Below are 57671 nucleotides of genomic sequence, written 5' to 3'. Positions count from 1 at the left end.
TGCTGGGACTGGAGGTCGGTTCCGACCCTGCCGTCGTGGGCGGTATGGCGACCCTCGGACGCACGGCCTTTGTCATCTTCGCATGCTCGGTCGCGGGCAGTATCTGTATGTCGTGGCTGTTGTGGCGCTGCGTCCGGCGCCGGGACGCTGTGCCCGACGGGGGCGGTGCGGAATCGCCGGGACTGCCTGCCACGGCTGCGGATTTCCCGCGAGGGGCGGCAGGCGGCCAGGCCGCAGCTGGCGGGGACACCCGACCCCTTTCCGTATGGGGCGCCTTGCGGGGGAGCCTCGTGATCGTCGCCTTTTTCGTCGCAGGGTGTCTGGCGGGGTTGTTCTCCGCCTTGCCGTTCGACGTGGCGGGGTCGCGCCTCAGCACCTATGTGCTCTATGCCCTGATGTTTTGCGTGGGGATCACCCTCGGCAGCGATACGGCCCTTGCGGGGCGTGTGCGGCGGCTCGATCCGCGGCTGGCGCTGCTGCCCGTGATGACGGCCGTCGGTACGCTGGCCGGCGCTGCCTTGTCGACACTGCTCTTGCCGCCGCTTACGGCCGGGGACACGATGGCCGTCGGCGCTGGGTTCGGCTACTACTCGCTTTCGAGTATCTTCATCGCCGATTTCCGGGGCGCGGAGCTGGGAACGGTGGCATTGCTCTGCAATGTCATGCGCGAGCTGTTCACACTGTTGGCCGCACCCCTTGTCGCCCGGTGGTTCGGGCCGCTGGCCGCCGTCTCGATCGGTGGAGCCACGACTTTCGATACCACCCTGCCGATCATCACGCAGTCCGCAGGGAAACCCTATGCCGTGGTGTCGATCTTCCACGGCTGCGTGCTCGATTTCAGCGTCCCGTTCCTGGTGACGTTCTTCTGCACGATGTAAATTCGGATACGGATGCCCTTCCAGAGCGCTTTTGCCGCTGTCACGGCAAAAAGTCCCCGCCACAGCGGGCTGGGATGGACGGCAATAAACACGGCGGAACGCCGTGGACGTTTTGTGGTTATCTTTTTATGTAGGTCTGCAATGCCGCGACGTATTCGGCGAAGGCATCGCGCCCGGTGTCCGTGATGCGGCAGACCGTGCAGGGCATCTTCCCGCGGAAGGTCTTTTCGATTTCGATGTAATCCGCCTTCGCCAGCTTGTCCAGCTGTACCGAAAGGTTGCCCGCCGTGGCTCCGGTCTGCTGCCGGATAAAGACAAAGTCGGCGCTCTCGACCCCGATGAGGATCGACATCACGGCCAGTCTCAGTTCCGAATGCAGCAGCGGATTCAGTTCTTTGAACATTGCTTGCGGGTTATGTGGCGGAGGATAAAACCGGGTAGCAGTACGAGCAGTATGCCATGGGCGGAGAGTTCGAGCATCCACGTCCCGCCTTGGGCGTCGAACGGCACACGGAACGTATAGTTGAAAGCCATGATGAGCTCGAAGATCGAGAGCATCAGCAGCGCTGCGAACGACCCCGATTGCTGGGAGCCTTTCCCCCGGTAGAATTCGGCGGTGATAGCCAGTGCCGTGCCGAGCAGCAGCTGCATGACGCCTACGGGGTTTATCGTATTCCCGGGGATGGTTACGGCATAGACGATCGCGGCGGCCGAGATCATCGCCGGCATGCCCCATATCAGGATCAGCAGGTCGTCGAACCCCGTGCGGACGAGGGCCTTCCGCCGCGAATTGCGAACCGTCCAAATATAGCCGCAGACCAGCGGTGCCAGCCAGCTCCACAGTACGCGCACGTCGCCTGTCCAGTGGTAAAGCCCGTATTCGGCCAGCGCCGTGAGGCTGAGCAGCGCTCCCCAGAAGATGAACAATTCGCCCCGCACGTAATTCATGCGGCGCATATTGCGGTCGAAGACGCGGGCGATGATGTCCAGCGCTTCCGTTTCGGATATTTTCTGTCCGTTCATTGCGTTATCCGTTCGTATGGTTCGACTTGTAGTTGAGGATATGCCCCGGGATAATCATCATCACGACGAATCCGACGGCGAAGAGGGTGGGCATCCAGTACCCGCTCACGATGAGCGAAACGGGAGCCAGGACGATCGCCGCCGCACCGCCGGCGGTCGCCGGGCGGAACCGGATGATCAGCCCCGTGATCGTGGTTCCCATGCCCATCGTCAGCAGGATGATGAACAAGATCGGCAGCCGTATCTGGCTGAATAGCGTGAGCATACTGACGAACCACGCCGTAAGGCCCGTCACCATCCATACGTTGTTGATGACGCGGTCGACGAACGTGCTGACTTTGCCCTCGGTATGCTTGTCGCGTGTCAGCCACATCAGCAATGCGCCCAAAACGGGGAGCACCATCCACAGGATATTCCATTTCGGATCCTGGAAATAGTATACCGCACCCATGACCAGGAGCGTCGTGAAGACGGTCACGTAACCCCAGACCAGGAACGGCCGTCCCGAGTTGCGCACCATGCGGTTGCGGGTATTGTCGATCATGCGGCTGATGAGCGCGATGCTCTCGGCGGCATTCAGTTGCTTGTCTTCCATAGCGATGTGTTTTTGCGTCCGTTTCATGTCGTTTCAGTTGTCTCCGTTTGTTATCCGCCCTTCGTCCGCATCGCGCCTTACCTGCCGCCTGAGTGCATAGCCGGCACCCGTGAGCCCGATGAGGATTGCCGCGGCGAATTGCAGCAGGTTGTAGTCGGGGTCGGCATTGAGCCACGAGTCGCGGGTAATGCCGAAGCCGATCGGCACGACGATGCATGACGCGTAGTACATGTATCTGTTGCGGATCACCTGCCCCGAGATGAAGAGGCCGGCGCCGATCAGCAGCAACGCGGGGAAGAGCGGGTCGACTGTCCGGGTGTCGTACCCTAAGACCAGGATCGCCGACAGGACGATCAGTGCCGCTATGCAGCCCCATATCTGTTCCAGCAGCCGGTCGGTGTAGCTTTTGACCTGCGGGGCGCGGGACTTGTTGTGCCACCGGGTCACTATGCCCCCGGCCGCTGCGGCTGCCAGCCACAGCCACTGCCAGGCGCGGCAGTCGGTGGTTTTCAGCAGGACGAAGATTCCGATGGCGGTTGCGGCCAGCAGGTATCCCCACAGGAGGAACAGGTTGCTGCTGCCGAATGAGAGCCGGCGGCGGGTGCCGCGGATCATTTGCTGGATGAGTTCGATGCTCTGGTTTGCGTTGAGGTTTTTGTCTTCCATGGCGGACGGTCGGTTACGGGGGATAAAGTTACGAATTAATTTTTATTGTTCCGTGCTTTTCACGAGGCGCTTGCGCTGGGTTTCCGCTGCGCTTTCGACGGTGCGGGCGCGGAACTTTTTGCCGGCGCGGAAATTCCAGGCCGCACCGGCTTTCCACAAACGCCCCGACCAGGCCTGCCGTGCGTCGATCGTGCGGCGCATGCCGTCGGTCAGGGATGCGAACTCCCAGTCGCAGCCGGTGATGTTCGAGAGGGTGCAGAAAAGCGTCAGGCGTTTGCCGAAGAACTGTTTTTTGACGGTCGCCGAGAGCGTGTGGCGCGGCCCGACCTCGCTGTTGCCCGAGTAAAGGCGGCTCTGGGCACGGTAGGCGGCTTCGGCGAAGAATCCGGCCGGCAGCGTGAACGAGCAGGTGGCGTCGGCGAACATCAGGTAGTGCGTCGCCGGGCTGTCGGTACTGTTGAGCCGAATGCGCTGCATCACCCCGACGGCATTGACCGAGAGGTTCCACCAGTGGGTGATTTTCGCCGGGACGCTCGCCGCCACGAACCAGTGGTTCTCCGTGTAATGGTTTTCGGGACGGATATACACGGCGTCCGGGTCGGTTGCGTCCCTGTGTGCGATTTCGCGGATCAGGTCGTGGTGCAAGTTGCCGCCCACGGTGAGCGTGTAACGGTATTTCCATACGGCCGTGAGCGAAAAACGGTGTATGTAGGTCGGCCGTAGCGAGGGGTTGCCCGACTGCCAGCTGTAATCCGATATGCGGATCCGTGCGGGGTTCAGCGCCGGGAATGCCGGGCGTTCGATGTTGCGGCTCCACTGCGCCACGAGCAGCCATGTGCGCAGGGCGTTGAGCGCGCGGCTGACCGAAACGTTTGGGAACAACCCGAAATAGGAGCGGCCGAAGGCCTGCGATGCGACGGAGGTGTATTCACCGCGCAGCCCGGCCGAAAGCTCCCACCGCCCGGCGCTGTACTCCAGCGAGGCATAGGCCGCGCCGATTTGCTCGGTGTAATGCTGGTCGTAGCCGTATTCGGGCAGTGCCTGCCATGTGCCCTGCATCTGTGCCGCGTAGCGGCTGTCGTCCGCCATGCCGTTGCGGGTGTAGCGCAGTCCCGCGCGCAGTGTCAGGCCGTGCGGCAGTTTGCGCGTAAGCCCGGCGTCGGCCGTCAGGATGTCGTACACGGAACCCGTGGCGGATTCGTAGAGCGAGTCGCGCAGGGTTCCGGGTGCGCAGGTCGTCGTATGGTAGCTGTTGTCGCCGTGGGAGGTGTAACGCGTGTAGTCGGCGATCAGTTTGAACTGCGATCCCAGCGTGTCGATCTTCCAGATGTAATTGGCGGTTGCGGTCAGGGTATTCCCGCCCATGTGCTGGCGGTAGCGGCTGTCGCTCTGAGTTTGTCCGAGTGTGGTGCGCGATAGTGTCGGCATGTGGGTGCTGCGTTCCGTGTATTCGATGTCGAAACCTGCGGTGTGTTTCGGCGTCGGGTCGAATACCGCGGAGAAATGCCCGCGCCCGTAGTTTGTGCGGCTCTTCGAATCGCTCCTGCCGGCGAAGGGCAGCGGCTGCCCGGCCTGCCCGCGGGTCTCCGTGAAGCGGCTTTGGGCAGCCGGGGTGAAGCTTCCCGACCCCGAGGCGGTGAGTGTCCAGCGCCCCGTGCGGATGCCGATGCGCCCCGTGGGGGTATAGCCCGTTATCCGGTTGCTTTGCACCGTGGAGAATTGCAGGTTGCCGTCCATGCCGCCGTCGCGTCTGCACCGCAGTGTGATGAGGATCACGCCGCCCCGGCTGTCGGCGGTGAACTCGGCGCCCGCCAGCGGTACCACCTCGATGCGGGCGATGTCGGCTGCGGTCAGGCTGCGCAGGTAGGAGGTGTTTTCCTCCGCCGAACCTTTCAGCTCGCGGCCGTCCACGTAGACTTTCGTACCGCCGGCGCCGTTGATCGAGATGCCGTCCTCACCCAGCCATACGCCCGGCGCCCGTGCCAGCAGTTCGGTGCCGTCCTGTCCCGCGAGTGCGGGCGTATTCCCGATGCTGACCACGAACCTGTCGGCCTGCCGCGTCACCGTCTCGGCGGTCACCGTCACCTCGCTGATTCCGAGAGGTGCAAGGGGCAAATCCCCGAGGTCGGTATCCGCTGCGGCGACGCATACCTCCTGTTCGAAGGGGTGGTAGGCGACGTGCCGCAGTACGAGCGTGTAACGGCCCGTATCCGCCGTGAGCACGAAGCCCCCTGCGTCGTCGGTCGTCGTACCCGCTGCCTGGCGTCCGTCGCGCAGCAGCACGGCCGTGGCGTAGCCGACCGGGCTGCCGCCCTCCAGAGCGCGCCCCCGGAGGGTATGTTGAGCCGCGGCCGGGATCGTCGCGGCGAGCAGCAGTGCGGTGAGCAGCGGGCGGTACATGCGCCTATTCGTTTTCGGTGGCAGGATAGTAGAGCTTCAGCGTGGCCGTGTTGTGCTCGGCGGGAAGCTTGCATTTTCGGGTGGCGTAGCCTTCGGCAGGGCCGCGGTCGCCCATCTTCAGCTTGTAGTCGCCGTCTTCGTCGTGGAAGAGCGAAAGCTCGGCCGCATCAGCTTCGATGCCTTCGAGCGTCACGACGACTTTGCCGGCCTTTGCGGCCGCCATGCCGTAGACGGGCTGTTCCTGCCCGGCGACCTTGGCCATGACGAGGATGTTGCCCTTGTCGTTGCGAATGTCCGATACGGTGACTTCGAGCGTTTTGGCCGAGACGGCCGTGGAGGCCAGCATGAAGCTGGCGGCCAGTAACAGGTGTAAGGTTTGCATAACCGGGATTTTTATGGGTTTGACGTTAATCTTTGTCCTCGTCGCAGCCCGTCAGGTACCAGACCAGCGAGAGGATCAGGTTCAGCCCCCAGCCGGCCATGACCCATACCACCCACCAGTAGTGGGGCGAGGTGTACCAGTTGACGAAGGCGAGGAACGCGCATACCGCGACGTAGGTGGTGATGCGGCGGGCGAACCAGCGGCCGAAAAGGCGGCGTTTGTCGGTGGTGTTTTCCAGAAGTTCCATAGGTTTGCGGTGTGAAATGACTCTCTTGGTTTATAAATCTATTGCAAATATAAAATAGTTTATGAAATAAACCAAATTTCCGGACAGGAATTTTCGAAAAAATTCGATACCTATATTAACAGCCGGGTCGTTTTTATGCGCGCGGGGTATTCCCGGTTGCCGGAAAAAATGTAAATTTGCGGGAAATTGATACCTGCCCGATATGAAGAAACTCATTTTGTCCCTTATTTGCCTTGCCGCCGCATGGGGTGCCGCGGCCAAGGTCGAACTGCCCGAGATCATCGGCAGCGACATGGTGCTCCAGCAAAATGCCCAATGCCACCTCTGGGGCTGGGCCGATCCCCGGGCCACGGTGCGGATCGAGACCTCGTGGGGTGCCGAATGCACCGTGCGAAGCGATGCCGACGGCCGTTGGTCTGCGCTGGTGAACACCCCGGCCGGCAGTTACGAGCCGCAGCAGGTGACGATCGTAAGCGGCGATAGGGTCGTGCTCGACAACGTGCTGATCGGCGAAGTCTGGTTCGCCGGCGGGCAGAGCAATATGGAGATGCCGCTCCGCGGGTTCAATAACTGTCCCATCGCCGGGGCCAACGAGATCATAGCCCGTGCGGGGAGTATGCGCGACAGGCTCCGCTACGTGAAAATACCCCTCACGGCGGCCTATACGCCCCAGGAGCGGGTTCCGGGGAAATGGAGGCCATGTACGGTGGAGACCGCGCCCGATTTCACCGCCACGGGTTATTTCTTTGCCGAACTGCTCAGCGACGTGCTGGACGTGCCTGTCGGCATTGTCGACTGCACGTGGGGCGGAACCCGCGTCGAGGGCTGGACGAACCGCGAGATACTGGAAACCTATCCCGATATCGACCTGACGGAAAAAGGCATCGAGGCCACGACCCACTGGCTGCGCCCGATGGTGATGTACAATGCCATGCTGCATCCGGTGGCGGGGTATACCGTCCGCGGCTTCCTGTGGTATCAGGGCGAATCGAACGTAAACCAGTATAAGGACTATGCTGTCCGCCTTTCCAACATGGTAGGGCTGTGGCGTTCGCTCTGGAAGCAGGGCGATATCCCGTTCTATTACGTCGAGGTCGCCCCCTTCGCCTATGGCAGCGGCAACGGCCCCTATCTGCGCGAAGCGCAGTGGGAGGCACGGGAACTCATCCCCAACAGCGGCGTGATTTGCACGAACGACCTGGTGGAACCCTACGAGGCAACCAATGTCCACCCCAAGAATAAACGCGACGTAGGGCACAGGCTGGCCTTCATGGCACTCAACAAGACCTACGGTTTCTCAGATATCGCCTGCGAAAGCCCGCGGTTCAGGTCGATCGAGATCCGCGACGGCAAGGCTTACGTTGCCTTGTCCCATACCGAAGAGGGGTTCAGCCGCATGGAGGATATCCGCGGGTTCGAAGTGTGCGGCCCCGACCGGGTATTCCATCCTGCCGATGTGGCGGTGGACAGGCGGAAACTGCTGCTGGTCATCTCGTCGAAGGAGGTTGTCCGCCCGGTTGCCGTGCGGTACGGGTTCCGCGATTTCATGCCCGGCAACCTGGCCAACATCCGGGGTCTACCGGTCGTGCCGTTCCGCACGGACGATTTCTGAATGCTTGTGATACCGTAACAGGAAACCCGCCTCCCGGCGGGTTTCCTGTTTATTTGGCGGGTATTTCTTTCAGTACCACGTCCACCCATTCGGGATGGCGGCGGATATATTGGGCGACGAAGGGGCACTGGGGGATCATTTGTATTTTCTTGGCGCGCAGATCCTCCAGTACGTCGTGCACCAGCTCGGCGCCGATGCCCTGCCCTTCGTATTTTTCAGGGACTTCGGTGTGTGTCAGGATAATGAATCCCTGGGTTTTGATGTATTCGATGATGGCGATGTCGTCGCCCAGGTCGAATTCGTAGCGCTTTTCGTCGGCATTGTCGACCAGCGAGTGTTTTCTTTTTTCCATAACCTTGTGCTTTAGATAGTGGCTTTGCTTCTTCAAATATAGTTCCTAATCGGGAAAAATGTTACTTTTGCCACCAAAAGTATCACAAATTTGGTAAAAAGGCAAATGTAAGCATTGGTATTGATAATCAGGTAGTTTTTCTATCCAGTTCACTCTATACAGGTTGTCGAATCGGTAGTCGGCGGCATCGTCAAGCGTGGGTTCAGTTACCAAAGCATTACCTCGTTCGGGAATGCCTTTTATTTCCTAAAATAGTGATTTACCGTCTATTGCATTTCCATTCATCTTGACCGAAGACTCTGCGGAAATTAGTTTTGTATCCCTAAAAAAGCAGAGTTATGCGCAGCACATTCAAGGTTCTGTTCTACCTGAAAAGGAACAAGAAAAAAACACAGTCTGCGGTTCCCCTCATGGGCCGCATCACGGTCAACGGTACTATTTCGCAATTCAGTGCGAAGCTCACGGTTCCGGAGCGTTTGTGGGAAGTCCGCGGCGGCCGTGCCAAGGGGCGGAGTCTCGAAGCCGACCGTATCAACCGCCATCTGGACGATATCCGCTCGCAGCTCGACCGTCATTATCGGGATATCCGCGACCGGGAAAGCTATGTGACGGCCGAGAAGGTGAAGAACGCCTGGCTGGGATTCGGGAAGCGTTACCGCACCCTGCTGTCCACTTTCCGCAGCTTTACGGACGACCTGCACGGCCGTATCGGCGTCGACCGTTCGAAAAACACGTGGTACCGTTATCTTGCCACGATGAAACACCTGCAAGCGTTCCTTACTGTAAAATACCGTGTGAGCGACATCGCCCTTGCCGAACTGGAACAGTCGTTCATCGAACAGTTCCATGTCTACCTGAAGACGGAACGGGCGCTTAAACTCACGAGCATCTGCCGTTATCTGGACTGCCTGATCAATGTGGTCAAGATTGCCTTCAACGACGGGATCATGCCCCGCAACCCGTTCGCCTCGTACCGATACAACGAACCCGCACCGGAACGTGCCTTCCTGAACGAGACAGAGATTCTCACGCTTCAGCATGCCGCGCTCCGCACGAGGAAACAGCGTGTGATCCGCGACCTGTTCCTCTTCTCCTGCTTTACGGGCATCTGCTACGCGGATCTGAAAACCCTTGCATGGAAACAGTTCGGACAGGATACACACGGCGACTGGTGGGTCACAGGCAACCGTTGCAAGACGGACACGCAGTATGTCGTCAAACTGCTGCCTGCGGCCCTGTCCATTTTGGAACGTTATCGGGACGGTGCGGATCGCGTCTTCGCGTTCATGCCGCATCTGAATACGGTGGACCGCTCCCTGAAACGGATCGCAGTCTTATGCGGCATCGACAAGAAGCTGACCTTCCATGTCGGACGCCATACCTATGCCACGACGATCTGCCTGATGAACGGCGTGTCGCTGGAAACGCTCTCGAAGATGCTGGGGCACAAACGCATCACCACGACGCAGACCTATGCGAAGGTGACCCAGCCGATGATCGACCGGGAGGTGGAGATGCTCAAGGAGAAGCTGGCGGATAAATTTATGGCTGTATAGAAATAGCAGACAGTTGGGAAAAACGATACGGAGCCATGTGAGAACAGCATATATCGTCTCACCCTTCAAAACAAAAAAGTCTGATATATCCCTGTAATCTCTTTCCGCCGGCAGGGAATTAAACGCCGGAGATGAAAATCCGCAAGGCCATGCGAATCGCCCGAGGGGCGAGCCTTGCGTATTTCCATCCCCGGCATTTTGCTGAACGCTACCGTCGGAAAAGGAGGCTTTCTGCGCCCCGGACGGCACCCAACGGGCGTTTGCTCCACAGCACGCATATCTGAACTTTGATAGTCGCAGTCTACGACAAGCACGTCATGCCTCAAAGTGTAATGCAGGTAACTGGCGAGCAGTACCGTGAAGGTTGATTTCCCACGCCGCCTTTTGGATGGCAGATTGAAATACTCGGATTGGCAGAAATATAGAAATATTTCTCTAAGCATCGCTTTATCCCTTTATCTGAAAAATCACCTGCATCCATAATTGACTGTCTGTCCATCTGCCGGAATAACTCTTTCTGCCGTTCCAATTCGCATTGTCTGTTCAAAACGGTCGTCTATTGTTCTTCTTCTCGTGGAGATAATTCAGCTCGTCGCGGTAAATGTCCATGACAAATCGCAGCATATTGTCGACCAAGACCGTAAGCCTTGTACTCTCATTCCCTAACAGGTGGAGTATTTCCGATACTTTGTGCTTGGTTCGGGTACTGACATAGATCGCCGATCGGTTGCGGCAATCCACCGGCGCGAAGAAGGTGCGTTCGAAATCCGGCAGCGCGAGCTTTTTACGACGGAATCCGGCCGGTTCCTTTACGCCACTCGTTTGGGTGTCGACATTTGTTTTTTCAGCAACCGCTACCGATGCTACGGATGCAGTTGCCGATGTCTTTTCCTCGGGATCGTCCGTATTTTCCTCTTCCGGTTCGGAAATCCGGCGGACGACTTTCGAATCCAAAGAAGCTTGTCCGGCGATCATCTGACGCATCAATTCTTCGTCGACTTCGATACGGGAACGTTTCGGAGGTTCTGTTGCGGATTTGTCAGTTTCTTTTAATGAATCCATGGTACAACGTTTTTAAGATTGATTGTCAGCCATACGGGCATAGAGCATGTATGTCTGGTTTATTGGGTTAAACCATTCAAAATACCGTGTTTTATTTCGTGTGGTTTATAGCGGGATAACGACTTTTGAATCCAAAGAGGCCAGTCCGATAATCATACGGCGCACCATCTCTTCGTCGACTTCGATGCGGGGAGGCTTCGAAGACTTGGTGGCGGGTCTGGTTTGTTCTTTTAATGAATCCATGATACAACGTTTTTAAGATTGAATGTTCGTTTTGCAGTCGTAAAGCATGTGTGTGCGGTTTTATGTTTTAAACCATTCAAAATACCGTTTTCTGTTTAATGCGGTTTATATCGGAATAATGAACGGAATAAGAAAACCGACCTTTCATGCTGCAAGATACAACCGGGTGAAATACCTCGGTTCTGCTGTCCGCTCACGACCGCTCCAGTCCGCACCGATGGCTTTTTTTTGCGCCCGGACGGTTGTAATATTGCACCGGGAACCGACCCGTCCCCGGAAGCCGTAACGGAGGAGTTTTCAAACTTTCGATAGAAATTCTCCGGCGCGGATTTTTGTTTCTGCAAAGAAACAGCGAGCTGTACCTTTGTATGCCGAAAAGTTTTTCGGCATACGAAAGGTGCTCGCTCTGCGAGGCTGGGTGGCGTTCCCGAGTCACGCCACTTAAACTACCAGACTGATGACAACCACGAAAAAGAGGATCGGACGCCCGACAACGACAGATCCCAGAGTCCACAGGTATAATTTCAAACTCACCACGGAAGAGAATATCCGCTTTAAGCAGATGCTTTGTAAGGCAGGATTGGAGCATAACCGCAGCCGGTTTATCGTCAAAAGAATCTTCAACGAGGAGTTCGTCGTCGTCAAACGCGACCCTTCGAAGGTGCAGTTCATCGCCCGGCTGAACGACTTTTATTTCCAATTTCAAAAGCTCGGGAACAACTATAACCAGATCGTAAAAGCCATCAACGCGCACTTTTCCAACGTTGCTATCCCGCATCAGATCGCTATGCTGGAGCAGCGAACCCGCGAACTGAAAGCCCTCAGTATCGAGATTCTCAACCTCGCAAAACAGGCTAAGGAGTGGTTGCGAATATAAGATCGGGCTCCTCGCCCGGTGGGGCTTTGCGCTATAACAAGGAGAAAGTGGATAAGGATGAAGCCGAAGTGCTCCTCTGGCAGAAGATGCTCGAACCATACGATAAATGCGGACGCCTTGACATTGACGCCTGCATGGAGAGCTTCATGCCGTATCTCGAAGCCAACCGCAGGACTACGAACACGGTTTTCCATGCCTCGCTGAACCCTTCACCGGAGGACAGGCTGACAGACGAACAGCTCCGGAAAATCGCCTGTGAGTACATGGAACGCATGGGTTACGGCGAACAGCCTTATATCGTTTTCAAGCACAAGGACATTTCCAGAGAGCATCTCCATATCGTGTCACTGCGTGTCGATGAGCAGGGCCGCAAACTCCCGCACGATTTCGAGGCCCGGCGCTCGATGGAGATTCTGCGTGACTTGGAGCGGAAATACGGTCTGCATCCGAGCGTCAAGGGACAGGGACTGACGGACAGGGAGGGCCTGCGGAAGGTGAATTATTCCGAGGGGAATGTCAAGCAACAGATTTCGTCCGTCGCCCGGTCGTGTCTGCGAAATTACAAATGCTCGTCGTATGGAGAATTCCGCACCCTGTTGGAGCTGCTCAATGTTTCGGTCGAGGAACGTACGGGAACCGTCGACGGACGGGACTATGCCGGAGTGATTTACGGTGCCATGACCGACGATGGCTACGGTATCGGCACGCCGTTCAAATCGAGCCGTATCGGAAAAGATGTCGGCTATAAGGCCCTTCAAAAGTATTATGAGCGGTCGAAGAGCGCGTTGAAGCAGGACGGGACACTCGACCGGCTGCGGCAAACAGTCAAAGACGCCATGAGCCCGGACAATACAAGGGAAGAGTTTCGGCAACTGTTGAAAGCGGACGGTATCGATGTCGTGTTCCGCATAAATCCCGTGGGAAGGATTTACGGTGCGACCTTCATCGACCACAACGCAGGCATCGTTGCCAACGGATCGGTGCTGGGAAAAGAGTTTTCGGCCAATGTTTTCAATGAATTGTATCCGGCTCCGAAAGAGACGCAACAGGTTGCAGAACGACAGGCGGAACAGAAACATGAAGTGCAAAACCATGCCGCCAATCCTATTTCTGGCATTGTCGATACGGTATTGGATTTGGCCGACACGCAGGCTTATGAAGAACAGCAACGGCAGATGCAACAAAGGCGTAAAAAAAGACGACATCGTTCCTGATACGAAAAACGGGGTCTGATATGGATCAGATCCCGTTTCTCATTGTTCCCTGTCGGCTTTCCGTCGTGGCCTCCCCGTGCCACCGGCATCTTCTATTTCTCTGCCGGAATAAAAGTTATTGCCTGCCCGCCCCGTTCAGCCATCTCGATGCGTATGGTATCTCGTGCCGTCACCGCCCGCTTCCCGATCAGGTATGCCTCCGGATTGCGCCCCGCATCCGGAGCATCGGCATATATGGTCGCGGTATACGTCACTCCGGGTTCGAGGAAGTCGAGCTTCTGCACGAGCGTCCTTGCCTTCTCGTCCGTTCCTGCCCCGAGAAAGTGTCTGTCTTTGGCCCGTCTTGCAACGACGATATAGTCGCCGATCTCTCCCTGCAATGCCTTCGACCAGTCGCAGTCTGCGTCGAAGTCGCGGAAGAACCGGAATGCGGGATGCCCTTCGTAGTTCTCGATCAGGTCTGCGGCCATCTGCAGGGGCGAGTATATGATCACCCAGTTTGCTATCTGCCGTGCCAGCGTGGTCTTTATGCAGCATTCCGCGTTGGGCCCGTTCCACTCGATCCGTCCCTTGTCGGCCTTCGCTGTGGAATAGTCGATGTCGAAGATTCCCGGAGTGTAGTCCATCGGTCCGCTCAGCATCCTCACGAAGGGCAGCGTCGTGAGATACTCTGCCGAATTCCCTTCCGACCATGCGTTCCATTCCATGCCCCGCGCCCCTTCGCGTGTCATCATGTTGGGCCACGTGCGTCGTATCCCCGTCTCCTTTATCGGCTTGTGTACGTCGAGCATGATCCGGTATTTCGCCGCCGTTTCCACGACCCGCTGATAGTGCTGCACTCCATACTGCGAATGATGGAGGTAACCGCCTTTGAATCCCCCTGCATATCCCGTTTTGAGCGTGTGAACCCCCAGTTCGGCATACCTCCTCATCGCTGCTTCCAGGACGGCTTCGTACTCAGGAATATTTCCTCCCGTTTCATTGTGCATCCACAGTTGCACGCCCTTTTCACGGGCATAGGCGGCTATTCGCTCCAGATCGAAATCCGCATAGGGTTCGAGGTAGTCGAACTGCTGGTTTCCGCCCCAGTTCTCCCATCCTTTGTTCCAGCCCTCGAACAACACTCCTTGTATGCCGTTTTCCGCAGCAAAGTCGATGTGCCGGATGGCATTCCGTGTCGTTGCTCCGTGTCGCGGCCCCATCGTCCATACCTGCGTTCCGAGGTGCATTCCCCACCATACGCCGACGTACTTCTGCGGCACGATCCATGAGGTATCCTCGATCTTCGAAGGTTCGTTCAGGTTGAGCACCAGCGACGAGTTAATCAGGCCTACGGCCCTGTCTGCTATCTGTATCGTGCGCCAGGGCGTCGTGAAGCGTCCCGGAATGTACGCCTTCACGCCGTCGGGCAGGGGCGCGAGGTCGGCTTTCAGCACCCCCGCACTGTCGCGCCTCAATACCATTTCGGGCCAGTCGTACAGGGCCGCCTCGTGCACGGCTCCGAATATTCCGTCCCCAGTGCGGAACGTGAAGGGCGTGTTTGCATCCGTTATCCGTGCTACGGGCTGCTCGCGGTACTGGAGTTCATAGGTCTCGAAATTGCCGGGTATGGACCACGACATCGTATGACCCTCATTTGCGAACCGGAATTCCGTCAGTTCGTCCGTCACGGCCAGCGAATCGGGCTGCGCCAGTTCGTAGCGAAATGCTATTCCGTCGTCGAATGCGCGGAAGCGGAGCGTGAAGGCCATGCTTTTATCCGACTTCCGCACTGCGACGGACATTTCGTTGTAACGGTTGCGGTGCCGTTTGTTCTCGCCCCAAGGGGCTGTCCACAGCTTGTCGTGGGAGGAGTGCCATACGCCTGTTATCGTCGCTCCCTGCAGCGAGGTTCCGCATGCCGCGAGTCCCATCGCCGAGGGCAGTATCAGGGGCTTGTCGTCGACCGTGACGGCATAGGTCACGCCCGCCTCTGCATCGGCTTCGACAGATACGGCGATGCGCCCGTCAGGGGAGGTTACGAAGGGCTGCTGCGGAGAGCATGCTGCAAACAATGCACAGGCGAAGGCCATGAAGGCAGCATGTGGATTCGGAATCTTCATGGGAAGGCTATTTTTCGGATTCCATCTCGAAGCGCACCTTCGCACCTTCCAGAAGTGTGGAATAGCTAAGGAACGGCCTTTCCGATACTTTTCCGTCGATAGCCATTTTACCGACATAACGGTTCTCGGAGCTGTTCTCCGGAGCGTCGATCTCGATCGTATTGCCGTTTTCAAGATGAATGACGGCCTTGCGGAACAGGGGCGATCCGACGGCATATTCGTCCGAGGCGGGACATACGGGATAGAATCCCAAAGCCGAGAATACATACCATGCCGAAGTCTGCCCGTTGTCCTCGTCGCCGCAGTAACCGTCGGGCTTGGGCGAATAGAGCCGGTCCATCACCTCGCGGGCCCACCACTGTGCCTTGGCGGGTTGCCCGCAGTAGTCGTACAGATAAATCATGTGTTGCGCAGGCTGGTTTCCGTGGGCGTAGTTGCCCATGTCGGCCACCTGCATTTCAGTAATTTCGTGGATGCGGAACCCGTAGTAGCTGTCGTCGTAGACGGGCGGCACGACGAAGACCGAGTCGAGCATCCGCGTGAATCCTTTGCGTCCTCCCATCAGGTCGATCAGTCCCTCGACATCGTGGAACACCGACCATGTGTAGTGCCACGCGTTTCCCTCGGTGAAGGCGTCGCCCCACTTGTAGGGGCTGAAGGGCGTCTGGAACGTCCCGTCGGCATTGCGGCCCCGCATCAGGCGCGTTTCGGGATCGAACAGGTTTTTATAGTTCTGCGAAGCCTTTTCCAGCATCGCAGCGTCGTTCGTTTTTCCCAGTTTTTTCGCCACCTGCGCGATGCACCAGTCGTCGTAGGCGTATTCGAGCGTGCGTGCGACATTCTCGTTGATGCCCACATCGTAGGGGATGTATCCCAGTGTGTTGTAGTACTCGTGTCCGAGGCGCCCCGTGGAGCTCACCGTGGGGTGTACCTTCCGGCGTCCTGCGAGCATCGCCTCGTAGAGCGTCGCAATGTCTTCCTCGGGGGTGACACCTTTCAGGATGGCATCCGAAACGACCGACGCCGAGTTGTTTCCGACCATGCACCCACGGTGTCCGGGCGAAGCCCATTCGGGCAGAAATCCGCTCTCGCGGTAAGCGTTTGCCAGCCCGGCCTGAATTTCGGCATTGACCGACGGATAGACCAGATTGAGCAGCGGAAACAGACTGCGGAAGGTGTCCCAGAATCCCGTGTCGGTATACATGTATCCCGGCAGTACCTCACCGTTGTAGGGGCTGTAATGCAGGATATTGCCGTTCTTGTCGATCTCGTAGAACTTACGCGGGAACAAGGTCGAACGGTAGAGGCACGAATAGAACGTGCGGTACTGATCTACGGTTCCTCCCGCAACCTCGATGCGTCCGAGCACCTCGTCCCAGCGTGCTTGCGCCTTGGCCTTCACGGTTTCGAAATCATCTTTTCCCAGCTCCCCGAGGTTTTGTACGGCCTGCTCTTCGGAGATGAACGACGAGGCTACGCGTGCCATTACCTGCTCGCCGCGGTGGGTTACGAAACCTACCCGCACGAGGGCGTGTTCGCCGACTAACTGTTCGCCTTCGACCGGTTTCGCCCCGTCATAGATCTGGAAATCCCGGATCTTCCGGTCGAAGCGCACGATAAACCAGTTCTTGAAGTTGTCGGGCACACCTCCGCTGTTGCGCGTGGTGTATCCCACGACAGTCCGTTTGTCGTGCATGACCCTGATGTACGATCCGCGGTCGAAAGCGTCGATCACCACGCCCGACTCGTCCGATTCGGGGAACGTGAAACGCATGATCGCAGCCCGCTCGGTCGGGGCGATCTCGGCCTTGATGTCGTGGTCGGCGAGGTATACCGAATAATAGTAGGGGCGTGCCTCCTCCGACTGGTGCGAAAACCAGCTCTGACGGCTCTCTTCATCGACCTTGTCGCGTCCGCGTACAGGCATGATGGAGAACTGCCCGTAGTCGTTGATCCACGGCGAGGGCTGGTGGGTCTGCTTCAGGCCCCGGATGGTGTGGGCGCCGTAGGTGTAGGCCCATCCGTCGCCCATCTTGCCCGTCTGGGGCGTCCAGAAGTTCATGCCCCACGGCAGGGCGACGGCCGGGTAGGTGTTGCCCGTCGAGAGCGTGAAGTCGGAGTGCGTGCCTACGAGCGTCGAGACGTATTCCGAAGGCCGCGCCGAAGGTTCGTCGCAGGAGGTTGCCGCGGTGCGCCCCGTGCGGCTTCCGCAGCTGCCGCACAGAACGGCGGCAAGTAACAGCAAAGAAACAGGTTTTATCATTGTTATTTGGTTTTTTCCGGTCAGTCAATGGAATTAAGTAAGTCGACCTTGTTTTCGTTTACGAGTTTTAATATGAGTTCCCCGAAGAGCGTGTTCTGCCAGGCGAACCACGGGCGGGTGAAATTCGCAGCATCGTGGCGCGAGAAGGATTCATGCATGAAGCCCGTCCCGGCATCGGTGGTCATCAGGGCGACGATGCAATCGCGGATCTCGGCGTCGTCCTCCGACGTGAAGGCCCGCATCATGATGCTCATGGGCCAGATCATCTCCACCCCGATATGGGGGCCGCCGATGCCCTCGCCGGCGGAGCCTCTCCAAAAGTAGGGGTTCTCTTCGCTCCAGACGAACCGCCGGGTGTTCTCATAGATGGGATCCGTGCGCTCCACGTCGCCCAGGTAGGGCATTGCCAGCAGCGACGGCACATTGGCGTCGTCCATCAGAAAGCAGCCTCCGAATCCGTCCACCTCGAAGGCGTAGATCTTCCCGAACTCCGGATGCTCGACCACCGCGTATTTCTGCAATGCCTCTTCCACCTCTCCGGCCAGCGCCGTGCACTCCGCGGCCAGCTCCCGCTCGCCGTTCACCGCCGTCAGGATCTCGGCGGCCTTGCGCAGCGACGTGACGGCCATGAAATTCGACGGGATGAGGAACCCGAAGGTCGTGGCGTCGTCCGAAGGACGGAACGCCGAGACGATCAGCCCCACGGGTTTCACGGGGTTGCCGCGCCCCACGTGGCAGCGGGTGTCCAGCTGGCGGTCGGTCGTGCGCAGGAAGATGTAATCGCCCGGCCCCTCCTTCATCTGCTGTTCTTTCAAAGTCTTTACAATATTGCGCATCGCAGAGATCCACTCCCCGTCGAAGACCGACGTGTCGCCCGTGGTTTTCCAGTAATGGTGCGCAAGGCGCAGAGGATAGCAATGGGAATCGATCTCCCATTTGCGCTCGAAAACCCAGGGACTTTGATCGTTGCCCGGATAGCCGACATCCTCGCCGTCACCCGTAGGGCCGACGTTGAAGGCATTAGCGTAAGGATCGATATTGATGAGTTTGAATTGCCGCCGGATCACCCCCGCGATCATCTTCTGCAACGCCGGGTCCTCCTTACACAACTGCACGTAGGGCCACACCTGCGCCCCCGAGTCGCGGAGCCACATGGCCGGAATGTCGCCCGTGTAGACGTAGGTATCGGGATTGCCCGCCTCGTCCTCGCCGTAGTGCACCGTGGTGTCGAGCGTGTTGGGGAAGCAGTTGGCGAACATCCACCGCAGGCGTTCGTTGGTCAGAAGACCGCACACGCGGGCGATCTCCCCCTCTACCGCTTCCGACTTAAAAAGCCGCTGCTCCTCCGCGGGCCGCTGGTCGGCGTACGCCTCCGGTTCGTCCGGACAGTACCACACCTTCTCTTCGGCCCCCATCTCGAAGCGCAGCTCCCCGCCCTTCATCACGTCGGCATGACCGATCCAAGGCTTTGTGTAGGGTTGGCCATTGAGCCACACCCGCTGGATATATTTGTTCGCAGCGGAGTTGTTCTCGGCGACAATCGTGAAGGTCCCGCCCGGGACGGTGATTTCGACCCTGTCGAACAGGGGCGATCCGAACCAGTATCTTCCGCCCGCAGGCTCGGCCTCGTACATGCCCAGCGACGAGAGGACGTACCAGGCCGACATCTGACCCACGTCCTCGTTGCCCGAAAGGCCGTCCGGAGCGGCGTGGTAGAGCGTCGTGAGCACCTCGCGAACCTTGTCGGCCGTTTCCCACGGCTGACCCAGCATCGTATAAAGGTACAAAATATGGTGGCTCGGTTCGTTGCCGTGGGCGTACTGGCCAATCAGGCCCGAAATGTCGGGCGATGTCTCGCCGCCCTCGACCACGGAGCTTACCGTGAACAGCGAGTCCAGTTTTTCGAGCATCCGCGCCCGGCTGCCGAAGCATCCGACAAGACCTGCGACATCATGCGGAGCCAGCCACGTATACTGCCAGGCGTTGCCCTCGCAGTAATCGTCGGCGCGGTGCGTCGAGGCGAACGCATTGAAGGGCGTCCTCCAGCCTTTTTTCGAATCCCGGCCCCGCATAAATCCCGTCTGCGGGTCGAAATAGTTGCGGTAGCTATGGCTGCGTTCCTCGAAATACTTCGCATCCTCCGCCTTGCCCAGCGCTTCGGCGGCACGCGCCGCCGCGCCGTCAGCCAAAGCGTACTCCATGTCATAGGCTACGGCCTCGTTGAACATCTCGCACGGGATGTAGCCGTACTCCATGCGCAGGCCGTTGCCCCGGTCGGGGTTCATGGCCGTCTTACGGATCGTCTCGAAGGCCTTTTCGCGGTCGAAGCCCCCGATGCCCTTCACGATGGCGTCCGCCACCGCTACGATGCCCGGGTTGCCCACCATGCAGTCGGTCTCATTACCCCACAGGTGCCATACCGGGAGCCGTCCCTGCTCGTCGGCGATGTGCAGCATCGTCTGGATGATGTCGGGCATCCGCTCCGGGTGCAGGACGGTCATCAGCGGCATCGCGGCCCGGTAAGTGTCCCACAGCGAAAAGGTCGTATAGGTATCGCGCCCCGGATTCTCATGCACCTTGCCGTCGGCTCCGCGGTAATCGCCGTTCACATCGCAGAAGAGCGACGGAGCCACCATCGTATGATACAGCGCCGTATAGAAGATGCGCTTCGACGTTTCATCCTCCGTCTCGATCTTCACCTTCGACAGTTCATCGTTCCACGCCTTGTCGGCAGCGGCCGCCGTAGCGTCGAAATCCCATCCGGGGAGTTCCGCCGCAAGGTTTGCCTTCGCGCCTTCGATACTTACGGGCGAAAGGGCCACTTTCACGAGCACCTGTTCGCCCTCCGCCGTGTCGAAGTCCACACGTGCATAACGGGCCGCGATCCGGGGCATTTTGGAATCGTCTATCTCGCCCGGCTGCAGGTAGGAAATCCCCTTCGCGGGTTTTGAAAACTCGGCCACGAAGTAGACCTCCTGATTTTTGGCCCACCCCGTCGAGCAGCGCCATCCGGCGATGCGCGTGCTGTCGTCCGAGAAGCGGAAGCCCGTATCGGTGGCCTTGTCCCAGCAGCCGCCGTTCTCCAGATCGAAGACCACGGCTGCGGCGTCCGACGCCGGGAACGTGTAGCGGTGCAGACCCACGCGCTCCGTGGCCGTCAGCTCGGCCGTAATGCCGTAGCGCACAAGCGGAACCGAGTAATAACCGGGTTTCGTGATCTCCCGCGTACGGTCGGCGTAAGACCACAGGCCCGAGGCCGGGTCATTCTCCTCGCCGCGGGCATAGGTCACTTCACCCACGACGGGCATGACGGTAATGTCGAACAGGTCGCCGATGCCCGTGCCCGAAAGGTGCGTGTGCGAAAAGCCGATAACGGTCGAATCGCTCGCGTGGTAGCCCGAGCACCAGTCCCACGTCTGCGGAATGCTCGTCGGACCCACCTGCACCAGGCCGAAGGGGACGTTGGCTCCCACGAAGACGTGCCCGTGGCCGCCTGTGCCGATCTTCGGATCGACATGGCGCGTGTAATTCTCCTCCGCGGCAGGCTGCGTGCACGTGCCCAGCAGGGCCGCGGCGAATAAGAATCCCGTAAGTTTCATCTATCTCTTGTTTTTAAGTTCGAAAGTAAGTTTTCCGCCCTTGAGCAATTCATCGTGCAAGATACGATAATTTTTCAACGGTTTATCGCCAAGCGTCATCCGGTCGATATACCCTTCGCCGCTTTTTTCGATCACCAGCGTTCCCCGCTCCGTGTCGATCTCCACACGGTCGAACGTCGGGGACGTCAGCGTGTAGTACGGCTCGCCCGGGCAGTCGGGATAGAGGCCCAGCATCGTGAAGACAGCCCACGCCGACATCGTCCCCGTGTCGTCGTTGCCCGGGATGCCGTCGGGGGCGGTGGTAAAGTATCGCTCCAACAGCCGCCGGGTTTCCCGCTGCGTGCGCCACTCCTCGCCCCGGAAGCGGCTGAACAGATACGCATAGGCGATGTCGGGTTCGTTCGCAGGGTCGTACAATCCCTCGTCGAAGACCATTTGCAGTTTGTCGATGAATTTGCGTCGTCCGCCCATCAGCTTCGCAAGCCCCTCCACGTCGTGCGGAACGTAGAACGTATAGTTCCAAGCACTCCCCTCGTGGAAGCCCGGAGCCGCCGTGAAGTTCTCGCCCGCCTTCGGGTCGAAGGGGCTTAAAAAAGTTCCGTCGGGATGGAGCGGACGCAAAGTACCGCTTTCCGGGCTGTAATAGCGTTTGTAGCCCAGCGAGCGGGCGCGGAACAGACGCGCGTCGTCCCCGTGTCCGAGCGAGTCGGCCAGCAGCGACAGCGCAGCGTCGGCCATGTAGTACTCCAGCGCGTGCGAGACGGAGGTGTCGCCCGCAAGGTCCTTGGCATAGAATCCCAGCGGGATATAGCCTTTCTCGATATAGGGGTCGATGTCGGGCCGCATGCGGTTCTGCGCACCGGGCGTCGTGGCAGACTTGCGCATCGCCTCGTAGGCCTTGGCGACATCGAAATCCCGAAGGCCCTTCATCCAGCTGTCGACGATCACCGGGATCGCAGGGTCCCCCTCCATCGTGAAGGTCTCGCGGCCGTAAAGCTCCCATTTCGGAAGCCAACCCCACTCCTCGTACATCCCCGTCATCGAGCGCAGCATCTCCCGCTGACGATCCGGGTAGACAAGCGTCAGCAGCTGGTGCAGGTTGCGGCAGGTGTCCCACAGCGAGAAGACCGTATAACGTTCGCCATCCGTCACGCCCGTCTCGCCCGAACGCTCCATCAGCGGGTATTCGCCGTTCACGTCGCTCACGAGGTTCGGGTGCAGCAGCGCATGGTACAACGCCGTGTAGAACACCCTCTGCTGCTGCTCGGCGCCGCCCTCGACCCGGATTCTGCCCAGAGCCTCGTTCCAGCCCTTGCGGGCCTGTTCCCGGATGGCGTCGAACGGTGCGTCCGCGGCCTGCTCGGCATCGAGGTTTTTGCGCGCGTTCTCCGTAGAGACATACGAAATGCCCATGCGCACCTCCACCTGCTCGCCCGCCGCAAGGCCGTCGAAGGAGAACCAGTAGCCCACGTCGTCGCCCGAAAGCTCGCGCCCGTACTCCGTATAGAGTTTATATCTCCCGTTGTCCGGCGTCCACTCCGCCTCCACGCCCGTCATCTTCCGCTGCTTCTTCCAATAGCCGCCGGCACTCGGAGTCTTCGAAACGCGTAGCACGAAGTACACCGGGAAAACCTTCTGCGCATTGTAGCAGAACGTCCCCAGCAGCTTCGTACCCTCGATCTCCGTGGCGCTCACCCGGCGCACCATTGCGCCCGACTCGTTGGTAAGCCCCTCGCCCAGATTTAACAGAATATGCCCTGTGCCTTCCGGAAAGGTGTACCTCTCGGCCGAGGTACGCGCCGTGGCCGTGGCTTCGGCAAGGACGCCGTACTTGTCCAGAAAGACCGAGTAATAGCCCGGAGAGGCCTTTTCGTCCCGGTACGACGTGCCGTACTCCCGGTAATCCACCATCAGAGGGCCCGTCGTGGCCATCGTCAGCAGCGCGCCCAGCTCGGGGCACCCCACGCCGCTCAAGGCGCCGTGCGCGAAGCCCGTGAAGAATTTGTTGTGGTATTCGTAGGGCGTGGACCACCAGCGGGCGTCCTTGTCGTAGACGTTCTCCTCCGACCCCATGACGTTGAACGGAACCACCGACATCATCCCGTGCGGCGTGACGGCCCCGGGGTTCGCGGTCCCGAAGTTCGTAGTCCCGATGAACGGATCCACACACTCCGCAGGCTCTTGTGCCCGTGCTCCCAGACACAGCGTCAGAACCGCAAGCAGCGCAAGGCTTCTCATAGGATGTTGTTTTTCTTCGTGAAGTCGATAATTTCAGGGATATAGCCGAACGCAAGGCCCGTGACGGTGTCGGCGCATCCGTAATAGACGGCGATCCGGCCCGTTTCGGGGTCATGGAGCGACGCGCAGGGGAATGTGACGTTCGGAACGTCGCCCATGCATTCGTACGTTTCGCGCGGCGAAATCAGATAGGGACCGCTGCGGGCCGTGACCTTCCACGGCTCCTCCAAATCCAGCAATGCCGAGCCGAAGGCGTAGACATAGCCGTTGCACGAGCGAAGCACCCCGTGGTAGAACAGAAGCCACCCTTCCGAGGTCTCGATGGGAACGGGGCCCGCACCGATCTTCATGCACTGCCATGCCGATACCTCGAACGCTGCGGGAGACATCACATGCCGGTGGCGGCCCCAGAACTCCATGTCCGGAGACTCCGAATAGAAGATGTCCCCGAAGGGCGTGTGACCCGTGTCGCTCGGACGCGACAGCATCGCGAACCGGCCCCCGATCTTGCGCGGGAACAGAACCCCGTTGCGGTTATAGGGAAGAAATGCGTTTTCAAGCTGGTGGAACGTCTCGAAATCATCCGTCCACGCAATGCCGATCGTCGGCCCGTGGTAGCCGTTGCACCACGTAACGTAGTATTTGTCGCCGATCTTCGCAACGCGAGGATCGTAGCCGTAGACCCACTGCCCGATCTCCGAGTCCGCACCCTCCAGCCGGAAGTCGGACTCCTCGATCTCCCACCGAAGGCCGTCGACCGAGAAGCCCACGTGGATGCGCATCCGGCGGTTCGTGTCGTCGCACCGGAAAACGCCCGCATAGTTATACTTGCCTTTCTTGAAGGGAATGACCGCCGAGTTGAAAATGCTGTTCGACGTCGAAAGCGCGTCGCGCGGGATGATCGGATTGGCCGAATAGCGCCACATCACTTCTTTGGAGCCTGCGGGACGATCCTCCCACGGCATATCGGGCTGATTCGAGCCCGCAATTTTCAGTGTATCCATATAAATTATTTGTCGTTTGGTTTGTCGTCATAGGTAAAGGGTACGAACCACGTCACCAGAAATGCCGGAACCGTGGCCAACATAACTGCGAGGAAGAACATGCCGTAACCCAAGGCATCGCTCAGGTAACCCGAAACGGCGCCCGTGAGCATCACCGAAAGGTTCATGATACCCGAAGCGAAGGCGTAGTGCGCCATCTGGTGACGCCCCGGGGCAACCTGCTGCATCATAAACAGCGTAAGGCCCACGAATCCGAACCCGTAGCCGAAGTATTCCAGCACGATGCCCCCGCCCACGATCCACATCGACTGAGGCTGCAGCCATGCCAGCAGCGCATAGACCGCGAACGGGATATTAAAGATACAGCATAATATGAAAAGAGTGCGTCGCAGGCCCCGGTGTGCGATATAGTAGCCCGCCAGCAGCGAACCCAAAAGAAAAGCCCCGGCACCGAATGTCCCGTAGTAAAGGCCGATCTGCTGGTTCGTGAGGCCCAGACCGCCCGAAGCCGTATCGGCTTTGAGGAACAACGGCACGATCTTCATCACGAAGCCCTCGCCCAACCGGTACAGGATGATGAAGGCGATATAATACCAGATGTGTCTCTTCGTGAAAAAAGCGCCGATGACCTCGCGCAGACCCGACAGGCCATCCCGCAGCGAGCGGCCTTCTGAAGCCGAGCCGCCTGAAGGAAGCGCGCGGAGATGGTAAAGGCCCAAAGCGACGAGCGTGACGCACAGGAGCAGCAAAACGACCGTCCACGAACCCACAGAGGCGTCGTAAGAAGACGCGCCGTCGGCCGAGAAACCCTCGTAAAGCCACCCCGCAAGCCACACCAGACCGCCCGTGGCGACAAGTTTCGCAAGGTTGTAGAAAGCCCCCTGCCAGCCGATATACTTCGCCTGATCCTGCGTCGTGAGTTCCGACATGTAGACGCCGTCGGCCGCGATGTCGTGCGTGGCGCCGCTGAACGCAACGACGGCAAAGACGGCGATCGTAACGGCGAAGAACGACGGTCGGTGAAGCGACAGAGCAGCAAGGCCGAACAATATGCCGCTCAGGAGCTGCGTCGTGACGACGAAGAATTTTTTGGTGCGGAAAATTTCCAGGAAGGGGCTCCACAGGAATTTGATCGTCCACGGCCACATGATCAAAGACGTCCAGAACGCGATCTGTGCGTCCGAGATGCCGAGATCCTTGAACAGAACGGCAGAAACCATGTTCAGAACCACGAACGGCAAGCCCATTGCAAAATAAAGCGTAGGAACCCAACGCAAAGGAGGATAAAGTATCATTAGTTATTATTTTTGTTGTTAGCTTGTCTATTATAATAAGCCACAACTCAACCACTTTCCCCCTAAATTATATTCATTTTCCGTAAATAAATATTTTGAAAAAAAGATTGAGCCCCAATAAGCTCGTTAATAGTGCGAAATATCTAAGACTAAAATAAAGTACTTAATGTTTGATAGATTAAGGAACTTATTTTTCGAGAAGAGTAAAAAATACAACTAAAACCGACAAGTAGTCTTTAAGAGACTCACGTAACTTAGCTGTGGCTTTTTGCAACTCTTTATCGACCTTTTTTATGCTGATGTGCAGAATATCAGCAATCTCTTTATAACTTCTACCTTCTGTTTTAAGAGTAAACACCTGCTTGGTTATATCCGGCATTTGCTCTACTTGCTCTTTGTAAATTGTAAGAATTTCAGTTGTAAACAATTCATTGGGATCGCAGCTTTCAATCGTCCGCGTGTAATACTCCATCAAACCGGCTTCTTTTTGACGGATCTTTTCACAGACCGCTCTCCCGATTTGTTGGTCCCGGCGATAATGAAGGCAATTATTTCTAACAACACGGAAAAGATAGGCTTTCAGATTGGTGGGCTCTATACTCTCCCGACGCTCCCATATGGACATAAAACTGTCGTTTACAATATCCTGCGCGACATCTTCATCCCGAACATAACTGAAAGCGACAATGAATAATTGTCGCTTATTTTGCCGAAATAACTGATCGAACATTTGATGTGATAACGCCGTAGTGTCCATTGTCATATCAGATACACAAAGATAACTAAATTATTCGAGATAATCGCATATTAAGCAGCATTCATTTAATGCTCTAATATACAATGCATTGCAATTATAAATATTTTCCATAATATATTAAAAATATTTATTTGCGAAAAATGAATACAATTTAGGGGGAAAGTGGTTGAGTTGTGGCTTATATATAGAAGCAAATAAAAAAATGACACAGACTCAAATTACAGATGCCATGTTATTTCGGTTCTTCGCCGGTCAACTTACCGAAGAAGAAACCGCTCTACTTAAGGCATGGATGGACGATAATCCTGACGAACATCAAAAAGTGATGAAGAAAGCTCATGATATATATGTATTGGGAGTAATGTACACAACTTTCGAATCACCTGCTCAGGGTAAGGTCAGCCCAATTCGGCTATTAACTTTGTCAAAGATTATTCGATTTACAAGCAAGATAGCTGCGGTGTTGGCAATCGGCTTTGTTATAAATTACATGCTTTTCACTCATCGAGTCAGTGAATGGACAAATCAAATAACTACGATTGAAGCCCCTTCAGGAAAACAAATTCGAGTTACACTGAATGATGGTTCTGTCATTGATCTCAATTCCGGCAGTCGAATCGTATATCCTTCGATATTTGTAGGAAAAGAACGGCGAATACAACTATATGGCGAAGCAATGTTCGATGTAGAGCCAGATACAGACCGTCCATTCATTGTGGAAACTTTTGCTTGCGATGTAAAAGTATTGGGAACCCATTTCAATGTCATTGCTGACGAGGCAAAAAACCTGTTTTCCACAGCATTGTTCAGAGGTAAGGTTGCGGTATTAAGCCATTTAAGCGACGAATCGGTATTGATGGACGAAAATTCAGTCGTAAATCTCAAAAATGGACACTTACAGATAGTTCCGATCGAAGATCCGGATGAATATCGGTGGCCGGAAGGCATCATCACGCTCAACAAAATGCCTTTTGATCAGATCGTGGAAAAGTTGGAAAAATACTATGACGTGAAAATTGTTATCAAGCGACCAGAGTTGCCTGTCATCAAATATCAGAGTTGCAAGATTCGAGTTTCAGATGGAATAAACCACGCTATGCAACTGCTTCAAATGGCCTCGGACTTTACATATACCTACGACGAAATTGAAAATATTATTCGAATAGAATAAATGTAATCCTTTGTAAATGTTTATCTAATAATAAAAAAATTTGCCTATGAGATAGAAACCAAGACATCTTTACTTTTTGTTTCTGATATAAAAAACCTATGAGTGAAGGAAGCACTCATAGGCACGGTCCAATCAGAAATACTAACCGATCTCTAACCTTGAACCTTAATTTACAAATGTATGAATAAAAAGATTATTCAGCAAATCTGGCTGCCTACTCTTTTGGTTCTTTCTTGTCTATGCACCCCTTTTACAAGTGTATACGCACAAAATATTCGCGTAACCATTCAGTTGAAGGACGTGCGGATGAAGCTGGTTATGACCGAAATAGAGAAGCAGACACGCTATCTTTTTGCCATTGACGATGACGTAGATGTCACCCGCTCAGTCAGTGTCAATGTTGTAAACCAGCCCTTGCAGGAAGCCTTAATCCAAATGGTAAAAGGCTCCGATGTAAGCTATCAAATCAGCGGCTCGAACATCGTTCTGAAAAAAAAGCCGATCCAAAAACCGGTAACGGTATCAGGTACTGTGCTGGATCAGAACAAACAGCCTGTTGTCGGAGCTTCCGTCATCGTCAAAGGTACGGCTGTGGGAACCAGCACTGGCGCAGACGGTTCCTTCTCGCTTCAGGTACCCCCCCCCACCGCAACAGCCCAACTGGAAATTAATTTTTTGGGCTACGAGCCTGTGGTGGTGGCTGTTGGCAGCCGTACTGTATTTAACATTACGCTTAAAGAATCCGCTGCCGAAATCGAGCAGGTGGTTGTTACTGCTCTTGGTATTAAGCGTCAGGAAAAAGCCTTGAGCTACAATGTGCAGCAGGTGAAATCGAGCGCCATTACCGATGTGAAGGATGCCAATTTCATCAACGCCCTGTCCGGTAAGGTCGCCGGTATCACGATCAACACCTCGTCGTCGGGTGTCGGCGGCGCCTCCAAGGTTGTCATGCGCGGTAACAAGTCGATCACGCAGTCGTCCAACGCCCTTTATGTGATCGACGGTATTCCGATGTATAACGTGAGCAACGGCGGCGATACGGAATTCGGTTCTCGCGGCGCTACGGAAGCTATTGCCGACCTGAACCCCGAGGATATCGAATCGATGTCGGTCCTGACCGGAGCTTCCGCAGCGGCCCTCTATGGTTCGAGTGCCGCGAACGGAGCCATTATGATTACGACGAAGAAGGGTCAGGCTGGAACATTCAGTGCCTCGTATTCGAATCACACGGATTTTCTCAAACCTTTCGTGATGCCGAAATTCCAGAATCGCTACGGTACGGGCAGCTACGGGAAATCTTCGGGTTCGCCGATCTACAGCTGGGGCGAGAAGTTGACCGATGCGGCGCGTACTGGATACACGCCGGATGATTTTTTCGAGACGGGTTATGTCACGACCAACTCCGTAACACTTTCTGGGGGTACCGAGAAGAACCAGATGTTCTTTTCCGCGGCATCGGTTAATTCCGAAGGTATCATACCCAATAACCTCTATGATCGCTACAATTTCACGTTCCGAAATACGTCGCATTTTCTGAAAGACCGCCTGCGTGTGGACGTAGGTGCGAACTACATCGTGCAGAAAGATCAGAACATGACCAATCAGGGGGTCTATTCGAACCCGCTGGTTTCGGCTTATCTGTTCCCACGAGGCGACAGCTTCGAAGCTGCGAAAATTTTCGAACGCTGGGATCCTGCCCGCAAGATAGCCGTGCAATATTGGCCACAGGGCGAAGGCGGTGATCTGCGCATGCAGAACCCGTACTGGATTGCGTATCGCAATCCCCGCAATACGGACAAAAAACGCTATATGGCCAACGTGTCGATTGCTTTCGACATCCTGCCGTGGCTGAATGTTTCGGGACGAGCCAAGATCGACAATACCAATTCGATCTTCACGCAGAAACTCTACGCTTCATCGAATACCACGATCACGGAAGGTAGCACACAGGGGCATTATACGGAAATTCGCAATACCGATGAGCAGATCTATGCCGATGTAATGGTCAATATCAACAAGACCTTCGCTGACAACAAATTTTCATTGGTTGCCAATGTCGGTGCGTCCGTCAACGACACGAAGAGTAAAGAGCTGAGCTATCGCGGTCCGATTCGGGAGGTCGGTATCCCGAATATGTTTACCGTTTTCGATTTGGACAAGGAGAAATCCCGCGCCCAGAAATACGGCTGGCAGGAGCAGACACAATCGATATTCGCCTCGGTCGAGATGGGCTATAAATCGATGCTCTATCTGACCGTGACGGGTCGCAACGACTGGGCCTCACAACTGGCCGGATCACCGCAGCGTTCGTTCTTCTATCCCTCGGTGGGCCTCTCCTGGCTGCCGACAGCGACTTTCGACATGCCCGAAGCATTTACCTACCTCAAGTTGCGTGCATCGTTCTCATCGGTAGGTATTCCTTTCCCGCGATTCCTGACCACTCCAACCTATCCTTACGACGAGACGAACCAGCAATGGCTGCCTACGACATTCCGTCCGATCGAACAGCTTTACCCGGAGCGTACCAAAACCTGGGAGGTCGGTATCGACGCCCGGCTGTGGAACGACTTGCGACTGGCCGCCTCGTGGTATCGGGCCGATACGAATAATCAGACGTTCCAGCCTACGGTATCCGCCTCGTCGGGCTATTCGAGCATGTACGTCCAGACGGGGAACGTCCGCAACACGGGTGTCGAGGCGAGCCTGGGTTACGGCCATAGGTGGAACAGCTTTTCCTGGGATACGAACTTCACCTTCTCTTGGAATAAGAACGAAGTCACTGAACTGATGGACGGCCTGACTGATCCGCTGACCGGCGAACCGCTGAAAGACCGTCTGGAGATCAAGGGTCTCGGTAAGGCAAAGTACATTATCAAGAAGGGCGGCACACTGGGCGACCTGTATACGACATCCAATCTCAAGTACGATGAGAACGGGTACGTGCAGGTGGATCGCAACGGTAACCTGATAACGACAGACGTTGGCGAGGATATCTATCTCGGCTCTGTTTTCCCCGATTATAATTTGGCATGGCGCAACGATTTCGATTGGAAGGGTGTGCATCTGGGGCTCCTCTTCACGGCTCGCATCGGAGGTATCTGCTATTCGGCAACCCAGGCCAATATGGATCTGTTCGGCGTATCGGAGGTTTCGGCTGCGGCGCGTGATGCCGGAGGTATCTTGATCAACGGACGGGAGATGATTGATCCCCAGCGGTGGTATGCTGCAATCAGTTCGCAAAGCGGACTCCCTCAGTACTACACCTATTCTGCGACCAATGTGCGCCTACAGGAACTTTCACTGGGCTATACGCTTCCGGGCAAATGGTTCCGCGATGTCTGCAAAATCAACATTGCTTTTGTCGGCCGTAATCTGTGGATGATCTACAACAAAGCGCCGTTCGATCCCGAGGCGATTGCTACGACCGGTAATAATTACCAGGGAATCGACTATTTCATGATGCCCTCGCTCCGCAACTTCGGGTTCAGTGTAAAACTCACTTTCTAAACGATGAACAGTATGAAACAGATAGTAAAAACAGCACAATTCCTGCTGCTTTCGGCCGTGCTGTTCTGCGCCTGGGGATGTATGAGCGATTTCGACGCCATCAACCGCAATCCGTCGGAGGCGACCGACGAAGAACTCGGGCGCGAGAACTACAAGATCAGTACGAACCTTCGGGGATTGCAGAATTGGGTCGTTCCCGTGCAGGAACACAGATACCAGTTCAACGAATCGCTGACCGGCAACCCCTATGCCGGCTATATGGCGGAGACACCGGATGGGTGGAAAGAGAAATTCTCGACCTTCAACCCCTCTGCCGACTGGCTGAAATGGCCCTTCGTAATCGTCATGCAGGAAGTCTATCCCTATTTTCGCGGCGTTGTGAACAACACCGAGGACGAAGCGGCCATAGCCCTTGCCCGGTTATTCCGCATAGCGATCATGCACCGCATGACGGACACTTACGGACCGATTCCCTATTCGAAGGTGATCGAGGATTCGTCCGAGTCGCTCACGGTCGCTTACGATTCGCAGGAAACCGTTTATATGAAGATGTTCGAGGAGCTGGACGCCGTAATTGCGGCCCTGCATGCCAACGAGCAGATGTCGGCAGAGGCGTTCCGCAAGTCGGATAATGTTTATTACGGCGACATCAAAAAGTGGATCAAATATGCCAACTCGCTCAAACTGAGAATGGCTATGCGCCTGTCGTATGTGAAATCTGATATCGCCCAAAAGAAGGCCGAGGAGGCCGTTGCGGACGGCGTGATTCTCGACAACGCGGACAATGCCTATATGCACGCTCCCGAAAACCGTGTGGCGCTGATCTACAACGACTGGGGCGACCACCGCGTCGGCGCCGACATCATCAGCTATATGAACGGCTATAAGGACCCGCGCCGCGCCGTGATGTTCACCCAGGGTACCTGGAACAAGAAAACCGATTATTACGGCATGCGCATCGGCACCGACCCGACGAACAAGTCGGCGATGGTTTCGACCTATTCCAATCAGATCGTGGACAGCAAGACGCCCTATCTATGGATGAATGCCGCGGAGGTGACGTTCCTGCGCGCCGAAGGCGCCTTGCGCGGCTGGGCGATGCAGGGCGATGCCAAAGATCTCTACGAAAAGGCCGTCAAACTGTCGTTCGAGGAGCGGGGAGCGACCGGTGTCGACACCTATCTGGCCGATGCGCTCAGTACGCCTCTGAGATATATCGATCCGATGGATAATTACAGTACACAGAGCCCGGCCAGCACGATTACGATTCCGTGGGAAGCGGGCGATACGGATGCCGTCAAGGAGCGTAACCTGGAACGCATCATCACCCAGAAGTGGATCGCTATTTTCCCGCTGGGTATCGAGGCGTGGTCGGAGTATCGCCGCACGGGCTATCCCAAGCTGTTGCCTGCAGTCGAAAACAAGAGTGCCGGTACGGTGAATATAAAATACGGAGCCCGCCGTATCCCGTATCCTTCGGAGGAGTATACCGAAAATCCCGTCCATCTGCAGGAGGCTATTTCGATGCTCAACGGTCGGGACAATGCCGGGACGCGCGTATGGTGGGATGTGAAACCTTTAGAATAAGCCGTTATGAAAAGAATAAATAGATTATCACTCTGGGGAACGATGCTTCTCATGGGACTTTTCTTCGCTTCGTGCAACGACTGGACGGAGACGGAAAGCGTAACCCAGACAACGCAGCGTCCCGACGAGCAGGATCCCGAACTATGGGCGCAATACACAGCCGCACTTCGGGAGTACAAACAAAGCGAACATACGCTCGTTTTCGCCAGTTTCGCCAACGGCGCACCCGTCGCCACAAGCGAAAAGGACTGCCTGCGCAGCCTTCCCGACTCGCTGGACGTCGTGTCGCTGACCAATGCCGACAATTTTTCGGAATATGACCGGGAAGACCTCACCGTGCTCAAGGAAAAAGGGACGCGCGCCGTCTATTTTGTCGATTACGCTTCGCGCAGCGCCGAATTTACGGACTTGACCGCTTTGGGCGCCTATTTGGATAAGGTCGTCGCCCGCACCCGCGAACTGGATCTCGACGGACTCTCTTTTTCGGGGATTCCCGTTTTCGGATCCGATGCCGAACAGGCGGCGCAGAAGGCCGTGGCATCGCTCTTCATGGAGAAGTTCGCCGCCGTGGCCGGTCCCGGCAAGGAGCTGTTGCTGCTTTTCGAGGGCGATCCCCAGTTCCTCACCCCGGCAGACCGGAGCAAGGTCGACTATTTCGTACTCGATACAAAAGAGACGGACAACGCTACTGACTTAAAGTTACAAGTCCTTCGCGCTCTGAGTGCCGGCGCCGTTCCGTGCAATAAACTGTTACTCGGGGCCATGACTGAATACGAATTTACGGATGAGGATAAGGGTGCTGCGGATGCGATTTCTGCATTGACAATACGCATTCCCGAAATCGGACCGCAGCCATTGGCCGGTCTTTGTATCTATAGTGTCAATGCAGACTATTTCGGTGCCGAGTTTATCTATCCGCTTACCCGGCAAGCAATACAGACCTTGAACCCATCCAAATAACCGAAAGCTATGAAAAGGAACAATCCATATCTTTTAGCGGCGGCCCTGCTGGCTGTAGCTTTCACGGGCTGTAAAAACGACGAATACGATAATAAATCGCCTTTCGACAATGTGGTCTACCTCAATGTTTCGGAGAACAGCGACACACAGGTCACGACGTTCAAGAAGACGCTGCCCGATCTGCCGAAGACCTTTTCCGTCGTGCTGAGCTATCCCGCCTCGCAGGCGGTCAGCGTCGGCGTCGAAGTCGATCCGTCGCTGGTCGAAACCTACAATGCCCGGCACAATACGTCGTGGACGATGCTCGATGCGAAATATTATGAACTATCGGTGACCGAACTCACGATTCCGGCCGGCAAGACCATCTCGGATGCCGTGACCTTGAAACTGAAAAATCTCGACGGCTCGGGCGAGGTCGAGGAACTGCCCATCGACCAGACCTACCTGCTGCCCGTGACGATTGCCGATGTCGGCGGGGGTGTTGCGAAGCTGCACAGCTCCGCGACGGCCTACTATCTGGTGAAACGCTCCTCGGCCATCACCTCGGCGGCCTCGCTGCGCGACAACTGGATCAATTTCCCGACGCTCGACAAGGCTTCGGAGGGCAGTATGTTGTTCAACAACCTGATGGCCGTAACCTACGAGGCGATTATCCGTGTGGACGACTTTTCGAAGCATTCCGAGATTTCGACGATCATGGGTGTCGAAAACTACCTGCTGCTGCGCATCGGCGACGCTTCGTTCCCGCGCCAGCAGATCCAGTTCGACGGTTCGGGCGATGCAGCTCAGACCCCGGGCTTCGGGAAATTCCCCAAGAAGGACGAGACGAAACTGCTCAATCCCGGGGAGTGGTACCACATTGCTGCCACCTACAGTTATGCTACGCGTGAAGTCTGCATCTACGTCAACGGCAAGCTCCAGAGCCGGGGCACCGATCTCGGCAATTCGGCCTCGACACCGTTCAACCTTGCGGGGCGCGCCTTCTACGATCTCTACCTGCAAGACCCGGAAACGTATAAGGACTACAAGGACTGGAGTAATTTCCGCCAGTTCTTCCTCGGCAAGTCTTATGACGACTCGCGCCAGCTCAACGGCGATATTACCGAAGTGCGTGTCTGGTCGGTAGCCCGCAGCGAACAGGAAATTTGGGACAATATGTACGATGTCGATCCCAAAACTCCCGGCCTGATCGGCTACTGGAAATTTGACGAGGGCGAAGGTAACGTCATCAAGGACTGGACCGGCAATGGCAACGACGCTGTAGCTGAAAAAGACCTTGACTGGCCCAACGGCATTGAAGTTCCCCAAATCAATAAAGAGTAATCTAAAATGTCGATTATGAAAATGAAAAATATAATAAGCCAATTACTCCGGGGCGGACTGTTATGTGTAGCGATAACGGCTTTCGTTACGTCCTGTAGTACGGATGAAATCACCTACGCTACAGGGCAAAAACCCGATAAGGAAACACTGGAGACGGTTGCCGGTACGCTGCGCAGTTCGAAATCGCTGCGAGACCGAGTGCCCATTCATCTTACCGAAGGCAATGAAGATGCTGTTTCCGATAAGATCTATTACCGGCTCAATCAAGCGGCATCGCAAGCATTAACGCTGACAGCGACACCCAACCCGTCACTGGTAGCAGATTACAATGCCGACAACAAGGCCAATCTGCAACCGTTGCCTGTTGCCAATATCAAATTAGCTAACGGCGGTAAAATCACGATTCCGGCAGGAACACGAGTTTCGGAAAAACTCGATTTGACAATCGAATCCGACGGATTGACGCCGGGCATCTATCTGATGCCAGTCGTTGTCAATATCTCCGAAAACGAGCAGCATGTGCTTTATTACGGGGTAACTGTCCGGGAATTCGACGAGAACATCTATCAGGATGGCGATGACCTTCATAATATAGAACTGGATACCGAGTGGACAACCGTGTTTTATCTCAACACTGGCGAGGTGCAGGCGCATTATGCCGACTACGTAGCCTGGGAAAAACAGGACATGAATACTTTCGAATCGGTCTACAGGGCCTCTTTGGGGAATATCGTCAATTTGCGGATAGCTCAGGTCGGCTATGACCCGGACTCGAAGCGCGCGCTCTTTTCTCTGACCTCCGACTTGCGTTATACGGTAGAACATGCCGACAAATACATTCGCCAAATGCAGGATAAAGGTCGGAAGGTGTGCGTCTGCATCGAAGGCGGCGGCAGTGGTTTGGGGTTCTGCAATATGACCGATGCGCAGATCGCCGATTTCGCGGAACAGGTCAGAATCTTCATTACGACCTACCGGCTCGACGGCGTAAACCTCTGGGATCGCGGTTCCGGCTATGGCAAGGAGGGAATGCCTGCGGTTAATACCGCTTCGTACCCCAAGCTGATCCGGGCTCTGCGCGCAGCCCTGCCCGACAAGATGCTGACCGTGGTCGATTACGAAGAGCCTACCGAATCGTTTTACGACACGAACCTTACAGATGGCATTGCCGTCGGCGAACTGATCGACTATGCTTGGCACGGTTATGTTTCTGAAAATGAACCGATCAGATTCATTAATCCGTATAATCAATTCACCTCCTACGAACAAGTGTATTCCCGCAAACCATTTGCCGGATTGGAGGAATCTCGCTACGGAAATGTCAATGTGCCGTATTATTCGACCAGAAGTGACTTATACATAGACATGAATATGGATTTGTGGTCGATGAATCTCATATTGTGGAACTTAGAGCGACAGAGTGATATCATTGTCTTCGATGATTTGTCATTGCCAAAGGCCATGGATGCGGAAAGCGGTTGCATTGACGTCATAGGCAATATCTATATGTATCTTGCATATGACGAGAATTTTGAAGCGCCTTACGGCTATAACGTAATGATGCGTATTCCCGGAATATATCGGCAAGGAAGTAAAAACTATGATACATTCGCAAAAGATTGGTAAACAGAAAGAAACATATGCAGGGTTCGCACCCATAATCAAAATTTCAACCAAAACTATTACAACTATGAAAAAATCATTTATGTTTATGACGTCACTCTTCGCAGTGGCAACTCTGATTTCGTCCTGCACCAAGGACGTTGAACCGGAAGCGGATAACGCTGCGGCAACCATCGTAACACGTGCGGCCGGGGATACTCCGGCTCCTACGGCCTACATCGAAGTCAACGACACCAATCCGTTGAATGTTCTGATGTATCGCAATGCGGACAACACCCCGTTCTTCAAGATCACGAAGGTATTCGCGGCCAATATCAATGACAACGGCAGTGAACCCTGCCTTTACCTGAACGACAATGTAACCGAAGTACTGGTTCCGTCCGCCGGATCGACTACGACCGGCCATTACAAGTACGTGCAGCCGATCCGTCAGGACGGAGGCAAGGTACTGCTCTCCATCCTCGGCAACCACAAGGGTGTCGGAGTCGGCAACCTGACGGAAGCCAATCAGGAGAAGTTCGCAGAGATTCTGGCTTGGGCTGTCGAAGAGTACCAGCTCGATGGCATCGACTTCGACGACGAATGGTCCAAGTATGGCGAAAACTCCAATTTCCCCTCGTCAGTATCCGGGTCATTCAGCGGTCTGGTGTTAAAACTGCGCGAGAAACTCGATGCACGTTTCCCCAATGAGCACAAACTGATTACCGTATTCTACATCGGCTATGCATCGTCGTTGTCCTCGGCTGCTGTTGCCGCTTGTGACTACGGATGGTATGCTTATTTCGGTCCCAATGTTTATGTATCGCCATCTTCTCCGTGGACCAATGCTAAATGGTCTGCACAGGCGATTAACCTGAATCAGAGTTATAATGCAATTACTCTTAACCAGATCAAGAATCGGTCGGCACAATCGAAAACGGATGGTATGGGTGCGATCATGACCTACGACTTGCGTGTCCAAACTAATCGTGACCCTCTTGCAGCGATTCAGAAGATTGGCGAAGGCATCGGTCTTACAGTCAGCCGTGCCAGCTCTCCCGCAAGCGGTTATGCCAAGGATTGGTCTACGGGTGGCCCTGGTACAACGATTACGTATGCTGATGTGCAATAAGTTCAGAACGGTGCGTATTCTGTATATGTAGCAAATGTCTGCTATGGCGTTTGCAACCCGCACACCATTCTGGAACCGGTGTGCGGGCTTTTTGTGCCCATATGTGAATGCTATTAAGGCATTCGAACACCATTAAAACAGCCTTAAAACAAAATATACAAGGAAATAACCCCGTAAACTCTTTTCAGAATATACGGGGTTTCACAAAATTGATATCGCAAATAATGTATATGTAGCAAGTGCCTGCTATGGTCTTTTTCAATCACTTACAACTTATCTTTTATGTTTATCAATTTTGCGGCCAAAGAGAAATTATAGAATTCTATTGATTATACAAGAAGATTCCGGTAATTAATATAATATTTCTGCAAAGATAGCATAATTCTTCAAATTAAAATTGTGCTATCCGGAAAATAACGGGCGGGGCGATGCATTACGCAGAGTAGGTCGTGGAAAACCCGTAAGCAATAACACAAAGCCCACGCCCGTTAAGGTCGTTGCTTCTGAAAAAATACCTCGCCCATTGCGGGCGCGGGACTATGAATCTGCCGCTTACTGTAAATTTCCACGTTTACTCTGCAGCAAATGCTGCCCGTTTTCAACGGATAGCAGTACAAAGATACATATAAAAAATAAATTCCGAAGAAATCCCAGTATATTTTTTACAATAAACATCACTCAGTCACATAAATAAGATGAAAATAGGTCGTTTTGTTTGCCGCAGATAATTCCTCATGCAATAGTCAAGCCATCCAGCCGTCAAAAATACAAATACAGATGGATAGATTGTTACGCACATCCTTATATCGGGCTTTGTTAAAGTCGCTGACTCGGAAGGCCGTTTCGGAAAACAGATTACGAAACTACTTTCACGATTTCGCACAACAGACTACGACCATCTGCGACGATACGGATGCTCTATCGGCATTGAGGACTTTGAACTATACGCAGGTTCAATTCCGCTCCCTTCTTCGCCGGGTTTCCGAACGGGACACTCCGCCGCCGCATTATCTATCCCGGTTTATAAATCAAGCTATTGAGTTCATCCGGACGGAAACGGATTTGTTGTATTATCGCCTTGAACATCCGCAGTATTTTATCTCTGAGCCTGCACCTCAGTCGCCGCTCCATTGGTCTAAAAAATACCATGCTGTCGACCTGTCGGAGATTCTTTGCAGTTTCGATCTGATGAGTCCAAGACCTATTATCTTGTCCGACGGTCGCGAAGCTCCGTTTTATCTGGTTATTCAGCTTTTCGAACAATTTCTGAATGTCAAACTCGGAAATCCGGGCGACATCAAACGCCGTGTTCTCGAACGCAAAAAAGATCGCACGAAGTTTACAGAAGTAATATTCCATACCCTGAACGACGATGAGAATGAGTAAACTATTTTCGGCGATTTTTTATGACTACGTAGCTGTCTACGTATGTAAATCGGCATCGGAAAAACACCCATCTTTACCTCCGAAATCCAAATATTATTATGGCACAAACTACATCTGAACTCGAAGAAAGCCTGCTTATCAGGCTGCTCACGACCTCGCCCGACCGACGGCTGACAGATTCGGAACGCAAGGCGTTCGATGCTGCCCATGAAGATTACATCGACGCATTGCAGGCCTTGTCGCAGGATTTGCGGAAATCGCCGCTCGAAATTCTGCATCGACTGATTCGCGCCGACGCCCGGCTATGCCGACTGAAGAATTGCATCTGCGATAAGCACTCGCTGCAAGCCTCGCTGCTGAAATCCGCCATCCAACTGACGAATTTTGAGATCCGCCTGATTTTCACCCGGCTTCGCTATCCGTCCATCGCCGATCCGGTGTCGGCCGAAGTCCCCAAATCGCCGCTGTTCCTCTCCGAGCAATTCACGCCTACGGATATCATGGAACTTGCTACGGCTCTGCAACTCTCCGGAGCCATACGCCGCATCGACGGCACACGGATCGATCTGGCGACACTTGTCGATGTGCTTTCCGGAACTTTCAACGTCCGTATCAACAATCCGGAACAGTGTCGCCATGCCGTCGTCAACCGTAAGCTGCGCCTGACCCGTTTTCTGGATTTCCTGCGCAACAATCTGATTGCCTATAGCCAGCGATAGCTGGAATGCCCAATTAGAGAAAAGCAAATGAGACAATTCTTTTCATTTGCTTTTTTATCGGCTATTTCATATCTTTGCCATAGAGTCTTTGACAAGTCAAAATGGAATACAAAGGACACTGCCTTTAAAGTTGACAAATCATTACCTCGACTTTTACCTTATGCTGTCTGTCAGATAGTTAGATTTGATTGGAACTTTTGCATCCGAAAGATGGAGAACATTTCCGACATATTGCTATCCTGGTTCGCCCGCGAAGGCCGTGACCTGCCCTGGCGTCGCACGCGCGACCCTTACCGGATATGGCTTTCGGAGGTTATCCTGCAACAGACGCGCGTGGCGCAGGGATTGGAGTACTACCTGCGCTTTACGGAGCGGTTCCCCGACATCGCCGCACTGGCAGCCGCGCCCGAGGACGAGGTGCTCAAACTGTGGCAGGGGTTGGGCTATTACAGCCGTGCCCGCAACCTCCATGCTGCCGCGAGGCAGGTCGTGTCTCGGTTCGGCGGGGTGTTCCCTGCCACGTACGGGGAGGTGCGCGCGCTGCGCGGCGTGGGCGACTATACTGCGGCGGCCGTCTGCTCGATCGTTTACGACGCCCCGTGCGCGGTGGTCGACGGGAATGTATACCGGGTGCTGGCACGGCTTTTCGATATCGGGATGCCGATAGATACGACGGCAGGGAAGAGGGCGTTCGCCGAGTTGGCGCAGTCGCAGCTGGATACTTCCCGCCCGGGACTTTACAACCAGGCGATCATGGATTTCGGGGCTCTGCAATGTACCCCCGCGCAGCCCCGGTGCGGGGATTGCCCCCTGGCTGGACGGTGCCTCGCCCTGGCTGCGGGCACGGTGGGCGTGCGTCCCGTAAAACAGGGGCGCGGGAAGATGCGCGACCGTTGGTTCAACTACCTGCACGTGACCTGCGGCGGGCAGACGCTGCTGCACCGTCGCGGCGGAGGCGATATCTGGCAGGGGTTGTATGAATTTCCGCTTATCGAAACGGACAAGGCTGCGGATTTCGCGGAGCTGGCTGCAACGGCGGCGTTCCGCGAATTGCTCGGCAACGGCAGGTGGCACCTGCGGCGCAGTGTCACGATGCCCGGGCACCAGCTTTCGCACCAGCTTTTGCATGCGGTTTTCCACCGCATCGAATGCGACGCCATGCCTGCTTTCCCGTCCGTGGAAACCGCCGCGCTGGGCGGCTATGCCCTGCCGCGGCTGGTCGACCGTTACCTGACCAAATACCAGATGTAAGCGATGTAAATCGCCAGGAAGATAGCGCCTTCCCACCGGTCGAGCTTTTTGCTGCGGAACGTGAAGGCTGCCATGAACAGCAGCAGCGAACTCAGCACGACCACGAGGATGTCCGTCAGCGTGATCCCGCCCATCGTCAGGGGGTGGATCGTGGCGCTGATGCCCAGGATCAGCAGGATATTGGCGATGTTCGATCCGATGACATTCCCGAGCGCCATTTCGGCCTTGCCTTTGAGCAGCGATACCACCGACGAAGCCAGTTCCGGCAGCGACGTGCCGCCCGCCACGAGCGTGATGGCGATGACCGATTCGCTGATTCCGAGCGTGCGGGCGATCGCCGTAGCGCTTTTCAGGAACATCTCGCCGCCGAAGATCAGTCCCGCGAGCCCTCCTGCGATCATCACCCCCGCCAGCCACAACGCCATCGGTTTCTTAGTCCCTTCGGCTTGCTTTACCCCGTTTTTTACGATGGCTCCGGCTTCAGATGCCGGGATTATCGTCCCGCCCGCTGCACCGGGCATGCCGCGCTGGCGTTTGGTTGTGCGGATCATGTACCACATCAGCCCGATGTAGAGCGCGAGCATGACGATGCCGTCCGGGCGGCCGATTCTGTCCGTTGCCCCGGCGCATACCAGGCGGTCGGAAGTGACCGTCAGCAGCACGAGCGACGCGGCCATGCCGAACGGGATGTCGCGCCGGATGTTCTCCTTCGTAAGCACGAGCGGCCGGATCAGCGCGCAGATTCCCAGGATTACGAAGACGTTGAAGATGTTCGAGCCGACGACGTTGCCGATCGCCACGTCGCTGTTGCCCGCCGCAGCCGAGAGCACCGAGACCACCAGTTCGGGCATCGAGGTGCCGACGGCGACGATCGTCAGGCCGATGATGAATTCCGGGACGCGGAAACGCTGGGCTACCGCCGCAGAGCCGTCCGTCAGGAAATTTGCGCCGCCGAGGATCAGCCCCAGGCCGACGAGTAGTAACAGGATGTCCATTGTTTTATCCGAGCATTATGAGACTTACGGCCATCAGTGCCATGCCGGCCACTACGCCGTAGATCGAGATGTGCGCTTCGCCGTATTCACGGGCCGCTGGCAGCAGTTCGTCGATCGAAATGAATACCATGATTCCCGCCACGCCCGCGAGGATGCAGCCCATCAGTGTCGGCGTCATGAATGGCATCAGCACAAGGTAGGCCAGCACCGCCCCGACAGGTTCCGCGAGCCCCGACAACAACGAGAGTTTGAAGGCTTTTTTGCGGTCGCCCGTGGCGTAGTAAACCGGGATCGAGACGGCAATGCCTTCGGGGATGTTATGGATGGCGATCGCCGCGGCGATGGCAACGCCCAGGGCCATGTTGTCCACGGCCGAGGTAAACGTGGCGATACCTTCCGGAAAATTGTGTATGCCGATTGCCAGTGCGGTCATTACGCCCATGCGCATGAGCTTCGGGTTGCGGGGCTGCTTGTCCATCTCCTCGACCATGTGTGCCTCGTGGGGGTTTTCGAACGAGGGGACGAGCCGGTCGATGATGCCGATGAGCAGTATCCCGGCGAAGAAGCTGGCGACGGTGACGATGATCCCCGTCTGTGCGCCCCATTCGTCCGAGAGGGTGGCGTGCGCCTGCTGGAACAGCTCGACGAACGATACGTAGATCATCACGCCGCCCGACAGGCCCAGCGAGAACGACAGCAGCCGCTTGTTGGTGCGGCGGGCAAAGAAAGCGATGGCGCTGCCGATGCCGGTGGCCAGTCCGGCGCCCAGCGTCAGCAGCAGGGGTATGAGGATATTGTGTTCCATAGGGTTTACCGTTCGTTTATCTGGCTCTATCGCCGCGATGATGGTGCAAACGGGCGGCAAGGGAGCAAGCTCCCAATTGCCCGGGTGCAACTTATCTTCTGCAAAGATAGTGCTTTTCCGGTGAACACCGTAAAAAACCGGGCCCTTGCGAGCCCGGTTTTTCTGATAGGAGTATAACCTCCGCCTATTCGGAGTGCTGTTTCCGACAGGCATTTGTGCGCCCAAGCGCTGATATGCCGGTGCGGCGGTGCGGTGCTGCCGGTCAGCCGGACGGCATGCTGCGTCCGGTTATTTGCTGTGCGCTTCGCGGATCAGCGCGCCCAGCACTTCGATGCTGTCGGCCGTGATGTGCGGCTGCGGGTCGGCCTTGTCCGCCACGTCGAGCGTCGTTTCGCCCGAGAGCACCAGCACGCCCATGGCCTTGGCATTGTGCGCCATCGCCACGTCGGTGTAGATGCGGTCGCCGACCATCGCGATCTGGTCGGGTTGCAGGCCGTGGCGCGAGAGTATGCCCGAGAGCATGTTGGGATCGGGTTTGCCGAGCGTGATGTCGGGCCGCCGTCCCGTGGCATGTTCGATGCAAGCACAAATGGAACCGCAGTCGACCAGTACCGTCGGCTGGTCGGTGGGGCATACCCGGTCGGGGTTGGTGGCGATGTAGGGTACACCCTGCGACACCCACCATGCGGCGCGGCACAGGCGGTCATACTGCAGCGTCATGTCGAACGCCGCGACCACCACGTCCGGCACGTCGTCCGCCGAATCTGCGGCCGATTCGAAACCTGCGGCCTCGAATTCCGAGATCATGCTCGGCGTGCCGAGCAGGAAAAGCCGTTTGGCCGCAGGGTAATGCTCCCTGATGTAGTCGATCGTCGCCAGTGCGGTGGTGTACATCTCGTCGCGTGTCGCCCGTATGCCCAGCACGTCGAGTTTGTGCAGGTAGTCGGCGATCGACTTCGACGGGTTGTTGGTCAGGAACGAATAGCCGATGCCCATCTCCTTGAGCCCCGCGAGGAACGGCTTGGTGTAGGGAAAGAGCGACATGCCCATGTAGATCGTGCCGTCCATGTCGAGCGCCACGTGCCGGATGCGGCGCAGGTGTTCCATCAGTTCGTCGTGCGTGTAGACCGAGCGGTATTTTTCGAATGCAGCCATTTGTTTACTTGCGGTTGAGATTGAGGTTCTGGAATAAGTAGGGGTAGTCGGTTTCGATGACGTCGCAACCCGTCGGGATTTCGAGTTCATAGCCCTGTATCTTCTGCGCGTCGGTGGCCCTGCGGTCGTGCGTCGGGGCGAGCGAGATCATGCACATCACGCCGTTGCGGTGCAGGTTGTCGTAAAGCTCCTGCTGGTCGGGCAGCATCATCGTGCCGACGTAGGCCATCACCTGCGACCAGGGAATCCGCTCCCCGACGTATTCGTTGAATTCCTTCATGTTCTTGCACCAGCACGAGAACATCGCCTGCGGGTCGCGGTCGAGGTACGTGCGCGCCTGTTTGGCGTTGCGCACGGTATACATCACGTTGGCCGGTGCCAGGCGGTTGATGAATTGCGACATCACTTCGAGCGGGACGTCCTTGATGTCGAGGTTGAGGATCGTCTTGCCCTGGCTCCATGCGATGCACTCCTCGAGGGTGGGGATCTTGTAGGTCGTGACGTTGCCTTCGCGATCCTTGAGGAAGAACTGCTGCAACTCCGCGTAGGTGTAGTCCGAAACCTTGCCCGTGCCGGTCGTGGTACGGTCGATCGTGGCGTCGTGCATCAGCACGATCACGCTGTCTTTGGTCATGCGCGGGTCGATCTCGAAGAACGAGGGCATCATCGTGAGCGTCTTCTCGAACGACTCGATGCAGTTTTCGGGGAATCCCGTCACCATGCCGCCGCGGTGGCCGCTGATGACGACCGGCCGCTCGGGCGAATAGCGGAACCACTCGTGCAGCTGTGTGCGGTCTTTGATGTCGATGTAGTAGGGCCCTTCGGCCTTTTGCCCGCCCGGGGCGCATCCGAGCAGCAGGGCGGCGGTGGCGAAGGCGGTCAGTAGTCTGGATGTTTTCATATTGCGTTTTGTTGGTTCTCTGCGGTTTGTTCCAAGAGCAAAGGCGCCCGGAAGCGCCTTTGTCCCTGTTCTGTTTCCTTTCAGGCGGTTACTTGTCGATCCGGTGGCGTTTGATGACCTCGCCGCCCGTGTTCACGACGTCGATGTCGATTCCCCTGCGGTCGGCCTTCACCACGAGCTTGTCCCGGTTCGAATTTACGAGGATCGGGAAGTTCGTGCCCCGGCTCCCGTCGTCGATCCACTGGTAGCGGTGGTAGTGCCCGCATAGCATGATGTCGACCGAAGCTTCGTTGAGGATCGGTACGAGCAGCCTGCGGAGTTCCTGTTCGCCGTGCCAGCTGCTTTTCCCGCCCGGGATCATGTGCAGCACGACGATGTGCAGGGGTGCCGAGCGGTATTCCTCGCTTTCGACCACGCCCTTCAGCCAGCGGGCTTCCTGTTCGCGGTAGGCGTCGGTAGTCGACAACCCGTAGTAGCGGATGTCGCTGTCGGGCTTGTCCTCGCCGCAGTCCAGCACGACGAAATAGGCCGGGCCCTGCCGGAACGTGTAGTATACCTCGCCCGTGGAGGTCGGGAAGTAGTCGAGGAATCTCGGGGAGAAGGAGCCGCGGTTCTCGTGGTTGCCGCGCGTTGCGAAGATCGGGATTCCCGCGGGTGTCAGCAATTCGGCCGCCGAATTGAGATAACCCTCGAAAAGCTGTTTCTCGGACTCCATCGAACTGAGCATGTCGCCGTTGAAGCAGACGAAATCGGGTTTGGCCTTCCCGACGCCTTCCAGCAGCAACCGGAAGATCGAATCCTGGGCGTGAATGTCGTTCACGACCCAGAATTCTGTTTTTTCTTTCCGCCCGTCGAGCGTAGTGGCCGTATAGGGCTTGTGTTTGAGGATGTCGCTCCCGTAACCTTCGCCCAGGACTACCCGCTTGTTGCCTTGGTCGCAGAGCACGCCCTGCTGCATGATGCGGTAACGGTAGGTCGTCCCCGGAGCCAGCCCCTCCACGCGTACGCGGTGCAGGCGTCCTATGCGGCGTTTGCCGATGTGCGAATCGTAATATTTCGGCCGCTCGGCGGCATAGAAATGCGATCCGTCGTCAGGGGCTACTTCGACCCACGACGCGGCGTCCATGGTCGTCGTCCATACCACGGTGAAGCCGTCGTCGGTGACCTGTTGCAGGTAGGGCCCGTGGGCAATGCGTACCGAGGGCTGTGCGCAGGCAATGCCCCAGACCGACAGGGCGACGAGTATCGAGATCAGTCGTTTCATTTCGTTTCTGCTTTTGAATCGCAATTCACAAAGTTACGAATTTTTCCGTAATAATCTACTCGCCGACCGGGAAATCCTCGGCAAGGCCCGTAGTGAATTTCGACTGGCTGTAAGTCTGGCCGAATTTATCCGTGGCGCGGACTTCGACCGAAGCCGTGGACGATTGGAGCGTGTAGTAGTACAGGTGGCTCGTGTTGGTGCGGTCGTAGTTGCCCGGGGCGCGTCCCTGTACGCCGCAGTGGTAGCCTGATGCCCATGCGTCGCGTTTGGTCGCATTGCTCTCGTAGGGCTTCATTTCCCCGGTCTTGGTGCCGTTTTCATAGACTTCGATCTTCCAGTCCTTGTCGGCGTTCCAGATGTTGGCCACGATCTGGTCGTCACCCTTGTAATAGAACTGGTACGAAGGCGTATACCCTTCCATGAAGATGTCGCTGCCGCGGTAGAGGCGTATCTGGAAATCGGGGTCGAAGCCCGTGGCCTTATAAACCCAGTTGTCGATCGTCGCGCCCTTGACCTTGTAGATCGCATAGCCGTTGGGCGTTCCGTCGGTATTGATCGTCGAATGCCACCATGCGCCGCAGGCTGCGCCGTGCACGTGTTCGTAGTGGCTGTCGTAGGTGTTGTTCTCGGCATAGTGCGTGTGTCCCGACATGATATGCACCTCGGCGAACGGCTTGAGCAGTTCGAGTACCGCCTGTACGTTCTGGTTGTTGCTGGCGCGCATGGGGATGTGTACGCAGAAGATCACCATTTTGTCTTTCGAAACATAACTCAGATCCTGGCGGAGCCACTCGACCTGGTCGTCGCGGAATCCGAGCGAATAATCCTTGTGGCTCGGGAAAATGATATTGTCCATGGCGACGATGTGCACGTTGCCGCGGTCGAACGAATAATTTACGGGGCCGAAGATGTATTCGAAATTCCGCTGTGCGGCGATGTCGTGTGCCACGGTATAGTCGTTCTTGCTGACGGCGATCACCTTGTTGTCGTGGTTGCCCATCAGCTGGAAGAGCGGCAGCCCGACCTTGTCCATCTGCATGGCCTTTTTCATCAGCGGGAATACGTCGTTCGTGTAGTCCGTATTCTCGGTGTTCCAGCCTATGTCGCCCAACGTGATGCCGTAACACGGCAGCGTCGAAGCTGCGACCTGCGCGGCGATGTCGGGTACCGTTTCGTTGTTGAAACGTGCGATGTTGGTCGTGTTCTGGCACTGGGGGTCGGCCACGCAGAAGAGGTTGAACTCGTTCTCGGCACCTCCGGCCAGCGGGGTCAGCGTGAAGTCGTAGCGCTTGCGTCCTTCGGTCAGTTTCTGCCAGAAGCAGGGCAGCCCTTCGGACATGGGGACTTCGTATGCCGCGGGGATCGAAAGGTACACCTGATAGGAGAATTCCCCGGCCGTAAGCTGGTAGACGCCGTTCTCGTCGGTGGCTGTGCAGGTATATCCGTCGCTTACGACGATTCCCTGCAGTCTGTTCCCCTGGTTGTCGGTCACCACTCCGTAGATGTCGGTCAGCGGATCTATGGGGGTCTTTACCGGGCGGTCGTCGTCATTCGAGCACCCGGTAAAGATCAGGGCGGTGAGTGCGGCGATGATAAATATGTATCGTTTCATTGTATGCTGAATTAAGGTTTATATCGGGATGCGCGCCCCGGGAAAATCCCGCCCGGGGCGCGTTTCCTCCTTGTTTATCTCCAGTAGTAGTTTTGTCCCAGGTCGGGGTTGATGTTCAGCGCCGTCTTGGGGATGGGGCGCAGGTAGCGCTTCTCCTCGAAGTTGCGGCCCACGGTATAGAGCAGACGTCCGGTCGTGCCGTTCTCCAGCGAATATTTGCTGTCGTCGAGTACGATGTACGTTACGCCGGGTTCGTTGCCGGCTTCGCCCGAAATCACGCAGACGTCGTTGATGCCGTCACCGTTGAGGTCGTAGGAGGTATCCATGGCCGGGATGTAGATGCCGTACCACTGCTTGTTCAGCAGCTCGCCCGCATGCCAGCGCATCAGGTCATTGTAACGGAACCCTTCCAGCAGCAACTCGATGGCGCGCTCGCGGCGGATCTCCAGCAGGTCGCTGTCGCTCAGCCCGTAGTACTGTTGCAGATAGGGGTCTGCCGACGTCGGGCGCTTACCGTCGACGCCTGCGCGCTCACGCAGCGGTTTGATGGTCTTGTTCCAGATGTCGTCGCTGAATTCGCCCAGCTCGGCCTTTGCCTCGGCGTAGTTGAGCAGTACCTCGGCGTAACGCATGATGGGCAGCGAGTTGTAAGAAACCGATGCCGACTCGTATGCCTTGTCGTCGATGTTGAACTTGATGACCTGGTAGCCGGTCAGCGTCACCGTGAAATCGGGGGGTGTCGCGGTCGAAACGCCGCCCACCAGCTTCGTGTAGCCCGGCGTGATGATGCTCTGCGAGAGACGGTAGTCGCGGTTTTCGACTTCGGTCGTGAACTCCTCGCCGGTCGCCGTGTGGCGCGAACCGTCCAGGTTGAGGTAGGTCTTCACGAAATCCTGGTCGAGCGACCAGCGCTGTCCGTAGCTGCCCGACGTGTAACGCCACGTCAGGTCGTGGAACGTGGTCATGCCGACGCTCATCTGGCGTGCCCAGATCACCTCGGTCGTGTTGACGGCCTCCTGCGTGAAGAGTTCCCGGTACTGGGTCTTGACGTTGGCGGGGTTGTTCACGATGCTGTATACGCCGGCCGCCATCAATTCCTCACATGCCTCGGCGCATTCGCGCAGGAATTTCTCCGAAGCCTGCTTGTCTTCCCACGCCTTGCCCGTCGACGGGTCAACCGAATGGTATTTGCGGTAGGTGCCTTCGAACAGGCAGACGCGGGCCTTGTAGGCCAGGGCGATGTACCGGTTGATGCGGGCGCAGTTGATCCATTCCGACGACGTGTAGCAATGTTTGCAGGCGAAGTCCAGGTCTTCGAGCACGCGCTCCATGACGTATTCGCGGCTGTCGCGCGGTTTGTAGAGTGCCACCATGTCCTCGGGGTCGATCGGCTCGTCGTACCAGGGTACGGCGCCGAAGGTCTTGACCTTCTCGAAGTATTGCCAGGCGCGCCAGAAACGGGCTGTGCCTTCGTAGTGGTTGTAGGTAGCTTCGGAGAGCCCCTTCGCCTCGCGCATGTGCACCAGGAAATAGTTGATGTTGTAGATCGGCGTCCAGTTGCTGATCGACCAGCCGCTCTGCAGGTCGGGTGTCCACGAGGCGTTGGTCAGGAACGTGAACGACTTTTCGGTGGCCATGATGTCCGAGTACCCGTCGCCGTAGCCCAGGTCTGCTGCGCTGGGGGTGTATTTCTGGATGAACCCGTTGGTATAGGTCAGCAGGGAGCCTTCGTCCGTGAAATAATCCCCGGATCCGACCTTGGCGTCGGGATCCCTGTTAAGGAAATCCTCGCAGGACGTGAGCAGGAAACAGGCCGAAAGCAAAATATATGTTATCTTTTTCATTGTCGTCCGTAATTTAGAAAGTTATGCTCAAACCGATCGTGTACGATTTCATGACGGGATAACCGTCGCCGTCGCCGAAGTTGTCGCTACCGAACTTGTTGGTTCCGTAGTCCGCATCGCCGGCGTAGATACCTTCCGGGTCGTAGTTTTTCGCGTACTTCTTGAGCGGTGAGAAGGTCAGGAGGTTCTCGCCCGACACATAGATCTTGAGTGCCTGGAGGCCGATCTTGTTGACCAGCTCCTTGGGGAAGTTGTAGTCGATGGTGAGGTTCTTCAGGCGGATGTACGAAGCGTCCTGCACGTAGCGCGTGTTGGGCTGCGCGAGAATCAGGCCCGAGTCGCTGGCCGAGTAGCCGACCAGGCGCGGCCAGTAGGCGCCGCGGTTGGTCGGTGACCAGCGGTCGCTGTTATGCCACGGGAGTGCCATGCTGTACGGGCGGCCGTACTGTCCCCAGAAATAACCCGATTCCTTGGCCGGATACCAGTCGCGTTTGCCGACGCCCTGCCACATCATGCTGATGCCGATGCCGTTCCAGCGCACGCCGCCCTGGATGCTGTAACTGTAGCGGGGCGTGGTGTTGCCGATCTTCACCAGGTCGCCGTGGTCGTAGATCGTGTTGTTGCCGTTGTTGACGTATCCGTCGCCGTTCAGGTCGAGGTAGCGCGGGTCGCCGGCCTGCCAGGTCGCCGAACGGTTGGTGAACTTCGAATAGTTGGCCCATGTCTGCGCCTCTTCGTCGCTCTGGAACAGCCCGTCGCACTTGTAGCCCCACATTTCGCCGAGGGTCATCCCCTCGTAATAGTTGATCGAGTAGTTGGTCGGGAGCGTACCTGTTTTGGCCGTATAGCGGGTGATCTTGCTGGTGTTGTCCCAGACGGCGACTTTGATATTGTAGCTCAGGGTCTTGCCCGCAACCTTGTGGCTGTCGCGCCACGAGAGGCTGGCCTCCCAGCCATCGGTGCGCATGTCGGCGTAGTTGCCCTTGGGGGCGCTGTTGCCGAATACGGCAGGCAGTTCTTCGCCCACCACATACATGTCGGTGGTCTTCTTGCGGTAGATGTCGGCCGAGAAGTTCAGGCGGCCGTTGAATGCCTCGAAATCCAGGCCGAGGTCATAGGTCGTGGCCTTTTCCCATGTCAGGCTCTTGGGAATCGGGGAGGGTGCTTGCGTGTAGTTGAACACCGAACCGTTGTTCAGCAGGCTCGACTGTGCGATCGACATCGTGGAGAGGTAGGCGTAGGCATCGCTGATGAGGCCGTTGCCCGCCGAACCGACCGATGCGCGGATCTTCAGGTTGTCGAGCCAGTTGGCGTTTTTCATGAAGTTCTCTTCCGAGATGCGCCATCCCACCGAACCCGAGGGGAAGAATCCCCAACGCTGGTTGGACGGGAACTTGGAGTTACCGTCGTAGCGGCCGCTGGCTTCGAGCAGGTATTTTCCTTTGTACGAGTAGCTTACGCGGTAGAATGCGCCGACCAGCCCCCAGTCGTAGCTGCCGTTGTCCTTCAGGGTCATCGCTTCGCCTTCCAGCAGGCTGAAGTTGGGCTTGCCGGGGATGATGATGCCTTCGCGGCTCATCAGGTTGCTCTTGTAGGTGTAATCTTCGATGTTCCAACCGCCCATGATGCTCAGCGAGTGGTTGTCGCCCAGGCGGGGCGTGTAGGTCAGCGTGGCGCTCGAAGCGACCTTCTGACGGTTGTAGGAGCGTTCTTCGTAGAGCGAGCCCGAGGGACGTTCGCCCGAGCTGTCGGGCCCGGTGTAGTAGGTGTAGCTGTTCACGGCCTGCCGGCGGTCGGTCTGGTTGAAATAGAAGCTCACGTCGGCTGCGGCGACGAGCACGTCCTTCAGCAGGTCGATCGTGATCGCCGTGCGGTTGTTCATGTCGAACTTGCGGTCTTTACGCCACGAGTTACCCTCGACGAAGCCTGCCCAGCCCGTATATACGGCCGCTTCCGTCCACGTACCGTCGGGATTGGTGACCAGGGCTACGGGGTAAGCCTGGTGGTTGAGCATGCGCGATACCGTCATCGGCGTCGTGGAGATGCCGGTGTGGCCCGTTGGCTGGTGTGAATAACGGTACATGAAATCGGTGGTGTTCTCCACGCGCAGCCATGGCTTCACGTTGACGATGCCTTTGGCTTTGACGTTGAACTGCTGGTATTTCTCGTCACCGGCGTTGTAGATGCCGTCTTGCTCGAACATACGGCCCGAAACGTAGTACGATGCCACGTCGCCGCCGCCCGTTACGCTTATGTTATGCTGGTGTCCGGTCGTATAGTCCTTGTAGAATACGTCGTACCAGTTGGTGTTGCCGAAGTATTCGTAGGTATTGCGGTTGTTGACGCGCCATTTCTCATACGACGGGTCGTTGTTGCGGCGTGCCAGTTCGTCGTACCAGGTGCGTGAGAATTTGAATACGTTGTTGATGTTCGAGGGATCCTTGCCGAATGCGTTGACATAGGATTCCAGGAACGAGGTGGTATAATCGTAGCCGTTGGTGACCATCTGGGGCTTGGTGGCGCGCTTGTAGAAGGTGAAGGTACCGTTGTAAGTCACCTTGGCACTGCCTTTCTGCGGCTTCTTGGTGGTAAGGAGGATCACGCCGAAGGTACCGCGGGCACCGTATACGGCGGTCGACGAGGCGTCTTTGAGCACCGTGATCGACTCGATGTCGTCCGGGTTCACGGTCGACATGTCGGTTTCGACGCCGTCGACCATCACCAGGGCCGAACCGCCCGAACCGATCGAGTTCTCCGCGCCGCGGATGCGCACCGTCGCGCCGCGGTTGGGCTTACCGTCGGAAAAGGTCATCGTAAGGCCGGGGATGGCGCCCTGCAACGAGCGCGAAATGCTCATCGACGAACCCATGCGCTCTTCGAGGCCCTTTGTCGAAAGGGTTTCGACGGCGCCTACGATGTCGCGGCGCTTCTGTACGCCGTAACCGACGACGACAACCTCTTCGAGGCTGGTGTTGTCTTCGCTCATGGTGACGTCGATGGTGGATTGGTTGTTGACGTGGATTGTCTGGGTTTTGTAGCCCACATAGCTGAAATTCAGGCTTTCGGAATTGTCAGCATTGATCGTGTACGTACCGTTGGCATCGGTAGTCGTGCCTTTCGTGGTACCGGTGACGGTGACGGTGACACCTATGAGGGGATTTCCCGTGTCGTCTTTAACGATACCCGAGACGGCCTTCCCCCCCCCTTGTGCCGAGGCCGGGAGCGCAAATGTCACATATAAAAGAGTAACCGTCAGGAGCCTGATGTACGAGCGTATTTTGCCCAGTACGTCAAGTCCGGTCAGCGTGTAACATTGTTTCATTTTACATCAGTTTAAGTTATCAATCGGTTCGTTGCCGGATCCCATACCTATTATTATATAAGAGGCCGGGTTTTTCCGGGGATTTCGGCTGGTTGCAAGTCATTCCCGATATAACTTCTGCTGGAGAGTGTAAAAAGTAGTTAGGTTTTCGTGTGTGTCAGGTTTGTGTGTTTTTAATTATTTAATAAATAAGGTTCTTCTGATTTTGCTTTCAAATATATGTTTTTATTTTCTTTCGTGCAACTATTTAGTTTAAAAACTTTGCAAAAAGAATAGCTGAAATTGTGCGATTCCGGAGTATTTTTATATTTATACATTGTAACTATTTGTTAGTCAATTGTTATTGTTTGTATTTTATCGGTTTTGGTTTGTTTTGTCTTATTCTTGTCTTTCGTGTGGTAAAGTTCGCTTATTAGTGTTTCATGAGTGTTAAAAACTATTTAAATAATTACTAAAGGAAATAATTTGCATTATAATACTATTTTTTGACTGTGAAAATTTGCAAAAAAGAAAAAATGTGCTTATGTTTGTCCTGCAAGTTGTTCCGACATATCTCTTGAGAGTAAGGACGTGCCTCCGAGGCGCATCCGCTTTGCTATTTCCAGTAATAGTTATTACTCTAATCAAAATGTTATGAAACTTATGAAAAATTGGATAAAGACGATGCTCTTCGTATCGGTTCTCTGTCTGGCGGCTTGCTCCGACGATCCGGATGTGGCTCCGCTCAAACGGGATACCGATGCCGTCGAGCTGGCGTACAATTCTGGCGCTACGACCCAGATCTCGGTGCGCTATGCCGGTTCGTGGTCGGCACGTGTCGAGTGTACGGATGGAAGCGGGACTCCGGTGAACAACTGGTTCTCCATCTCCCCGGACAAAGGTGCCGGCAATGGCCGTGATTACCAGTGGGTGACCGTTACGGCCGAGCGTAATGCCGGCGACAAACGCACGGGATACATTTATCTGAAACCGGCCAACGGCGAAGAGATCAAGATCGAGGTTGCACAGGCCGACGGCCATTTCTCGGTGAAAGACCCCGTGATTTCTGGGTCGCTCAAGTCTAATACGGAATCCGCTGCGACGCTCGAAATCGCCTATGACAAGGCTTTCGGCGAAGAAATCGTGGAGATCGAAGCTACGCTCGACGGCCCTGCCGCCGAGGGGCTCAGCATCAGCAGTCCATATCAGTCCGTGATCGAACGCGAAGGCAGCGGTACGATTTCGGTGCCTATCACCGGTGTCCCCGTGGCGCTGGGCGAGATGGTTTGCCATGTGACTTTCAAGCTCGACGGGGTCGTGAAGTTCCAGGGCGATGTCTCGGGGAACGTAAGCTCGTCGAACGAGGTGTTCAGCATGGGCTTCGACTTGTTCAAGTGGGGCGGCGATTACCCGAACAACAAGAAGGGCCCCGGCCCGAACGGAAGTTCCGGTGCCGGCAAGGATTTCGATGGTTCGGAGCCTGCGGAGCCCGATATGATTACGGCGGGAACCGACGGTACGAGCGACGTCTTCAATACGATGGGCGATACTTACCGCCTCAACCGCGGCGTTGAAAAATGGTCGGGTCTGCGTGTATACGAGCATCCGGGCTATGTAAAGCTGGGTGTAACGGCCAATGGCGGCTGGATCATGACGCCGGAGCTCGAAGGCCTTTCGGCGGCACCCGAAACCGTATCGGTTTCGATCGACTTCCTGCGTTTCGATAACGAAACGGGTACCTACATCGTTTCGGCCGAAGGCGCCGGGGTCGTAACCAACGGCGAAGTGAACAATACCGTGCTCCCGGCGCAGACTTCGGCTGCCGGCCGCAAGTGGAAGACGCTGACTTTCACCGTCCAGGATGCTACCAACAAGACGCGCATCAAGATCGAGGCGCAGACCTACAACCAGATGGGGTACCGTATCAATATCGACAATATCGTCGTCATGGCCGCCGACAAGGTGGAGGTGACCGAGAAGCTGCCGGCACCCGAACTTGAAAAGATTGCCTACACCCCAGCCGAGACCTCCATCGCATTTGCGTGGGAAGGCGTGAAGGGGGCTACTTCCTATGAGGCTTCCGTGGCGCAGCAAACGCGTCCCGACTTCAAGAAAACTGTCGAGACGACGGATTCGAACTGTGAGTTCGCCGATCTGGAGCCCGGACTTTATATCTTTACCGTCAGGGCGCTTTATGCCGGGAATGCGGAATTCAATTCCGACCCGACGCAGAAGGTCGTGGGGACATTGGGCTTCGCGGCTGAAAAATTAGCGACGCCAACGGAATTGGTGTCTGCCGACGTGACCTCCTCGGGGGCCAAGATCAGCTGGGCCGAAGTGAGCGGCGCCGCCAATTACCGGGTCGTGGTCAAAACGACGTCCGACGGGAACGAGGTTTCCTCGGCGGTCGTCAGCGCCACCAGCTATACGGCTTCCGGGCTCAAGGCCGGTACGGATTATACGGTTTCGGTTCAGGCGCTCGTCGGCGACGGCTCCGTGGCGAATGAATTCGATTCGGACGAGGCGACGACTCAGTTCGTAACTACCGATCCAGTGCCGATGATTGCTCCCACTGCGCGGATTTACGCGAAGACACACGGCCTTGCCGTGCTGGAGTGGGAACTGTCCGCCGCAGCGTTGGAGCAGCAGCCCGTAGGGTCGACCGATACCTATGATTTCCGGGTGAAGGATGCCGGCGGGAATGTGATCCGGTCGATCGAGAACTTCTCGAAATTCAATTTTACGAAGTATAAATATTACCGGCTCGTGTGGGGCGGGCTGACGCCCGGGGCGACCTATACGCTGGAGCTCCGCCGCAAGTCGACGGCGAATAAGGAGGCGCTTCTCGATTCCGAGTGGGCTTCGGCTACCGTTACGACCGACGCGGCTCCCGACAAGTCCGGATACCTCCTCTATAAGGACTTCGAGAATCTTCCCGGAGGCGGTCAGCCGTTCTATGGTGCCTACGGCTTCAGCCTGGGTAGCACGACCGATTTTTCCGATCCGGATAAGATATTGATTACGACGGGCGATGCGAACTCCATCTATTGCCAGGGCGTGAAGGACAACGACTCCTATTTCAGTGCATACCTGCCCGAGTGGGATCGTGCGGATTGGAAGGCTAACAGTTTCAATGTCGGGCTTGCCGCCGGATATATGAAATTCGGTGGCGGCAGCAACCCCGCATGGCTGACTTTGCCGAAACTTTCCTCGTTGTCCGGCGCTACGGAGATCGAGCTGGAATTCGATGCGTGCCCCTATTACGAGCCTAGTACGAAGGGGGATATGATGGCCCCCTCGAACACCGATATTACCGAGTATTTCGGGGTGACGGTGACCGGAGCGACGATCGTGAGCGTAACGGGCGAGACCTCGGCCGATGCCGTTATCAGCGGCGGCGGTACCACGGTGACTTTACGTAACGTGCTTGTGGATAAAATGATCGAGGAGGGACTGAAGGATACGTATCGCTATACGACTCACAAAGTGAAGATCACCGGCGTTACGGCCGATACGCGCATTAAAATCTATTCGGCTCTTGAAGACGATGATAAAAACCATCGTATGTGGCTGGATAATCTGAAGGTTAAGAAGGTTAATTAGTTTTGATGGTTATGGTGAACCGGGGGCTGCGGGTGTCTGCAGTCCCTGGTTTTTATCGACATTGTGGATTGAAAAAGGAAAGAAAAGGTAACTATTTGTCGGTATTTTGTTTTCTTATATTGCATAATAAAGTAAAATATGTTAACTTTGGACTGTGAAGAGAAAAATATTTGCGTCTTTACTTTGCTTTGGGATAGTTTATCCCCTTTCCCGGATGGTAATAAATTAATATCGTACTATGAATAAAGTAGAAAGTGCCCTGTCGCGCACGACCGACACCAAGGCATTGGTGATCGGAACCGAAACCCTTCCGCAGGTTGCGGATATGTTCAGAAAACTTTTCCCGGATAAGCGGGCGCTTGTCGTGGCCGATGCCAATACATGGCGCGTGGCCGGCGATGACGTGCATAAGATACTGGCCGGGGCGGGTGTTGCACAGGATGAACCATATGTCTTCACCGACCCGAAACTCTATGCCGAATGGGCATATGTCGGGGAGCTGGATACCGTGCTCTCCGAGACCGATGCCGTGCCCGTAGCCGTCGGCTCGGGCGTGATCAACGACCTGACGAAACTCTGTTCCAGCCATAACGGACGCCGTTACATGGTCGTGGGTACGGCCGCTTCGATGGACGGTTATACGGCTTACGGGGCTTCGATCACCAAGGACGGCAACAAGCAGACTTTCGATTGCCCGGCGCCGCTGGGGATGGTGCTCGACCCGAACATCGCCGCGGCTGCGCCTGCGAAGCTCTCCGCCTCGGGCTATGCCGACCTGATCGCCAAGATCCCGGCCGGTGCCGACTGGATGCTGGCCGACGCCGTAGGGTCGGAGTTGATGGACGACTTCGCATTCTCGGTGGTGCAGGACGGCCTGAAAGAGGCGCTCTGTGATCCGGCGGGCGTACACGCGGGGAATGTCGCCAAAGTCGAACAACTGGCCGAAGGGCTGCTGCTGAGCGGTTTTGCGATGCAGGCCACTCAGTCGAGCCGTCCCGCGTCGGGGGCCGAACACCAGTTCAGCCACCTGTGGGACATGGAACACCTCAAATACAACGGGGCATCCGTTTCGCACGGGTTCAAGGTGGGTATAGGTACGCTTGCGTCGACGGCATTCCTCGAAATGCTGCTTGAAACCCCGGTCGAGGAACTCGACGTCGAAAAGTGTGTCGCAGCCTGGAAATCATG

Annotated in this window: 42 protein-coding genes (2 of these 42 running past the window's edge); 17 read left to right on the top strand and 25 right to left on the bottom strand. The window is 56.2% G+C overall.

Translation table 11 applies throughout. The features are described 5' to 3' along the window. Nucleotides 1-878 carry the 3' portion of a LysO family transporter gene (locus NQ559_RS02620; protein WP_018696560.1) on the top strand. It extends 118 nt beyond the left edge of the window, so only the last 878 of its 996 coding nucleotides appear in the window; the start codon falls outside the window, past its left edge; it ends in the stop codon at nt 876-878. A gap of 118 nt (nt 879-996) precedes the next feature. Here the strand turns inward: NQ559_RS02620 and NQ559_RS02615 are convergent, their stop codons facing one another. The 7 genes from NQ559_RS02615 to NQ559_RS02585 are packed head-to-tail and all read right to left on the bottom strand — an operon-like array spanning nt 997 to nt 6191. After that, complete coding sequence (locus NQ559_RS02615; RefSeq protein ID WP_018696559.1) at nt 997-1281, bottom strand: winged helix-turn-helix domain-containing protein; 285 nt, start codon at nt 1279-1281, stop codon at nt 997-999. Beyond that, the gene (locus NQ559_RS02610) at nt 1266-1901 is read right to left on the bottom strand and encodes a hypothetical protein (RefSeq protein WP_018696558.1); all 636 of its coding nucleotides are present in this window, start codon (nt 1899-1901) and stop codon (nt 1266-1268) included. Before NQ559_RS02610 ends, NQ559_RS02615 begins: the two co-directional genes overlap by 16 nt. 4 nt (nt 1902-1905) lie before the next feature. Next, nucleotides 1906-2496 carry a hypothetical protein gene (locus tag NQ559_RS02605; RefSeq protein WP_018696557.1) on the bottom strand — a complete coding sequence of 197 codons (591 nt, stop codon included), beginning with the start codon at nt 2494-2496 and terminating at the stop codon, nt 1906-1908. A gap of 33 nt (nt 2497-2529) precedes the next feature. After that, a complete protein-coding gene (locus NQ559_RS02600) occupies nt 2530-3162 on the bottom strand; it encodes a hypothetical protein (RefSeq protein ID WP_018696556.1) in 633 nt (210 codons plus the stop codon). A gap of 42 nt (nt 3163-3204) precedes the next feature. Then, complete coding sequence (locus tag NQ559_RS02595; RefSeq protein ID WP_018696555.1) at nt 3205-5562, bottom strand: TonB-dependent receptor; 2358 nt, start codon at nt 5560-5562, stop codon at nt 3205-3207. Between the two features lie 4 nt (nt 5563-5566). Beyond that, a complete protein-coding gene (locus NQ559_RS02590) occupies nt 5567-5944 on the bottom strand; it encodes a DUF2141 domain-containing protein (protein ID WP_018696554.1) in 378 nt (125 codons plus the stop codon). A gap of 25 nt (nt 5945-5969) precedes the next feature. Next, entirely contained in the window at nt 5970-6191 is a 222-nt protein-coding gene (locus NQ559_RS02585; RefSeq protein WP_018696553.1) for a 2TM domain-containing protein, read from the bottom strand. A gap of 202 nt (nt 6192-6393) precedes the next feature. On the opposite strand from NQ559_RS02585, the gene NQ559_RS02580 reads away from it, so the two are divergent. Beyond that, nucleotides 6394-7803 (top strand): sialate O-acetylesterase, encoded by a 1410-nt coding sequence (locus NQ559_RS02580; protein ID WP_018696552.1) that lies wholly within the window; start codon nt 6394-6396, stop codon nt 7801-7803. A 49-nt stretch (nt 7804-7852) separates the two neighbouring features. Here NQ559_RS02580 and NQ559_RS02575 read toward each other — a convergent pair whose 3' ends face one another. Next, nucleotides 7853-8155 (bottom strand): GNAT family N-acetyltransferase, encoded by a 303-nt coding sequence (locus NQ559_RS02575; RefSeq protein WP_018696551.1) that lies wholly within the window; start codon nt 8153-8155, stop codon nt 7853-7855. A 338-nt stretch (nt 8156-8493) separates the two neighbouring features. On the opposite strand from NQ559_RS02575, the gene NQ559_RS02570 reads away from it, so the two are divergent. Beyond that, nucleotides 8494-9711, top strand: a complete 1218-nt coding sequence (locus NQ559_RS02570; protein ID WP_018696550.1) for a site-specific integrase — start codon at nt 8494-8496, stop codon at nt 9709-9711. Between the two features lie 543 nt (nt 9712-10254). On the opposite strand, the gene NQ559_RS02565 is transcribed toward NQ559_RS02570, so the two are convergent. Continuing rightward, entirely contained in the window at nt 10255-10773 is a 519-nt protein-coding gene (locus NQ559_RS02565; protein WP_018696549.1) for a DUF3408 domain-containing protein, read from the bottom strand. 105 nt (nt 10774-10878) lie between these two features. Continuing rightward, on the bottom strand, nt 10879-11016 hold the full coding sequence (locus tag NQ559_RS02560; protein WP_018696548.1) for a hypothetical protein: 138 nt from the start codon (nt 11014-11016) through the stop codon (nt 10879-10881). 457 nt (nt 11017-11473) lie between these two features. Here NQ559_RS02560 and NQ559_RS02555 point away from each other — a divergent pair, with 457 nt between their 5' ends. Further along, nucleotides 11474-11893 (top strand): plasmid mobilization protein, encoded by a 420-nt coding sequence (locus NQ559_RS02555; protein ID WP_087401837.1) that lies wholly within the window; start codon nt 11474-11476, stop codon nt 11891-11893. Continuing rightward, nucleotides 11878-13107, top strand: a complete 1230-nt coding sequence (gene mobB / locus NQ559_RS02550; protein WP_259802844.1) for a conjugal transfer protein MobB — start codon at nt 11878-11880, stop codon at nt 13105-13107. The genes NQ559_RS02555 and mobB overlap by 16 nt, the downstream gene beginning before the upstream one ends. 92 nt (nt 13108-13199) lie before the next feature. On the opposite strand, the gene NQ559_RS02545 is transcribed toward mobB, so the two are convergent. The 7 genes from NQ559_RS02545 to NQ559_RS02515 all read right to left on the bottom strand — a co-directional run bounded on the left by NQ559_RS02545 (nt 13200) and on the right by NQ559_RS02515 (nt 26371). Further along, entirely contained in the window at nt 13200-15209 is a 2010-nt protein-coding gene (locus NQ559_RS02545; protein WP_244061856.1) for a glycoside hydrolase family 97 protein, read from the bottom strand. 7 nt (nt 15210-15216) lie between these two features. Next, nucleotides 15217-17472 (bottom strand): GH92 family glycosyl hydrolase, encoded by a 2256-nt coding sequence (locus tag NQ559_RS02540; RefSeq protein ID WP_412094106.1) that lies wholly within the window; start codon nt 17470-17472, stop codon nt 15217-15219. A 20-nt stretch (nt 17473-17492) separates the two neighbouring features. Beyond that, the gene (locus tag NQ559_RS02535; protein ID WP_018695052.1) at nt 17493-21071 is read right to left on the bottom strand and encodes a GH92 family glycosyl hydrolase; all 3579 of its coding nucleotides are present in this window, start codon (nt 21069-21071) and stop codon (nt 17493-17495) included. Continuing rightward, on the bottom strand, nt 21072-23309 hold the full coding sequence (locus NQ559_RS02530; RefSeq protein ID WP_018695053.1) for a GH92 family glycosyl hydrolase: 2238 nt from the start codon (nt 23307-23309) through the stop codon (nt 21072-21074). Then, complete coding sequence (locus NQ559_RS02525) at nt 23306-24313, bottom strand: glycoside hydrolase family 130 protein (protein WP_026318218.1); 1008 nt, start codon at nt 24311-24313, stop codon at nt 23306-23308. Before NQ559_RS02525 ends, NQ559_RS02530 begins: the two co-directional genes overlap by 4 nt. Before the next feature lie 5 nt (nt 24314-24318). Beyond that, nucleotides 24319-25608 carry an MFS transporter gene (locus NQ559_RS02520; RefSeq protein WP_018695055.1) on the bottom strand — a complete coding sequence of 430 codons (1290 nt, stop codon included), beginning with the start codon at nt 25606-25608 and terminating at the stop codon, nt 24319-24321. 187 nt (nt 25609-25795) lie between these two features. Then, nucleotides 25796-26371, bottom strand: coding sequence for an RNA polymerase sigma-70 factor (locus tag NQ559_RS02515; protein WP_033395153.1), 576 nt, complete (start codon nt 26369-26371; stop codon nt 25796-25798). A 196-nt stretch (nt 26372-26567) separates the two neighbouring features. On the opposite strand from NQ559_RS02515, the gene NQ559_RS02510 reads away from it, so the two are divergent. From NQ559_RS02510 to mutY, 10 genes are all read left to right on the top strand, one after another. After that, a complete protein-coding gene (locus NQ559_RS02510; protein ID WP_018695057.1) occupies nt 26568-27536 on the top strand; it encodes a FecR family protein in 969 nt (322 codons plus the stop codon). A gap of 180 nt (nt 27537-27716) precedes the next feature. After that, entirely contained in the window at nt 27717-31043 is a 3327-nt protein-coding gene (locus tag NQ559_RS02505; protein WP_026318219.1) for a TonB-dependent receptor, read from the top strand. A gap of 12 nt (nt 31044-31055) precedes the next feature. Next, on the top strand, nt 31056-32630 hold the full coding sequence (locus NQ559_RS02500) for a RagB/SusD family nutrient uptake outer membrane protein (RefSeq protein WP_195622772.1): 1575 nt from the start codon (nt 31056-31058) through the stop codon (nt 32628-32630). 6 nt (nt 32631-32636) lie between these two features. After that, entirely contained in the window at nt 32637-33590 is a 954-nt protein-coding gene (locus tag NQ559_RS02495; RefSeq protein ID WP_026318220.1) for a glycoside hydrolase family 18, read from the top strand. 9 nt (nt 33591-33599) lie between these two features. Then, on the top strand, nt 33600-34913 hold the full coding sequence (locus NQ559_RS02490; RefSeq protein ID WP_018695061.1) for a DUF1735 and LamG domain-containing protein: 1314 nt from the start codon (nt 33600-33602) through the stop codon (nt 34911-34913). Between the two features lie 15 nt (nt 34914-34928). Further along, on the top strand, nt 34929-36539 hold the full coding sequence (locus NQ559_RS02485) for a BT_3987 domain-containing protein (protein WP_018695062.1): 1611 nt from the start codon (nt 34929-34931) through the stop codon (nt 36537-36539). A 64-nt stretch (nt 36540-36603) separates the two neighbouring features. Further along, complete coding sequence (locus NQ559_RS02480; RefSeq protein ID WP_169342428.1) at nt 36604-37647, top strand: glycosyl hydrolase family 18 protein; 1044 nt, start codon at nt 36604-36606, stop codon at nt 37645-37647. Nucleotides 37648-38424: 777 nt separating this feature from the next. After that, complete coding sequence (locus NQ559_RS02475) at nt 38425-39033, top strand: hypothetical protein (protein ID WP_154653994.1); 609 nt, start codon at nt 38425-38427, stop codon at nt 39031-39033. Nucleotides 39034-39131: 98 nt separating this feature from the next. Beyond that, on the top strand, nt 39132-39752 hold the full coding sequence (locus NQ559_RS02470) for an RteC domain-containing protein (RefSeq protein WP_018695065.1): 621 nt from the start codon (nt 39132-39134) through the stop codon (nt 39750-39752). A 210-nt stretch (nt 39753-39962) separates the two neighbouring features. Continuing rightward, nucleotides 39963-41003 (top strand): A/G-specific adenine glycosylase, encoded by a 1041-nt coding sequence (mutY, locus tag NQ559_RS02465; RefSeq protein ID WP_018695066.1) that lies wholly within the window; start codon nt 39963-39965, stop codon nt 41001-41003. Here mutY and NQ559_RS02460 read toward each other — a convergent pair. The 8 genes from NQ559_RS02460 to NQ559_RS02425 all read right to left on the bottom strand — a co-directional run bounded on the left by NQ559_RS02460 (nt 40979) and on the right by NQ559_RS02425 (nt 52901). Then, nucleotides 40979-41998 (bottom strand): calcium/sodium antiporter, encoded by a 1020-nt coding sequence (locus tag NQ559_RS02460; protein WP_018695067.1) that lies wholly within the window; start codon nt 41996-41998, stop codon nt 40979-40981. The genes mutY and NQ559_RS02460 overlap by 25 nt on opposite strands. A 4-nt stretch (nt 41999-42002) precedes the next feature. Continuing rightward, nucleotides 42003-42803, bottom strand: coding sequence for a zinc transporter ZupT (gene zupT / locus NQ559_RS02455; protein ID WP_018695068.1), 801 nt, complete (start codon nt 42801-42803; stop codon nt 42003-42005). Between the two features lie 288 nt (nt 42804-43091). Further along, a complete protein-coding gene (locus NQ559_RS02450; RefSeq protein ID WP_018695069.1) occupies nt 43092-43958 on the bottom strand; it encodes an HAD-IIA family hydrolase in 867 nt (288 codons plus the stop codon). 4 nt (nt 43959-43962) lie between these two features. Continuing rightward, the gene (locus NQ559_RS02445) at nt 43963-44859 is read right to left on the bottom strand and encodes a glycerophosphodiester phosphodiesterase family protein (protein WP_018695070.1); all 897 of its coding nucleotides are present in this window, start codon (nt 44857-44859) and stop codon (nt 43963-43965) included. Nucleotides 44860-44947: 88 nt separating this feature from the next. After that, on the bottom strand, nt 44948-46123 hold the full coding sequence (locus tag NQ559_RS02440) for a purple acid phosphatase family protein (RefSeq protein ID WP_051087674.1): 1176 nt from the start codon (nt 46121-46123) through the stop codon (nt 44948-44950). Between the two features lie 55 nt (nt 46124-46178). Further along, complete coding sequence (locus NQ559_RS02435; RefSeq protein ID WP_018695072.1) at nt 46179-47735, bottom strand: calcineurin-like phosphoesterase C-terminal domain-containing protein; 1557 nt, start codon at nt 47733-47735, stop codon at nt 46179-46181. Nucleotides 47736-47809: 74 nt separating this feature from the next. Further along, the gene (locus NQ559_RS02430; protein WP_026318222.1) at nt 47810-49579 is read right to left on the bottom strand and encodes a RagB/SusD family nutrient uptake outer membrane protein; all 1770 of its coding nucleotides are present in this window, start codon (nt 49577-49579) and stop codon (nt 47810-47812) included. Between the two features lie 13 nt (nt 49580-49592). Further along, nucleotides 49593-52901 (bottom strand): SusC/RagA family TonB-linked outer membrane protein, encoded by a 3309-nt coding sequence (locus NQ559_RS02425; protein WP_018695074.1) that lies wholly within the window; start codon nt 52899-52901, stop codon nt 49593-49595. 642 nt (nt 52902-53543) lie between these two features. Here NQ559_RS02425 and NQ559_RS02420 point away from each other — a divergent pair. After that, nucleotides 53544-56483, top strand: a complete 2940-nt coding sequence (locus NQ559_RS02420) for a fibronectin type III domain-containing protein (RefSeq protein ID WP_026318223.1) — start codon at nt 53544-53546, stop codon at nt 56481-56483. Between the two features lie 238 nt (nt 56484-56721). Then, nucleotides 56722-57671 carry the 5' portion of a sn-glycerol-1-phosphate dehydrogenase gene (locus NQ559_RS02415; protein ID WP_018695076.1) on the top strand. Its footprint extends 391 nt past the window's final position, so the window shows 950 of its 1341 coding nt (coding positions 1-950); its start codon is at nt 56722-56724; its stop codon lies beyond the right edge, outside the window.

It is taken from the genome of Alistipes onderdonkii (genome assembly GCF_025145285.1).
Taxonomy (GTDB): Bacteria; Bacteroidota; Bacteroidia; order Bacteroidales; family Rikenellaceae; genus Alistipes; species Alistipes onderdonkii.
This window is presented reverse-complemented; position numbering and strand designations above follow the sequence as displayed.

What these genes read in the sequence shown, in the direction of transcription:
- NQ559_RS02615 (WP_018696559.1), bottom strand. Translation starts at nt 1,281, where the DNA reads ATGTTCAAAGAACTGAATCCGCTGCTGCATTCGGAACTGAGACTGGCC.
- NQ559_RS02610 (WP_018696558.1), bottom strand. Translation starts at nt 1,901, where the DNA reads ATGAACGGACAGAAAATATCCGAAACGGAAGCGCTGGACATCATCGCC.
- NQ559_RS02605 (WP_018696557.1), bottom strand. Translation starts at nt 2,496, where the DNA reads ATGGAAGACAAGCAACTGAATGCCGCCGAGAGCATCGCGCTCATCAGC.
- NQ559_RS02600 (WP_018696556.1), bottom strand. Translation starts at nt 3,162, where the DNA reads ATGGAAGACAAAAACCTCAACGCAAACCAGAGCATCGAACTCATCCAG.
- NQ559_RS02595 (WP_018696555.1), bottom strand. Translation starts at nt 5,562, where the DNA reads ATGTACCGCCCGCTGCTCACCGCACTGCTGCTCGCCGCGACGATCCCG.
- NQ559_RS02590 (WP_018696554.1), bottom strand. Translation starts at nt 5,944, where the DNA reads ATGCAAACCTTACACCTGTTACTGGCCGCCAGCTTCATGCTGGCCTCC.
- NQ559_RS02585 (WP_018696553.1), bottom strand. Translation starts at nt 6,191, where the DNA reads ATGGAACTTCTGGAAAACACCACCGACAAACGCCGCCTTTTCGGCCGC.
- NQ559_RS02580 (WP_018696552.1), top strand. Translation starts at nt 6,394, where the DNA reads ATGAAGAAACTCATTTTGTCCCTTATTTGCCTTGCCGCCGCATGGGGT.
- NQ559_RS02575 (WP_018696551.1), bottom strand. Translation starts at nt 8,155, where the DNA reads ATGGAAAAAAGAAAACACTCGCTGGTCGACAATGCCGACGAAAAGCGC.
- NQ559_RS02570 (WP_018696550.1), top strand. Translation starts at nt 8,494, where the DNA reads ATGCGCAGCACATTCAAGGTTCTGTTCTACCTGAAAAGGAACAAGAAA.
- NQ559_RS02565 (WP_018696549.1), bottom strand. Translation starts at nt 10,773, where the DNA reads ATGGATTCATTAAAAGAAACTGACAAATCCGCAACAGAACCTCCGAAA.
- NQ559_RS02560 (WP_018696548.1), bottom strand. Translation starts at nt 11,016, where the DNA reads ATGGATTCATTAAAAGAACAAACCAGACCCGCCACCAAGTCTTCGAAG.
- NQ559_RS02555 (WP_087401837.1), top strand. Translation starts at nt 11,474, where the DNA reads ATGACAACCACGAAAAAGAGGATCGGACGCCCGACAACGACAGATCCC.
- NQ559_RS02545 (WP_244061856.1), bottom strand. Translation starts at nt 15,209, where the DNA reads ATGAAGATTCCGAATCCACATGCTGCCTTCATGGCCTTCGCCTGTGCA.
- NQ559_RS02540 (WP_412094106.1), bottom strand. Translation starts at nt 17,472, where the DNA reads ATGATAAAACCTGTTTCTTTGCTGTTACTTGCCGCCGTTCTGTGCGGC.
- NQ559_RS02535 (WP_018695052.1), bottom strand. Translation starts at nt 21,071, where the DNA reads ATGAAACTTACGGGATTCTTATTCGCCGCGGCCCTGCTGGGCACGTGC.
- NQ559_RS02530 (WP_018695053.1), bottom strand. Translation starts at nt 23,309, where the DNA reads ATGAGAAGCCTTGCGCTGCTTGCGGTTCTGACGCTGTGTCTGGGAGCA.
- NQ559_RS02525 (WP_026318218.1), bottom strand. Translation starts at nt 24,313, where the DNA reads ATGGATACACTGAAAATTGCGGGCTCGAATCAGCCCGATATGCCGTGG.
- NQ559_RS02520 (WP_018695055.1), bottom strand. Translation starts at nt 25,608, where the DNA reads ATGATACTTTATCCTCCTTTGCGTTGGGTTCCTACGCTTTATTTTGCA.
- NQ559_RS02515 (WP_033395153.1), bottom strand. Translation starts at nt 26,371, where the DNA reads ATGACAATGGACACTACGGCGTTATCACATCAAATGTTCGATCAGTTA.
- NQ559_RS02510 (WP_018695057.1), top strand. Translation starts at nt 26,568, where the DNA reads ATGACACAGACTCAAATTACAGATGCCATGTTATTTCGGTTCTTCGCC.
- NQ559_RS02505 (WP_026318219.1), top strand. Translation starts at nt 27,717, where the DNA reads ATGAATAAAAAGATTATTCAGCAAATCTGGCTGCCTACTCTTTTGGTT.
- NQ559_RS02500 (WP_195622772.1), top strand. Translation starts at nt 31,056, where the DNA reads ATGAAACAGATAGTAAAAACAGCACAATTCCTGCTGCTTTCGGCCGTG.
- NQ559_RS02495 (WP_026318220.1), top strand. Translation starts at nt 32,637, where the DNA reads ATGAAAAGAATAAATAGATTATCACTCTGGGGAACGATGCTTCTCATG.
- NQ559_RS02490 (WP_018695061.1), top strand. Translation starts at nt 33,600, where the DNA reads ATGAAAAGGAACAATCCATATCTTTTAGCGGCGGCCCTGCTGGCTGTA.
- NQ559_RS02485 (WP_018695062.1), top strand. Translation starts at nt 34,929, where the DNA reads ATGAAAATGAAAAATATAATAAGCCAATTACTCCGGGGCGGACTGTTA.
- NQ559_RS02480 (WP_169342428.1), top strand. Translation starts at nt 36,604, where the DNA reads ATGAAAAAATCATTTATGTTTATGACGTCACTCTTCGCAGTGGCAACT.
- NQ559_RS02475 (WP_154653994.1), top strand. Translation starts at nt 38,425, where the DNA reads ATGGATAGATTGTTACGCACATCCTTATATCGGGCTTTGTTAAAGTCG.
- NQ559_RS02470 (WP_018695065.1), top strand. Translation starts at nt 39,132, where the DNA reads ATGGCACAAACTACATCTGAACTCGAAGAAAGCCTGCTTATCAGGCTG.
- mutY (WP_018695066.1), top strand. Translation starts at nt 39,963, where the DNA reads ATGGAGAACATTTCCGACATATTGCTATCCTGGTTCGCCCGCGAAGGC.
- NQ559_RS02460 (WP_018695067.1), bottom strand. Translation starts at nt 41,998, where the DNA reads ATGGACATCCTGTTACTACTCGTCGGCCTGGGGCTGATCCTCGGCGGC.
- zupT (WP_018695068.1), bottom strand. Translation starts at nt 42,803, where the DNA reads ATGGAACACAATATCCTCATACCCCTGCTGCTGACGCTGGGCGCCGGA.
- NQ559_RS02450 (WP_018695069.1), bottom strand. Translation starts at nt 43,958, where the DNA reads ATGGCTGCATTCGAAAAATACCGCTCGGTCTACACGCACGACGAACTG.
- NQ559_RS02445 (WP_018695070.1), bottom strand. Translation starts at nt 44,859, where the DNA reads ATGAAAACATCCAGACTACTGACCGCCTTCGCCACCGCCGCCCTGCTG.
- NQ559_RS02440 (WP_051087674.1), bottom strand. Translation starts at nt 46,123, where the DNA reads ATGAAACGACTGATCTCGATACTCGTCGCCCTGTCGGTCTGGGGCATT.
- NQ559_RS02435 (WP_018695072.1), bottom strand. Translation starts at nt 47,735, where the DNA reads ATGAAACGATACATATTTATCATCGCCGCACTCACCGCCCTGATCTTT.
- NQ559_RS02430 (WP_026318222.1), bottom strand. Translation starts at nt 49,579, where the DNA reads ATGAAAAAGATAACATATATTTTGCTTTCGGCCTGTTTCCTGCTCACG.
- NQ559_RS02425 (WP_018695074.1), bottom strand. Translation starts at nt 52,901, where the DNA reads ATGAAACAATGTTACACGCTGACCGGACTTGACGTACTGGGCAAAATA.
- NQ559_RS02420 (WP_026318223.1), top strand. Translation starts at nt 53,544, where the DNA reads ATGAAAAATTGGATAAAGACGATGCTCTTCGTATCGGTTCTCTGTCTG.